General features: G+C 39.1%; 46 protein-coding genes and 1 tRNA gene. 20 read left to right on the top strand and 27 right to left on the bottom strand.

Annotated elements, in window-relative coordinates; genetic code table 11:
• The first annotated feature begins 126 nt into the window (after window positions 1-126).
• Entirely contained in the window at window positions 127-480 is a 354-nt protein-coding gene (locus SKC36_RS00540) for a four helix bundle protein (RefSeq protein ID WP_459454873.1), read from the top strand.
• Window positions 481-638: 158 nt separating this feature from the next.
• Here SKC36_RS00540 and pdxH read toward each other — a convergent pair whose 3' ends face one another.
• Complete coding sequence (pdxH, locus tag SKC36_RS00535; protein WP_459463956.1) at window positions 639-1271, bottom strand: pyridoxamine 5'-phosphate oxidase; 633 nt, start codon at window positions 1269-1271, stop codon at window positions 639-641.
• A 65-nt stretch (window positions 1272-1336) separates the two neighbouring features.
• On the opposite strand from pdxH, the gene polA reads away from it, so the two are divergent.
• Both polA and SKC36_RS00525 read left to right on the top strand, forming a co-directional pair.
• Window positions 1337-4189: a DNA polymerase I gene (gene polA / locus SKC36_RS00530; protein ID WP_459463954.1), complete on the top strand. Its 2853-nt coding sequence runs from the start codon at window positions 1337-1339 to the stop codon at window positions 4187-4189.
• A 10-nt stretch (window positions 4190-4199) separates the two neighbouring features.
• Complete coding sequence (locus SKC36_RS00525) at window positions 4200-5192, top strand: glycosyltransferase family 2 protein (protein WP_459463952.1); 993 nt, start codon at window positions 4200-4202, stop codon at window positions 5190-5192.
• Window positions 5193-5325: 133 nt separating this feature from the next.
• On the opposite strand, the gene SKC36_RS00520 is transcribed toward SKC36_RS00525, so the two are convergent.
• Together SKC36_RS00520 and SKC36_RS00515 are read right to left on the bottom strand one after the other, a co-directional pair.
• Complete coding sequence (locus tag SKC36_RS00520; RefSeq protein WP_459463950.1) at window positions 5326-6192, bottom strand: carbon-nitrogen hydrolase; 867 nt, start codon at window positions 6190-6192, stop codon at window positions 5326-5328.
• A complete protein-coding gene (locus SKC36_RS00515) occupies window positions 6189-7154 on the bottom strand; it encodes a glycosyltransferase family 9 protein (protein WP_459463948.1) in 966 nt (321 codons plus the stop codon). The genes SKC36_RS00520 and SKC36_RS00515 overlap by 4 nt, the downstream gene beginning before the upstream one ends.
• 96 nt (window positions 7155-7250) lie before the next feature.
• Between SKC36_RS00515 and SKC36_RS00510 the strand changes: the two genes are divergently transcribed.
• The 3 genes from SKC36_RS00510 to SKC36_RS00500 all read left to right on the top strand — a co-directional run bounded on the left by SKC36_RS00510 (window position 7251) and on the right by SKC36_RS00500 (window position 10815).
• Window positions 7251-8732 (top strand): glycine--tRNA ligase, encoded by a 1482-nt coding sequence (locus SKC36_RS00510; protein WP_459463946.1) that lies wholly within the window; start codon window positions 7251-7253, stop codon window positions 8730-8732.
• Between the two features lie 20 nt (window positions 8733-8752).
• Entirely contained in the window at window positions 8753-10669 is a 1917-nt protein-coding gene (locus SKC36_RS00505) for a DUF349 domain-containing protein (RefSeq protein WP_459463944.1), read from the top strand.
• Window positions 10670-10742: 73 nt separating this feature from the next.
• Window positions 10743-10815, top strand: a tRNA-Thr gene (locus tag SKC36_RS00500).
• Between the two features lie 221 nt (window positions 10816-11036).
• Here SKC36_RS00500 and SKC36_RS00495 read toward each other — a convergent pair.
• On the bottom strand, window positions 11037-12122 hold the full coding sequence (locus SKC36_RS00495) for a helix-turn-helix transcriptional regulator (protein WP_459463942.1): 1086 nt from the start codon (window positions 12120-12122) through the stop codon (window positions 11037-11039).
• A 277-nt stretch (window positions 12123-12399) separates the two neighbouring features.
• Between SKC36_RS00495 and SKC36_RS00490 the strand changes: the two genes are divergently transcribed.
• Together SKC36_RS00490 and SKC36_RS00485 are read left to right on the top strand one after the other, a co-directional pair.
• Window positions 12400-12717, top strand: a complete 318-nt coding sequence (locus SKC36_RS00490) for a hypothetical protein (RefSeq protein WP_459463940.1) — start codon at window positions 12400-12402, stop codon at window positions 12715-12717.
• A 159-nt stretch (window positions 12718-12876) separates the two neighbouring features.
• On the top strand, window positions 12877-15261 hold the full coding sequence (locus SKC36_RS00485; protein ID WP_459463938.1) for a zinc-dependent metalloprotease: 2385 nt from the start codon (window positions 12877-12879) through the stop codon (window positions 15259-15261).
• Between the two features lie 331 nt (window positions 15262-15592).
• Here SKC36_RS00485 and SKC36_RS00480 read toward each other — a convergent pair whose 3' ends face one another.
• From SKC36_RS00480 to SKC36_RS00395, 18 genes are all read right to left on the bottom strand, one after another.
• Entirely contained in the window at window positions 15593-16264 is a 672-nt protein-coding gene (locus SKC36_RS00480) for a TetR/AcrR family transcriptional regulator (RefSeq protein WP_459463936.1), read from the bottom strand.
• A 191-nt stretch (window positions 16265-16455) separates the two neighbouring features.
• Window positions 16456-16980 carry a hypothetical protein gene (locus SKC36_RS00475; protein WP_459463934.1) on the bottom strand — a complete coding sequence of 175 codons (525 nt, stop codon included), beginning with the start codon at window positions 16978-16980 and terminating at the stop codon, window positions 16456-16458.
• Window positions 16981-16991: 11 nt separating this feature from the next.
• Complete coding sequence (locus SKC36_RS00470; RefSeq protein WP_459464726.1) at window positions 16992-18419, bottom strand: amidohydrolase; 1428 nt, start codon at window positions 18417-18419, stop codon at window positions 16992-16994.
• Window positions 18420-18440: 21 nt separating this feature from the next.
• Complete coding sequence (locus SKC36_RS00465) at window positions 18441-19328, bottom strand: hypothetical protein (protein WP_459454860.1); 888 nt, start codon at window positions 19326-19328, stop codon at window positions 18441-18443.
• 131 nt (window positions 19329-19459) lie between these two features.
• A complete protein-coding gene (locus SKC36_RS00460; protein ID WP_459454859.1) occupies window positions 19460-19825 on the bottom strand; it encodes a hypothetical protein in 366 nt (121 codons plus the stop codon).
• A 54-nt stretch (window positions 19826-19879) separates the two neighbouring features.
• The gene (locus SKC36_RS00455) at window positions 19880-21133 is read right to left on the bottom strand and encodes a glucuronyl esterase domain-containing protein (protein ID WP_459454858.1); all 1254 of its coding nucleotides are present in this window, start codon (window positions 21131-21133) and stop codon (window positions 19880-19882) included.
• Window positions 21134-21160: 27 nt separating this feature from the next.
• Window positions 21161-22069, bottom strand: a complete 909-nt coding sequence (locus tag SKC36_RS00450) for a substrate-binding domain-containing protein (RefSeq protein WP_459454857.1) — start codon at window positions 22067-22069, stop codon at window positions 21161-21163.
• A gap of 1 nt (window position 22070) precedes the next feature.
• Window positions 22071-23018: an ABC transporter permease gene (locus SKC36_RS00445; protein WP_459463932.1), complete on the bottom strand. Its 948-nt coding sequence runs from the start codon at window positions 23016-23018 to the stop codon at window positions 22071-22073.
• A 7-nt stretch (window positions 23019-23025) separates the two neighbouring features.
• Window positions 23026-24519 (bottom strand): sugar ABC transporter ATP-binding protein, encoded by a 1494-nt coding sequence (locus SKC36_RS00440; RefSeq protein ID WP_459463930.1) that lies wholly within the window; start codon window positions 24517-24519, stop codon window positions 23026-23028.
• A gap of 20 nt (window positions 24520-24539) precedes the next feature.
• Window positions 24540-25697: a Gfo/Idh/MocA family protein gene (locus SKC36_RS00435; protein ID WP_459463928.1), complete on the bottom strand. Its 1158-nt coding sequence runs from the start codon at window positions 25695-25697 to the stop codon at window positions 24540-24542.
• Window positions 25698-25718: 21 nt separating this feature from the next.
• Window positions 25719-26750 carry a sugar phosphate isomerase/epimerase family protein gene (locus tag SKC36_RS00430; protein ID WP_459463925.1) on the bottom strand — a complete coding sequence of 344 codons (1032 nt, stop codon included), beginning with the start codon at window positions 26748-26750 and terminating at the stop codon, window positions 25719-25721.
• A gap of 22 nt (window positions 26751-26772) precedes the next feature.
• A complete protein-coding gene (locus SKC36_RS00425) occupies window positions 26773-27981 on the bottom strand; it encodes a class I mannose-6-phosphate isomerase (protein WP_459463923.1) in 1209 nt (402 codons plus the stop codon).
• A gap of 16 nt (window positions 27982-27997) precedes the next feature.
• On the bottom strand, window positions 27998-29059 hold the full coding sequence (locus SKC36_RS00420; protein WP_459463921.1) for an aldose 1-epimerase family protein: 1062 nt from the start codon (window positions 29057-29059) through the stop codon (window positions 27998-28000).
• Between the two features lie 14 nt (window positions 29060-29073).
• The gene (locus tag SKC36_RS00415; RefSeq protein ID WP_459463919.1) at window positions 29074-31812 is read right to left on the bottom strand and encodes a c-type cytochrome; all 2739 of its coding nucleotides are present in this window, start codon (window positions 31810-31812) and stop codon (window positions 29074-29076) included.
• Window positions 31813-31827: 15 nt separating this feature from the next.
• Complete coding sequence (locus tag SKC36_RS00410) at window positions 31828-32571, bottom strand: 3-keto-disaccharide hydrolase (RefSeq protein WP_459464724.1); 744 nt, start codon at window positions 32569-32571, stop codon at window positions 31828-31830.
• A gap of 105 nt (window positions 32572-32676) precedes the next feature.
• On the bottom strand, window positions 32677-33882 hold the full coding sequence (locus SKC36_RS00405; protein ID WP_459463917.1) for an FG-GAP repeat domain-containing protein: 1206 nt from the start codon (window positions 33880-33882) through the stop codon (window positions 32677-32679).
• A gap of 63 nt (window positions 33883-33945) precedes the next feature.
• Window positions 33946-35457, bottom strand: a complete 1512-nt coding sequence (locus SKC36_RS00400) for a RagB/SusD family nutrient uptake outer membrane protein (protein WP_459463915.1) — start codon at window positions 35455-35457, stop codon at window positions 33946-33948.
• Between the two features lie 33 nt (window positions 35458-35490).
• Window positions 35491-38598: a SusC/RagA family TonB-linked outer membrane protein gene (locus SKC36_RS00395; protein WP_459454847.1), complete on the bottom strand. Its 3108-nt coding sequence runs from the start codon at window positions 38596-38598 to the stop codon at window positions 35491-35493.
• A 349-nt stretch (window positions 38599-38947) separates the two neighbouring features.
• Here SKC36_RS00395 and SKC36_RS00390 point away from each other — a divergent pair, with 349 nt between their 5' ends.
• Window positions 38948-40177: a M24 family metallopeptidase gene (locus SKC36_RS00390; protein ID WP_459454846.1), complete on the top strand. Its 1230-nt coding sequence runs from the start codon at window positions 38948-38950 to the stop codon at window positions 40175-40177.
• 131 nt (window positions 40178-40308) lie between these two features.
• Here the strand turns inward: SKC36_RS00390 and SKC36_RS00385 are convergent, their stop codons facing one another.
• Genes SKC36_RS00385 through SKC36_RS00370 form a run of 4 tightly spaced genes read right to left on the bottom strand, consistent with a single transcriptional unit; the run spans window position 40309 to window position 45487 of the window.
• The gene (locus tag SKC36_RS00385; RefSeq protein WP_459463913.1) at window positions 40309-41739 is read right to left on the bottom strand and encodes an ATP-binding cassette domain-containing protein; all 1431 of its coding nucleotides are present in this window, start codon (window positions 41737-41739) and stop codon (window positions 40309-40311) included.
• A gap of 1 nt (window position 41740) precedes the next feature.
• Complete coding sequence (gene acs, locus SKC36_RS00380) at window positions 41741-43648, bottom strand: acetate--CoA ligase (RefSeq protein WP_459454844.1); 1908 nt, start codon at window positions 43646-43648, stop codon at window positions 41741-41743.
• A gap of 26 nt (window positions 43649-43674) precedes the next feature.
• Window positions 43675-43893, bottom strand: coding sequence for a DUF6814 family protein (locus tag SKC36_RS00375; RefSeq protein ID WP_459454843.1), 219 nt, complete (start codon window positions 43891-43893; stop codon window positions 43675-43677).
• A gap of 1 nt (window position 43894) precedes the next feature.
• Entirely contained in the window at window positions 43895-45487 is a 1593-nt protein-coding gene (locus tag SKC36_RS00370) for an MFS transporter (protein WP_459463910.1), read from the bottom strand.
• 133 nt (window positions 45488-45620) lie between these two features.
• Here SKC36_RS00370 and SKC36_RS00365 point away from each other — a divergent pair, with 133 nt between their 5' ends.
• A complete protein-coding gene (locus tag SKC36_RS00365) occupies window positions 45621-47162 on the top strand; it encodes a serine hydrolase domain-containing protein (protein ID WP_459454841.1) in 1542 nt (513 codons plus the stop codon).
• Between the two features lie 126 nt (window positions 47163-47288).
• Window positions 47289-48317 carry a sugar phosphate isomerase/epimerase family protein gene (locus tag SKC36_RS00360; protein WP_459463908.1) on the top strand — a complete coding sequence of 343 codons (1029 nt, stop codon included), beginning with the start codon at window positions 47289-47291 and terminating at the stop codon, window positions 48315-48317.
• Window positions 48318-48393: 76 nt separating this feature from the next.
• Here SKC36_RS00360 and SKC36_RS00355 read toward each other — a convergent pair whose 3' ends face one another.
• On the bottom strand, window positions 48394-49227 hold the full coding sequence (locus SKC36_RS00355) for an NAD(P)H-hydrate dehydratase (RefSeq protein WP_459463906.1): 834 nt from the start codon (window positions 49225-49227) through the stop codon (window positions 48394-48396).
• A gap of 107 nt (window positions 49228-49334) precedes the next feature.
• Between SKC36_RS00355 and SKC36_RS00350 the strand changes: the two genes are divergently transcribed.
• The 9 genes from SKC36_RS00350 to SKC36_RS00310 all read left to right on the top strand — a co-directional run bounded on the left by SKC36_RS00350 (window position 49335) and on the right by SKC36_RS00310 (window position 57416).
• The gene (locus SKC36_RS00350; protein ID WP_459454838.1) at window positions 49335-50981 is read left to right on the top strand and encodes a carboxylesterase/lipase family protein; all 1647 of its coding nucleotides are present in this window, start codon (window positions 49335-49337) and stop codon (window positions 50979-50981) included.
• Between the two features lie 38 nt (window positions 50982-51019).
• On the top strand, window positions 51020-52066 hold the full coding sequence (locus SKC36_RS00345) for a Gfo/Idh/MocA family oxidoreductase (protein WP_459463904.1): 1047 nt from the start codon (window positions 51020-51022) through the stop codon (window positions 52064-52066).
• A gap of 6 nt (window positions 52067-52072) precedes the next feature.
• Window positions 52073-52714: a Crp/Fnr family transcriptional regulator gene (locus SKC36_RS00340; protein WP_459463902.1), complete on the top strand. Its 642-nt coding sequence runs from the start codon at window positions 52073-52075 to the stop codon at window positions 52712-52714.
• A 100-nt stretch (window positions 52715-52814) separates the two neighbouring features.
• Entirely contained in the window at window positions 52815-54200 is a 1386-nt protein-coding gene (locus tag SKC36_RS00335; RefSeq protein WP_459463900.1) for an OprD family outer membrane porin, read from the top strand.
• 202 nt (window positions 54201-54402) lie between these two features.
• Window positions 54403-55224, top strand: coding sequence for a sulfite exporter TauE/SafE family protein (locus tag SKC36_RS00330; RefSeq protein ID WP_459454834.1), 822 nt, complete (start codon window positions 54403-54405; stop codon window positions 55222-55224).
• A gap of 52 nt (window positions 55225-55276) precedes the next feature.
• Entirely contained in the window at window positions 55277-56695 is a 1419-nt protein-coding gene (locus tag SKC36_RS00325) for an MBL fold metallo-hydrolase (protein ID WP_459463898.1), read from the top strand.
• A 2-nt stretch (window positions 56696-56697) separates the two neighbouring features.
• A complete protein-coding gene (locus tag SKC36_RS00320) occupies window positions 56698-56979 on the top strand; it encodes a rhodanese-like domain-containing protein (protein WP_459463896.1) in 282 nt (93 codons plus the stop codon).
• A gap of 4 nt (window positions 56980-56983) precedes the next feature.
• Window positions 56984-57232, top strand: a complete 249-nt coding sequence (locus SKC36_RS00315; protein WP_459454831.1) for a hypothetical protein — start codon at window positions 56984-56986, stop codon at window positions 57230-57232.
• Window positions 57210-57416, top strand: a complete 207-nt coding sequence (locus tag SKC36_RS00310) for a DUF6132 family protein (protein WP_459454830.1) — start codon at window positions 57210-57212, stop codon at window positions 57414-57416. The genes SKC36_RS00315 and SKC36_RS00310 overlap by 23 nt, the downstream gene beginning before the upstream one ends.
• Window positions 57417-57671: the final 255 nt, after the last annotated feature.

Genomic DNA, 57671 nt, shown 5'->3' with positions numbered 1-57671 from the left:
AGGGATTAGGGGTTAGTTATTAGTGTTTAGTTATTAGGTATAGAGTAATCAAGGACTTGATAATCTATTGGACAAACTAAAATAATTAACAATTTTAAGTGAATTTTGATTTCATAAATAAATGCCATGGAATCAAATAATATTAAAAATAAAACTTTTCAATTTGCGTTGAAATCCGTTAGGCTATATCAATGTCTAATTCAAAAGAGAAAAGAATTTATACTCTCGAAACAATTTATTAGAAGTTCCACTAGCGTAGGTGCCATGATAAGAGAGGCCGAATATGCAGAATCCAAACCCGATTTTATTCATAAAATGGCCATAGCCCAAAAAGAAATCAATGAATCTTTATATTGGTTGGAATTACTGTACCAATCAAATTACTTAAAAATTGAAGAATTTAGAATATATACATCGGATGGAATTGAAATCATAAAAATTCTAACAAGTATAATTAAAAAGGCCAAAGGTATTAAGTAAAATTACACAATCCCTAAACCCCAATCCCTAATCCCTAAACCCTAATCCCTAATCCCCAATCCCTAATCCCTAAACCCCAATCCCTAATCCCTCAACCCTAAACCCTAATCCCTAATCCCTCAACCCTAAACCCTAATCCCTAAACCGCAAAGACTGTATTACGGCGCAATCCGATACCTCTCCCAATTTCCATCCTGCAGTTCATAAACCACACGGTCATGAAGGCGTGAAGGGCGACCTTGCCAAAATTCCATATAATCAGGAATTAATTCATATCCTCCCCAATGCGCTGGTTTAGGAATATCTTGCCCTTCGTATTGTTTTTCTAATGCTGAGTAACGCTCCTCTAAAAATTCACGATTCGGAATTTTGGCACTTTGCTCAGAAACCCAAGCTCCAATTTGCGAAGCTCTTGGACGAGACTGAAAATATTCGGTCGATAACATTTCATCTACTTTTTCTACATGCCCTTCTATGCGTATTTGTCTCTCTAACTCGGGCCAGAAAAAAGTGATGGAGGCTTTGTCGTGATGCGCCATATCTTGCCCTTTTCTTGAAAAATAATTCGTAAAAAAGGAAAAACCTCGGTCAACATATTTTAATAAAACAATGCGACCAGATGGACGCATATCCTTTCCCAAAGTGCTTAAAAACATGGCATTTGGCTCTGGTAATTCTGCATTTTGAGCTTCTTTAAACCAGATTTTAAACTGCTCCAATGGGTTTGGGTGGACTTTACTTTCTAACAATTCTCCTTTTTGATAATTTTCTCTTAGGTCTGCTAAATTCATAATTCGAGTATTTATTCCTTATCTTTGTTTAGGCTCCAAAAGCCTATCTAATAATCATTAAATATATGAAAAAATTATTCCTTTTTGATGCAATGGCCTTGATTTATCGTGCCCATTTTGCATTTGCTAAAACTCCCAGAATCTCATCAAAAGGAATCAATACCAGTGCCGTATTTGGCTTTACAAACACCATTTTAGAAGTTATCCAAAAGGAAAAGCCTGATTATTTGGGTGTTGCCTTTGACACTTCGGCTCCTACTTTTCGCCATGTGGAATATACTCCCTATAAAGCACAGCGTCAGGTTCAGCCAGAGGATATTACCATCGCCATTCCTTATGTAAAACGTTTGGTAGAAGCCATGGACATCCCGCTCCTAATTATGGATGGCTATGAGGCAGATGACATCATTGGAACCATCGCCAAAAAAGCGGTGAAAGCCAATCCGGATATCGTGGTTTATATGATGACACCTGACAAGGATTACGGGCAATTGGTCGAGGAAAGAATTAAAATGTATAAGCCTGCCTTCATGGGTAAAGGCGTTGAAATATTAGGTCCAGAGGAAGTTTGTGCCCGTTGGAATATACAGCATGTAGATCAAGTAATCGATATGCTAGGATTAATGGGTGATGCAGTAGATAATATTCCAGGCATTCCAGGTGTAGGAGAAAAGACAGCTCAAAAGCTCATTGAGCAATTTGGTTCTCTGGAAAACCTATTAGAAAATACGGATCAGCTGAAAGGAAAACTACAAGAAAACCTCGTTAATTTCAAAGAGCAAGGTATTTTATCCAAGCATTTGGCTAGAATCTTATGTGAGGTTCCGCTTGAATATGAGGAGGAGAAATTACTTTATACACCGCCCAATAAAGCCTTGTTGGAGCCATTATTAGAGGAGTTGGAATTCCGAACTTTGAGAAAAAGAATCTTAGGTGAAGAAGCTAGCCCTGAACCTACTGCACCTAAGGTAAAGGCTAGTCCGAAAGTAGCGGCCAATCAAATGGATATGTTTGGTAGTCCTAGCCCTGCATCGCCTAGCCCAGCTATTTCAGCTGAAAGTGATTCAAACGATGAGGACGACTCATTATCCTATCAGTCCTTCAATACCCTAGAAAATACCCCGCACCAATACCATTTAGTTCAAGGTGAAGCGGCAATCAAAGGCTTGATTTCCTATTTGGCGAGACAATCATCCTTTTGTTTTGATACAGAAACGACCAACATCAATGCCATCGATGCGGAATTAGTGGGAATGTCTTTTGCCTATCGCAAGGGAGAAGCCTTTTACATCCCTTTTCCTGAGGATAAAGCAGCCTGTCAGCAGCAAATTGACTTGTTTAAAGAGTTATTTGCCAATGAACAAATTCAAAAAATTGCCCAAAATATCAAATACGATATGAGTGTGTTGGCCAATTATGGTATAGAAATCAAAGGTGAAACCTATGATACCATGTTGGCCCACTATTTGATTGAACCAGAAAAACGCCATAATATGGATGCCATGTCCATGAGCTATTTGCATTATGAACCTATGTCCATTGAAAAGTTAATTGGCAAAAAAGGGGCAAAACAGGGCAATATGCGTGATGTGGATGTGGAATTAGTCAAAGAATATGCGGCTGAAGATGCCGATATCACTTGGCAAATTAAGCCCCATTTAGATAAGTTACTGGCTAGCAACGATAAAACCATTCAGCTATTTAAAGAGGTTGAGATGCCTTTGGCAAGGGTTTTGTCTACTATTGAAAGAGAGGGTGTGTTATTGGACATTCCCTTTTTACAAGACATGTCGAATACCCTGGAAAAAGATTCCCAGGAAGTTCAAAAACAGATATTTGAATTAGCAGGTGAATCGTTCAATATCGCTTCACCTAAACAGTTAGGCGAAGTATTATTTGAAAAACTTCGATTAGACCCCAAGGCTAAAAAGACCAAAACTGGTCAATATATGACTGGGGAAGAGATTCTTTCCAAATTAGAGGGAGAACACAAAATAGCTTCTTTGATATTGGATTTCAGGGAGTTACAAAAACTGAAGTCCACTTATGTGGATGCCTTACCTCAATTGATATCACCTAAAACAGGTCGAATTCACACCTCCTTCATGCAGGCCGTAACTGCTACTGGTCGATTATCCTCCAAGGACCCCAACTTGCAAAACATCCCGATCCGCACAGTAAGGGGAAGAGAAATTAGGAAGGCTTTTATTCCTAGAAATGAAGAATATCAAATACTTTCTGCCGATTATTCTCAGATTGAACTGCGGATCATGGCGGCCTTTTCCCAGGATGAATCCATGTGTGAGGCCTTCAATAAAGGATTGGATGTACATAAAGCAACTGCTGCGAAAGTATTTCAAGTTCCATTGGAAGAAGTAAGTTCGGATATGAGAAGGAAAGCCAAAACGGTCAATTTTGGAATCATATATGGCGTGTCTGCCTTTGGCTTAGCTGCACAAATTGGTATTTCAAGAACCGAAGCCAAAGAGATTATCGACCAATACTTCATTGAGTTTCCCAAGGTAAAGTCGTATATGGACCAAAGTATAGCGAAAGCTAGGGATTTGGGCTATGTAGAAACAGTATTAGGAAGAAGACGGTATTTAAAGGATATTCTTTCGCCCAATATGAATGAACGTGGATTTGCTGAGCGAAATGCAATCAATGCTCCTATTCAAGGTTCTGCTGCAGATATGATAAAAGTAGCGATGATACAAATTCAAGACTTTTTGTGGAAAGAAAATCTAAAATCGAAAATGATTTTGACGGTACATGACGAACTTGTATTTGATGCTCATGTGGATGAAATTGGCTACCTTCGTGAGAGAATTGACAAAATCATGTGTTCTGCCCTTGATTTGGGCGTAGTCATTGAAACGGGTATTGGAGTTGGAGCAAATTGGTTGGAGGCCCATTAAAGTATAAATTGTGAAAATATCCATCGCATTATGTACCCGTAATGGGGAAAAGTTTTTAAGAACACAACTAAGTAGCTTCGTAGATCAAACCTTGCAAGCCGATGAAATCATCGTTTGCGATGAAGGTTCTACTGATCAAACGCTGGCTATTTTAGAACAATTTTCCGACAAATTACCCCTTAAAATTCATAAAAACCCTACAAGATTAGGTACCTACCGTAACTTCGAAAAGGCCATGTCGCTTTGTCAGGGTGACATTATTTTTCCCGCTGACCAAGATGATTATTGGGTTCCTCAAAAGCTGGAGCGCGTGTATACCTATTTTAATTTACATCCAGACGTAGACGCCATATTTACTGATGCCCTATTGGTAGATGAATTTGGTCAAACCTCAGGAAAGCAACTCTGGCAATCTTTTCGCTTTCGGCCCAAGCAGCAACAAGAATGGAAAAATGGTAAATCCCTTGAAATTCTGTTAGATGGAAATCGGGTAACAGGATGTACCATGGGAATTAGAAAGTCCTATTTTGAAAGAGTATGCCCCTTCCCTAGTTCACTTCCAGACTCCTTCTTACATGATGCTTGGTTGGGAATAATGGCAGCAGCAGAAAATAAAATTGATTTTATTCCAGCTACCTATGTTCACTACCGTTTGCATTCAGAGCAGCAAGTAGGCGTCAAAGGTTCAGAGGGAAAACCTCCTACCATGGTTGATCGAATGAGTCGCTCTCATGAGGATAAATTAGCTCCCTACCAGAAAAGCTGGGCATTCCTTTGTCAAGTTAGGGAAGCCATGCTGGCAAGCAATCCACAACTTTCTTTAGAGCCATTAGATACCAAAATCGAATATTTAGAAAGAAGAGGACATCTACCCAAAGCTCGTTGGAAGCGACTAAAACCTACACTTCATAATCTTCTAGGTGGTCATTACCATCGCTTCCAGGATATGGACTCAGAAGCCCTAGCACCGTATTTGATGTTTTTGGGGGATCTTTTGGAATGAAGAATTAAGAATGTAGAATGTAGAATTTTTATTACTCCTCTCCACAATCTCCATTCTACATTCTCCATTCTCCAATCTACATTCTTAATTCTACATTCTTAATTCTACATTCTCCATTCTTAATTCTCCATTCTCACTCCCCAAACCTTTTAACAATTTCACTATAGGAGTCTATTCGCCTATCGCGGAAGAAAGGCCAGGTTTTACGATAATACTCGCTGGATTCTACGTCCACTGATAACACAGCAATCTCTTCTTGGTCATGCGGTGCTTGATACATTACCCTCCCAAATGCGTTGGAGACGAAACTCCCACCCCAAAATTGTTGTCCATTTTCTATACCCACCCGGTTCACCGAAACTACTGGAATGCCATTAGCAATCGCATGGCTGCGTTGAATCGTTTGCCAGGCCTGGTATTGTTCCCGATTGATTTCCCCATTTTTCTCTTCCAAATCCCAACCAATGGCCGTTGGATAAACCAAAACCTCAGCTCCATTCAATGCCGTCAAACGAGCTGCCTCGGGGTACCATTGGTCCCAGCAAATCAAAACCCCAATCTTAGCAAATTTTGTTTGGTACACCTGATAACCTAAATCTCCTGGGGTGAAATAATATTTTTCATAATACCCCGGATCATCCGGAATATGCATTTTCCTATACTTACCTAAATAGGCACCATCTGCATCAATTACGGCTGTGGTATTATGATATAAACCGGCCGCTCTTTTCTCGAACAAAGAGGCGATAATCACCACATTCAACTCTTTAGCTAATTCCCCTAATGCATCTGTGCTAGGCCCTGGAATGGCTTCCGCCAATTCAAAAAACCGAGGATTTTCTTCATAGCAGAAATAGATCGATTTAAATAATTCTTGCAAGCAAATCACCTGCGCCCCTTTTGCAGCGGCATCACGAATGGATTGTATAGTTTTATTCCAGTTTTCAGTTAAATTTTCTGAAACAGACAATTGAACTAAGGCAAAAGATACGTTTTTCATAATTTTTGAGAAGCGCTAATAATGGGGTCTAAAGAAATCTTATTTAAACAGTCAAAATGTCCCAATGGACAATAATTTGCTCCTTGGGTGGAACAGGGCCGACAAGTAATTTCGGTATTTTCAATGGACGTAAACTCAGTTTGATATGGATAAAAACCAAAATCTGCGTGAGTCGCACCCCACAAGACAAACAATTGCTTTTTCAAAGCAGCGGCAATATGCATCATGCTAGAATCATGAGCTATGACAAATTCGGCTTGTTGCATTAACGAGGCAGATGCCGCCACAGTTGTTTTATTACATAAATTTATCACCTTATCTGGAAACAAAGTGGATAATCGATATCCAAAATTTTCATCCCATTTGTCCCCAATTAATACCAGCTTTCCTTCTATCCTATCACACAATTCAATCATTTTGGGATAAGACAAAACCTTAGTAACATATTGAGCTCCAATGGCATACACAACATATTTACCTTCTATTCCAAAATCAGTAGGTTTAACCGCCTTCCCCTCAGGTATAAAATAATCCAGTCCTTGTCCATCCGAATGAATATCCAAATCTTGTAAGGAATCAAAATAACGGTCGACCAAATGCTTTTTAGGGAGAAGGTTGATTTTCTTTTTCACCAGAAGCTTGCGCTCCCGAGTAAACTTGTCAATCTGATAAGGTTTTTTACCCAATAAAAGGCATAAAAGATGGGAACGTACATTTTTGTGCAAGTCAATGACCGCATCAAAACCCACTTTTCGTAAGGAAGAGGCTAATTGCCAAAGGCTACCTCGGTAGGTATGCACTTGATGAACGTAAGGATTTCCATCCCACAAATTGGCATAGGCTTGTTTGGTCACCACATGAATTTCTGCTTGCGGATATCGTTGTTTCAAGGCCCGAATGATGGGACTTGTAAGGATAATATCACCTAAAGATGAAAAACGAATGCAGAGAATTTTGTCCATTGGTCGCAAATAGCGCCGTAAAATTAAGAAAATTCAATAGCCAAGCCTCATACTTTCATTCTTTTCGGTAAATTGCGCCCTAATTTGATTGCTTTAATGGAAAATAAAAAACAAGACACCGCCTCAGCTTTAAAGGATATTATATCGCATGCCAAAGAATATGGCTTCGTTTTTCCTTCCTCAGAAATTTATGATGGTTTACAGGCAGTATATGATTACGGCCAAAATGGTGTTGAACTAAAAAATAATTTAAAAATGGTGTGGTGGAAAGCCATGACCATGCTAAATGATAATGTTGTAGGTATCGATGCATCTATATTCATGCATCCCCTTACTTGGAAAGCTTCCGGTCACGTGGATTCATTCAATGACCCGATGATCGACAATAAAGATTCCAAGAAAAGGTACAGGGCAGATACTTTATTAGAGGACCGTGCAGCTCAATATGAGGCAGAAGGAAAAGAGGAAGTTGGCAAAGCCCTCCTACAAAAAATGGCCAAAGCCTTAGATGCAGGAGATTTAGAAGCAGTGAGGCAACTCATCATCGATGAAAACATCACCTGCCCTATATCCAATACAGCTAACTGGACTGAGGTGCGTCAATTTAATTTGATGTTTTCTACGCAAGTGGGAGCCGTATCCGAAGATGCTAGCCTAATTTATTTACGTCCAGAAACAGCACAGGGAATATTTGTTAATTTTCTGAATGTACAAAAAACGGGCCGCATGAAGGTTCCGTTTGGTATTGCTCAAATAGGAAAGGCATTCCGTAACGAGATTGTAGCGAGAAACTTTATTTTCCGCATGCGTGAATTTGAACAAATGGAAATGCAATTCTTTGTTCGCCCTGGTACAGAAATGGAATGGTATGCTGCCTGGAAAGAAGTACGTATGAAATTCCATCAGGCCATAGGTTTACCTGCGTCGAAGTTGAAATTCCATGACCATGAGAAATTGGCGCATTATGCCAATGCCGCAGTGGATATTGAATATGAATTCCCATTTGGCTTCAAAGAAATGGAAGGTATTCACTCTAGAACAGATTTTGATTTGAAAGCACATCAAGATTTATCTAGAAAAAAACAACAATATTTTGATCCAGAAATCAACGAAAACTACATTCCTTATGTGATTGAAACATCGGTTGGAGCTGACCGTTTGTTCTTGGCTGTCTTATGTAATGCCTACACAGAAGAAATAGTTGGTGAAGGAGATCAACAAAAACAAAGAATTTACCTTAATTTACACCCAGCAATTGCCCCTATCAAGGTGGCGGTATTGCCCTTAGTGAAAAAAGATGGTCTCGCTGAAAAAGCTCAGGAAATCAACCGTTCACTGAAATTTGCCTTTAATACTACCTACGATGAGGGTGGCGCCATTGGAAAGCGTTATACTCGTCAGGATTTAATAGGAACCCCTTATTGTGTGGTGATTGATTACCAAACGATGGAAGACGATACGGTAACCGTACGTGATCGCAACACAATGAGTCAGGAGCGCATTTCTATAGCAGACCTAAAAGAAAAATTAGGCTATGCTGTATCGATGGAGCGTATTTTTGAAAAATTACTTGTTTAAACACGCAAACAACGATGAGTATGATGACCGAAGAGACCCCAAAAGCTGAAGAGATTTCTGCAGAAGCAGTCAACCCTACCCCTGTTGCCCCCTTGGAGGAAACAGAAAAAGCAGTTGAAAGCAGTACTGAGATTGAATTAAGTAGTCCTACCGAAGCCATTTTCCACACAGATGATAAATCAGTGGAATATCCCATATTGGAAGACGGACATTCAAAAGAGCATTTGCATCGCTTTTTTGGGAAACTAAAAGACTTGGTACAGCATCATGCGGGGCCAGCCGTGTATAAAAAAGTAGATGAATTAATCAAAGAAGCTAAGGAATCTTGGGATAGCATCAAACAAGCCGAGCGTCAATCAGCATTAGATAGTTTCAAAGCAGCCAATGAAGGTTCTGAGGAAGGATTTACCTACAAAGGAGACAACCTAACTCAAGAAATCGATTCGGCTATTCACAGCATTAAAAAAGCCAAGCAAGACTTTTTCCAACAATTAGAAAAAGTACGTGAAAAAGCCTTAGAAGGCAAAACTCGTTTGATCAATGAATTGCGCACCTTGGTAGATGCGGATGACAATTCGGATCCAGCCCACGTCAATGCTAGTTTTAAAGCTTTCAAAAAAATACAAGATGAATGGAAAACCTTAGGCAGTGTCCAAGGGCCCATGAATCAAACCTTATGGCAGAGTTACCATGCCCTAGTGGATCGTTTTTATAGTAACAGAAGTATATTCTTTGAGTTGTTGGAATTAGATCGTAAGAAAAACTTACAAGCTAAGGAAACCATTGCTGTGAAGCTGGAAAGTCTAGCTGAACTGGTCAAACAAAACGCACCTTTACAAAAGCTTATGAAGGATGCGGAGGAATTGTTTGAGGAATACAAGCATATTGGCCCGACACATCGAGAAGAAAATGAAGCCTTATGGCAGCGAGTTAAAAAATCATTGGATGTTTTATTTGAACAGAAAAGACAAGTCAATGAAGCTCAAAAAGCCGTTTATGAAGAAAATTTAAAGATTAAGAAAGAATTAGCCGATTTGATGCACCACCATGCTACTTTCCAGTCGGGCAGTATTGCTGAATGGAATCAAGCCAGTAAAGCGGTCTTAGCCTTACAGGATCAATGGGCTAAATTGAAAGGGGGATTACCTCGTGAGGGTGGCAAGGAAGTGAGCCATCAGTTTTGGTCGGACCTGAAATTATTCTTCAAGCATAAAAGTGAGTTTTTTGCTAAGATTGATGCCGAACGAAAAGCTAATTTAGCTGCCAAATTATTGTTAATTGAGCAGGTAGAAGGCATTGTAGCGGTTGAGACAGAAACCCAAGAGATTACCCAGCAGGTGATTGATTTGCAGAAGAAGTGGAAAGAAATAGGCCATGTACCAGAGAAACAAAAGGATCAGGTATATACCAAATTCAAGGCCGCTTGTGATGCTTATTTCAATTTAAAGCGCAGCAAAGGTAAAGGTGCTCAAGATGAGGAATTTGAAGCAAACTTGTTGGCTAAGCAAGCTATTTTAGCTGATTTAGAAGCCATATTAAATGATCCAAGTTTATTGGCCAATTTAAAGGCTAAGAAAGAAGCATGGGATGCGATAGGCTTTGTTCCGCGTAAAAATGTCAAAGAGGTACAAGAAAAATTCCGCAATACTTGGAATGCGGTGATTGATTTGGCTAGAACCCAACCAAAGGAGCAATTAGCTGCTTGGGGATTTGAGCTTAAATCATTGCCAGCTGAAACGAGTGGTGGTTCGGATGAGCGGAAAAGTCATTCGGGAGATAGCCGAAAGAAGATCCAGGCATTGGAAAATGATATTGCTGTGTTAACCAATAACTTAGAGTTTTTCGCTAAATCAAAAGGGGCGGATAAATTGCGTGCCGAGGTAGAAAAGAAGATTGCGCAGGCTCAAAAGGAATTGGAAAAACTGAAAAAAGATTAAAAAAAATATAAGTTTTTTTGGGCAACACTTGCCAATTTAAGCCTAGATGCTTACTTTTGCATACCCAATTCAAGCCTCCTTAGCTCAGCTGGTAGAGCAACTGACTTGTAATCAGTAGGTCATTGGTTCGATCCCGATAGGAGGCTCATTAAAGCTCAACAGAAATGTTGGGCTTTTTTGTTTGTAATCAGTAGGTCATTGGAATTGCATTCCGCGTCGTCCCGATAGGAGGCTCATTAAAGCTCAACAGAATTATTGGGCTTTTTTGTTATCATCGTAGGTAAAAGAAGTAAATTAGTTTCATCTTCATATTGTTCGTTTTGAAAATAGGATTATTTCAAAGACCTCTATTTTGCAGATTACACCACTAATACCCCAACAGCGCCCTTTGCAAATTTTCCTTCATTCGCTTACGAAGCTTATCGGGAGCAATCACAGTTATTTCTTGGGAATAGCTTAAAATAAAACTCTCCAACTCCAAGTTGATTTCGATATTCCATGAAATAATCAATATGCTAGGATCTTCTTTCATGGGTTCTATGATCTGGCTGGCATGAAGCGGGTATTGACTTAAATAATCGATAATCCAGCTAGATTTCAATAACCGGACTTGTACTAATTCAGGCTTTAAGTCTGGATAAATCAGATTATTCCGTAAAATCCCTAGCATATTCTTGAAATAATCAGGAGGATAAAAATCGGGGGCATATCGTAGGGTAAACTTTTGCGATAAACTTTTTAACTCATCCATACGGTCCAAAGCAAATAAGCGCAAGGTATTGATACTCGTTTTCACGATTTTCTCTGTTGAATTAACCTCTTGCATCAACACATACCACCCGGTATACCAACCATTATTATACTCTTTGATCATTAAAGGTATTCCTTGATAAGGTTTAGGTCGGGAACTTTGCGACAAAGATTGATAGGAAAATGCCAAGGCCTCTTTGGCAGCAATGGCCTCTAATATCACTTTAATTTTATCTGAACCCGACCTCTCTCCGTCTTTAATCAACTGAATACTCGGCCAAGAATTGATTTCATGATAATTCGTCAAATTATTTTCTAAGGTGATAGCCCTCAACTTGTTGACTATCCCCTGTCCTGCTCCGTCAGTAAACAAATGTTGATTTAAATCAATCACGGAGGCCAATTGATTCAATTCCTTTTCAGAAAAGGAAGGAAAAGCCGAAATGTCTTGTCGAACATAATAAAAACACGCCTGCGAACGAGAAAATCGAATCAATTCCCCTAGCTCTTCTTCCAAACTGGGATAACGCTCTTTCAATAATTCTTTTAAGCTGCTTATATCTCGACTAAAACTTCGTTCAGAATAATTGCTCACATCATATTGATCAAGCAAATACTGATTCACCTGAAGGTAATTCACCTGAAAAGCCTTTCTTAAAAATAAATTGTTGATTTCTTTTAGTCGGTCTGATGGAGGAAGCATGGGGATATTTAGGGATTAGGGTTTAGGGATTAGGGATTGGTTAGGGGTTAGGGGTTAGGGATTAGGGATTAGTGATTAGGGGTTAGTGATTGGGGGTTAGTGATTGGGGGTTAGTGATTGGGGGTTAGTGATTGGGGGTTAGTGATTGGGGGGAAATGGAATAAGTCATGAATTTTATTCAACTATTTATAGGTAAATATATCAATTTGATTGTAAACCGCCAAGATTTGGCGACTTATGGTCTGAAATTTGGGTATCAAAACAAAAAGAAAATACCATGAATAACAGACTACTTAAATCATTGATGATCAGCTTAGTACTAATTTGGATTGTATTTTATGCTACGGAAGGCGTAGCCAAGGCCCCTTGGGCAAGCAGCACCCTTAAAAAATACCGAATGGGTTTATTCACGATGATCCTTTTTATGGTAGGATTGTCGATTTATTTGATCTTAGCACCCTACCAACTTTTTGGCCCTAGTCCTAGCGATGGATACCATTCACTGTTGGTTACCGCACATATTAGCTATTTAATACTGGGTTGTGGACTAAACCTCTTCTCTGAATTGGAGGAAAAAAAGGTAACTGCTCATTGATATATTCAATGGATTTTGTAAAAATGAGGATCATGCCATGAATGTCAAGTGATTTTTCCTATGAATTTTAGATATTGCATCAAATTCCATGGAAACTTCATATCAAACCTGCACATTCTGGAGATACCTAAAAGAATGGCTTTCTAAAAATTCATCCAAATGAATAAACTTCGTCCGCTTATTATTCTCTTACTCATTAGTTTTTCCATTCAAGCTCAAATCATGGACAAATTAAAGTCCATGAAAGCTTATTCGGGTTTTTTTAATTTTTATTACGATGAAAATTCAGACAAAATCTATTTGTCGGTAGATAAACTCAATCAAGAGTTTTTATACGTCTATTCTTTAAGCCAAGGGGTAGGAAACAATGACTTAGGTTTGGATAGAGGTCAATTAGGGAATGAACAAGTGGTATTTTTTGAGAAACAGGGAAATAAAATATTTCTCATTCAACCCAATTATCAATACAGGGCAAACACCAACAATGCCTTAGAAAAAATGTCGGTCCAACAAGCCTTTGCCAAATCTGTCCTATTTGGGTTTAAAATAGAAGGGCAAGAAAACGGAAATTACCTCATCGATGCTACAGATTTTTTATTGCAAGATGCCCATGGGGTATTAAAAACCTTGACAAGAGCCAAACAAGGAAGCTATCAATTAGACAAATCGAGAAGCTCCTTATTACTAGAGAGAACTAAATCTTTTCCTAAAAATTCGGAATTTGAAGCTAGACTTACCTTTTCCGGAAACGGAACGGGAGCTGAAATTCGTTCGGTTGCACCCAATCCAGATTATGTGACTGTGGTGGAGCATCATTCATTCATCGAATTGCCCGACAATCAATATCAACCACGAATGTATGATCCGAGGTCAGGTTCTAATGCCATTAGTTTTATGGATTATGCTAGTCCGGTGACAGAATCTATTGAAAAAAAATGGATAACTCGTCACCGATTAGTCAAGAAAAACCCTGAATTAGCTGTCAGCGAGGCCGTTAAGCCTATTATATATTATTTGGACAATGGTACACCTGAACCAATCCGTTCAGCGCTTTTAGAAGGTGGTCGCTGGTGGAATCAAGCCTTTGAGGCCATTGGCTTTAAAGATGCTTTTCAAGTAAAAATGCTTCCTGATGATGCTGATCCTATGGACGTTAGGTACCACGTGATACAATGGGTACATCGTTCAACCCGAGGTTGGAGTTATGGGGCTAGTATTTCAGATCCAAGAACTGGCGAAATCATCAAAGGACATGTAAGTTTGGGTAGTTTACGCATTCGACAGGATTTTATGATTGCACAATCCCTCATGAATTCGCCTTATGCTAAAAGCAATCAAAATAACAAGGCCATGTTAGACATGGCTTTAGCGAGGATTCGTCAGTTATCCGCCCATGAAATAGGGCATACTCTAGGCTTTGCGCATAATTATGCTGCTAGTGCCCGAGCAAATTCGAGTGTCATGGATTATCCGCATCCCCAAGTGGCCTTTATAGGTAGAGAAATCGATTTAAGTAAGGCCTATGATCGTAATATAGGAGAATGGGATAAAGTATCAGTGGATTATGCTTACGGCCAGCATACAGATGCGGAATTACCCAAAATATTAGATAAAGCCTACGAAAAAGGCTTAAGGTTTATAACTGATTTTGATGCCCGAAATCCAGGAGGTGCCCATATTTATGCCCATTTATGGGATAATGGCACCACAGTAGTAGATGAATTGCAACGTATTTTAGGCATTAGAAATCAAGCGATTAAACAATTTTCTATTGACAACATGCGGGAGGGTGAAAGCTATTCCAAATTAGAAGATATGTTTGTCCCATTGTATTTCATGCATCGCTATCAAACCGAAGCAGTTAGTAAAATGATTGGGGGCTATGAATATAATTATGCCATCAAAGGAGGAAAAGAGTTAGTATTAAAACCGGCCAGTAAAGCCTTACAGCTAGAGGCGCTTCAGCAATTAATGAGGACATTACAAGCCAATGAAATAGCCATACCCAAAGAAAAACTAAGCTTATTTCCACCAAGGGCATTCGGATTTCCTAGGACCAGGGAATCATTTAAAAGTAAGACTGGCCTAACGTTTGATGCCCTAGGGGCCGTTGAAACAGCCGCCGAATTTACTTTGGATTTTTTATTTCATCCAGATAGGATTTCGAGAATCCAACAAAATCATGCGATAGATGTCCAAAATTTAGGATTAAACGAACTTTTGCAAATCATCAGTCAGCATACTATCGAGAAATCATGGTCTGAACCCTATTTAATGGCAGCCCAAGAAACCATTAACTTTAAAATTTGTGAAGCGCTATTAAATACCTGGCAAGCACCTAGCCTCTCAGCATTAGCGAAAATGGAGCTTCAGGCGGGTCTTAAAAAATGGCAGCAATATTTCAGTAAAAAAGCTACATCAAATCCATTTGCTATGTACATGCAGCAATATATTCAAGATGCTTTAATTCATCCTGCGGATTGGAAAGCACACGCTAGCCCTGTGATCCCAGATGGGGCTCCTATTGGTATGGATTGCTATTAATCTTTTTCAAAATAGGATTGTGGCAAGGCTGATAATAGCCTAAAGAATTATTTTATTGTAAAATACATGACTTTATAAAGTATAAATATAAATTTTTCACTAAAAATAAAATAATATTTTTTTATTTAAATCCTATTGTATAATTTTGATTCATTAATCGTTGAGAACAAATCATTTAGATTAATATACAAAATACGTAACCGCAAAATAAAAAAAATTAATTATAGAACACAGGGATACGAAAAGCTCCTATTCATTGAATGGGAGCTTTTTTATGCTATCAAAAAAATTCAGGAGTGGATGCAGTTTCCTAACTTAGATAAACCTGTTTTTAAGATTTCCTTTCCGACAAAAATGATTTTAAATCAAGAGCTTCAAATTCAGCTAAGCCTTTCTCTGTTAAATAAGGCTTATAAATCTCAATAGTACCTGCCAAATACGTAGGTTTGACTTCATGATAACTTTTTTGGTAGTCAAATAATAAATAAGTATTGAGCCAATGAACACCCAATACAGCATGTTGGTGATAAAAAATCTCAAAGTTTTTTTCTTCAAAGAAAGAATCATGCAGATAGCCCTCTTGAACTAATTTTTCAAAAAGCCTAATCATACTTTTTTTACGAAGCTTAAATGATTGCTTCAGCTCAAGCATAAAATTCTCATCCTTAAAGGAACCTGTCCAAATACAGATAATGGAGTTACGGTATTTAAATTGGATGTCCATGATATCTGACAATATACCTACATACTCTTTCCAATTAAAAAAATTAGAAAACTGAATGGTTTCAAAATACTGTTGCAATTCATGAATATACAGATCAGCAATGGCTATGAATAATGCCTCTTTCGTAGAAAAGTGATTGGTGATTTTACTCTTACTGATTTCAGTATATCGGGCTATTTCATCAATCGTAATGGATGAACCGTAGGTATTTAATACTTCTGATGCGACTAAAATTATATTTTCACGACTCCTCTCCCCTTTTCTCTGGTATATTTTCATGATTAAATTATAATTTTTTTCAAAAATAAAAAATATTTTTTTTATTTCAAGTACAATGTATAAATTTGATACATTATTAAAAAATTAAAATAAATTAAAACAAAATACCAACCACGAAAGTTAGTAAAACAATTATAGAACACAGGAATGCAATTAGCTCTTATTTTTTGAATGGGAGCTTTTTTGTTTTATTACGGTTTACGGCTAAAAATAATGGTGCTGAACCAAATATCCCAAGTTCTACCTACCCGATCCTCCTTATCAGCTTCCTTTTTGATTCCTATCTGCCAATCAAGATTCTTCTCAGAAGTGGGCATGCGAAAAGTATACCAAGTCATTCCATCGGAATCTTTCCTAATACTTGGATTCGAGGCCAAAATAGCTTGTTCTAAACGATTCAAAAGATTGATATTGGTAGGAGAAAGTAAAAAATAAACTTGATTTTTTTCTTTTCTAATGAGTCGCATTTGATTCACCCGACTCGTCGGTGATAAATATTCAAATTCGTATCCTCTTTGAAAAATTTGATAGCCATATTGTTTCATCAGGCTTTGAAATTCATCTTGATGGGCCTCCAATAAAATCATCCCATTGGACAAATCAGGAATGATATAGCTAGAATATTCATCTGTCTCCAACTTCAAAGCAGGCGTAGTTTGTGCATTAGAAGTCAACCCAATCAAAAATACCCAAATAAAAAACCCCCAATATTTCATCACTGAATTGATTAATCGCGGTAATTCAGTGCAGGTGCTCTATTTCCAAGAAGCGATTTATAGACAAAGTTGGGGCCTCGTCTTTGATCGAACTCAGCCTTAGCTTCTTTTATCCATTCAGGGTGTTTGAATAAATCTACTGCGGTGGATGCCAAGGTTTTAGCCGCCATCATCATTCCTTTCCGACCGATGGATGTACCACCTGCCGCTACTGCTTGCCAGCTATGTGGACTAGTCCCGGGTACCCAGGTAGCTGTACCCAAACCAATGGTAGGCACAGTCCAACTTACATCGGCCACATCGGTAGAACCAGTCGCTAAATTATCTCCCTCGTGCAAACCTTTAATTTGATTTGTGCTGCTTAAATCAGCAACTTTCATACCCTCTGATTGTTGGATTTGTTTGGCAAAGGCTATTTCGGAAGGGGTCATAGTATATCCGCCTACCCATTGAAGATTGGCATGCATCAAGGTAGCCAATCGATCATTTGGTAGCATTTCATATACTCCACCAATTAGCTCCGCTTCATATTTGGTACCCGTACCCAAGGCTGCCCCTTTCGCAGCATTTTCTAATCGGTCCCAAACATCCATCACAATATCTCGATTTGGAGATCGAACATAATAATAGACTTCGGCAAAATCAGGAACAATATTGGGTGCTTTTCCTCCTTGGGTGATCACATAATGCATACGCGTGGAAGAAGGAATATGTTCACGCATCATATTGGCCATATAATTCATGGCTTCCACAGCATCTAGCGCCGATCTTCCCATTTCAGGAGCTGCTGCTGCATGAGAGGATAAACCATAAAATCGAAATTTCCCCGCTTTGTTGGCTAAGGAATTACTCATAGAAATCACATTTTGGTTGTTGGGATGCCAATGTAACATCACGTCGGCTTGAGAAAATAAACCAGCGCGCACCATATACACCTTACCTGAACCACCCTCCTCAGCTGGGCAACCATAAAACTTGATGGTGCCTTTTTGACCGGTCTCCTGCATCCACTCTTTCACGGCTATAGCGGCCGCCACAGAACCTGTACCAAATAAATGATGTCCACAAGCATGACCAGAAGTACCGCCTAAACTGCGTTTAGTTGGTATGGAATCTTGTGACATTCCAGGCAAGGCATCGTATTCTCCCATGATACCTATAACGGGTTTACCTTGTCCAAAAGTTGCCACGAAAGCTGTAGGAATATCAGCTACACCAGGCTCAATGCTAAAACCTGCCTTACCTAATGCTTCTTGCAGCAAAGCCGAACTCTGTTTTTCCTTATAGCCTACCTCAGCATATTTCCAGATTTGATTGGCCATTTGGCCATATTGAACTTCCTTTTGTTGGATGCGTTGTATAACTTTTTTCTTATCTGCCTCTTGAGCCAAAAGAGAAAAATGAAAACAACACAGCAATAAGACAAATACATTTTTCATAGTTTTCATAGATCCATTAAGTTAATCTTTCCATTTGGCCAATTCATACTTAGCCATTTCCTCCTCTCGATCATACATATTTTTATCAAATAAAGACGCATGTCCACAATCGGTATCATTGGTCCAAGCATGTTTAGCAAAGGGCAAATACGATTCATTGACCATTTTATAGCCTTTTAAGGTCATACCTTGAAACCAAGGAATACCATTATCCAAGCTATTCTTTAAACCTATTGGAGGCACGGAACCTTTAGGACTAGTTAATGGACGTGCCATCTTCAAATTGATTAAAGCAGCATGTTCATTTAATCTACATTCTGGAAGAGGCCAGCTCATTTTTCCGTCTTCGACCAAACCATGATTGACCGCCCTTCCGTCTGGTTTAGACTGGTATAATTCTTTCAATTCAGACATGGTTGGACGATAGTCCCAATACCGATCTCCGTCACAATTTTCTCCAAAGGCTGGACAATTCCAGCATTGACCAACCTGACCGATTCCTACGGCATCTCCAATTTTACTTAAATAGTGCCCAATTAAATCACCATTAAAAAGCATATCGTTATGCATTATAAATAACCAATTCGATTTACTATTTTCCCAAGGAAATTGGCTTCGAATGGAATATCGATAATCTTTAAAATAAAGCAGCAACTGATTGAGTAAGCCTTTTCGCCTTCCTTCCCACCAACCAAAGAAAAATTTGGGTTTGAAATAAATGATGGGTAGACCTTCCAATAGTGAGCGCAATAAGTCTTCATCAAAACCTTCGGGCTGACTTTTTTCTAAGGTGAGATAAATGTGTTGAATATGCTGTCCTGAATTTTTCATCAAAGACCAAATACTAACAGCCGTTTGATAAGGTTTTCCATAAACATTAATGGCTACATCTACTTGTTGAACAGTCATAGGCGTTTTAAATTACTATAAAATTAATGGTAAAAAAGGGAAATGGTGACAGAAAGACGAAGGAATATTCGGGCACAATTCCAATACCAGCCAAAAGGAGAGATGTCAATTAACCAATAGTCATTTCACCTTTACAGGGGCTCATACTTGGCCTGAATGACATAGTAATTTCCATTTTTCCCTTGAATGATGGAATTCCCTAAATCATCTATGTCATTGATTTGTAGGGTATCTTGAAGAAATTTAGAGCCTTTAGGAAAGCGAATTGCTAAGACTAAACAACCTTCTATCTCAACCGGAATTCGAGCAAAAAAAGTAGAATCCTTGCTTATTGAATTCCTTTGAATGACGGTAGCAGGGTATGCCCCATCCTCAAAAATACAGGCATAAGGTAAATGGGAATTCTTTTTTTCTGGCAAAGCCTTCTTCACCTTTGCTTGTTGAGAAAAAGCCAAAGCAGGCACTAAAAGCAAAAAGAAAATGAATCTATATTTCAAAACAACAAAACACTTATCACTAAACACTAATCCCTAAACCCTAATCACTAAACACTAATCCCTAACTCCTATTTCCTCCATCCCAAACTTGATATATTGCTCCCAATCATATGCATTGATATCATGTTTACCATCTCGAATATGATAACGAATTAGCTTGCCGACAGGTTGATTTAGGCCAGGCATATCAATATTTCCCAAACCTTTTTTCCCATATAAAGCATAAACTTTTTCCATTTCTTTGGCGCCTAAAAACTCCCCTTTCGGGTCAGACCATTGATCGCCAAAGGCAGAGGCTACATATACAGGACGAGGAGCCATCAAACTCAACAAAATATGCTGGTCAAAGGGCAATTCATTTTCGCGATCAGCATAGCTAGCAAATTTAGGGATAAACCAATGTGGGAAACTGTTCGTGATTCGCCAAATGGTTTCACCATAAATTCGTCTACTGATTGCTGCACCACCCTCACCAGATTCATTGGATATAATAGCAGCGAATCGACGGTCATTGGCACCTGCCCATAAAGCAGCCTTACCTAGTCGCGAATGTCCATGTAACAAAACTTTTTTCGCATTTATTTGTGGGATACTTTGAGCTAAGTCCAACATCCTGCTTAATCCCCATGCCCAGGCACCAATGGCTGTCCAGTCCTCTGTTTTCAAGCCTAGTTCAGCAGCCAAATGGGTTCTAAGTCCGTTTTTATACCCTTGAGCAAAATCTTCTTCAAAATCCCCACAGGCAGCAGTAATTGTCCCGAATCCGGCATCTACTACTTTTTCAATTTGCCATCTACTGGCCCATTCACCTCGAGATGAGGCTTGAGAAATATTATTAATGAATTTAGGATCATTATTACAAACCACATATTTGTCAAAAACCGGAATACCTTCGTCGGAACCAATCGTTTGATTTCCGCAGAAATTCAATCCCATAAATACAGGAACAGGCTTATTTGACTTAGGCAAAATCACCACCACGGTAGCTTGAACTTTTCCTGCAAAATCCATTTTCCAAATCGACTGAATGGCTTTTCCACCTAAAATTTCCTTTTGAGATATCAGCTTATTGGTCTGCTTAACTGACTTTTTAGGCATTTGGCCATACATGTAATCAGCAAATAAGGTCAACCATTGGGCTCTATTATTCTCCCAATCTTCTTTACTGCTTATTTTTTTAGAACCAATCAATAATGGGTCAGGCAAGGTAATAGGACCTACTTTGCTTTCATCATAATTTGCTACAAATGGTTTTTGCTGTGCCATAATCGTGGTGCTTATCAAACAAAAAAAGAGGAACTTTTTCATGGAGAAGGTTGATTAAAAAGCTGAAATCTATTTAGTTTTAACTTGAAACGGAATCAAGACCTGAGTGTCTTTAATCGGCTTTTTACTAATTAAATCCAAGGCCATGGCAATCGCTTGGGCCCCTTGTTGCTCTGCATTTTGCAAGATTGTAGCATCTAATGTTCCTGCATCAACAGCCTTGATTGCATCACCGATTCCATCCACACTCACCACCACAACTTGTGATTTCTTTTTCGCATCCAATAATGCCTGCAAAGCACCTAGGCCCATTTCATCATTGTGGGCAAATACGCCTTGAATTTGATCTCCATAGGATTGAATCCAATTTTCCATCAAGGACATGGACTTAGCCCGATCCCACTCTCCTGTTTGAGTGGCTAGCAACTTGATGTTGGGATATGCTTTTAACGCTTCGACCGCCCCACGTTCACGATCTATTTGGGCTGCTTGTCCCATATAGCCTTGAATAATCACGATATTGCCTTTACCATTTAATTTTTTGGCTAAAAAATCGATCGCCATTTTAGCGGACTCTGCATCATCAGAACCTACCCATGCATCAGGTTTTTCTTTGGTAGAAGAATTAACATTGACGATGGGAATACCCGCCTTTTTAGCTCGCAAAATAGCTGGAGAGCTTGCCTCAAATTCAGCAGGATTTAATATAATGGCATCTACTTGTTGACTGATGAAATTCTCCACTTGTTCCACTTGTTTCAAAGCCGAGCGTTCTGCATCCACCACAATCAATTCCACATCGGCATCTTTGGCATGTTTTTCCAAGGAGGCACTCACTTTTTGGATAAACTCATTTTGAAGACTTAACATAGAAACACCTATGACGATTTTCTTTTTACCGTCACTTTCTTTATTTCCACAGGCCCAGGCTAAGCAGATAACTAAACAAGTAAATAAAATGCGTAAACTAATTTTCATGCTAACGTTTCATTTTTTGATAAACACTATCTAATACAACTGCTAATATAATGATTCCACCCATGACTACTTGCTGCCAATAGGCTGAAACATTTAATAAATCCAATCCATTATTAATTACCCCAATGAACAATACCCCCAAAAGAGTTCCTGTCATACTTCCTTTACCTCCACGCGTACTAGTACCCCCTATAATTACGGCCGCAATAGCATCTAATTCAAATCCTAATCCCGCATTAGGTTGCCCGGTATTGATACGTGCAGATAACAATATACCACCCAAAGCCGCAAACAAGCCACTAATAGTATATACCCACCATTTTACTTTAGCTACAGGAATACCTGCTACCCAAGCTGCAGTTTCATTTCCACCAATGGCAGTCACGTAGCGACCAAAAACCGTTTGTGTCAAAACGAAATGACAAATAAGGTAGGTGCCTATTAAAAATAAGATGGGAATTGGAATGCCGAATAAGTCTCCGTTTCCCAGAAAGTTAAAAGATTCCGATAAGTCTGAAACCGGCCTTCCCGATGAAATGATTAAAGCTGCTCCGCGAGCAATGGTCATGGTACCTAAGGTGACGATGAAAGGCGGAACTTTAGATAAGATGACCGTAAATCCATTCAAAGCACCCATCAGTGCCCCTACTGCCAAGGCCATAAATAAGGACAGATAAACATTGCCACCTTCTGATTTGGCAAATAATGCGGCCACGACACCCGCCACAGCCAACATGGACCCTAAGGACAAGTCTATTCCACCTGAAATAATCACAAAAGTCACACCAAAGGCCAAAATGGCATTGACGGACACTTGATTCAAAATGACTAATAAATTGGTATCGGTTAAAAAACGTGGTGTCAAAGTGGATATTAAAACACACATTAAAATCAGGGCTAAAAAGATTCCTCCCGATTGACTACCAAAAAGTATTTTTTTCAAATTCATACGCATATTATTTCATAGCATAAGACATAATCTCTGCTGGGCTAGTCTCTTCTTTATGTAAGGTAGCGGTTTGCTTTCCTTTGGATATAACCAAAATCCGATCACTCATGTGCATCAATTCAGGCAAATCGGAAGAAATCAATATGATGGATTTACCTTGTTTACTTAATTCAGCCATTAAGGTATAAATTTCGAATTTGGCTTGCACATCGATTCCTCGGGTAGGTTCATCCAATATTAAAACCTCGGGGACATGTTGCAAAACACGTCCAAAAACCACTTTTTGTTGATTTCCACCACTTAAATTCATCACCGCTTGTTCTGGACCCTTGGATTTGATTTTAAGTCGTGCTATATGCCCCTGGGCTATTTCTTTTTCTTTCGCTTGATTCAACACTCCCCAACGCTGAAAATCCAACAAAGAAGATAAGCTTATATTTTGTTGAATCGAAAACTCAGGAATAAATCCCATTTCCTTTCTATCCTCACTGACATAGCCAATTCCGTGCTTCATGGCGTCTTGAGGATTTTTGGACTTGATGGCTTGACCTTTCCAAATGATTTCTCCACTTTGAGGAATGAGTAGTCCAGCTAAAGCTTTACCGATGTCCGTCCTACCGGCACCCACCAATCCCCCAAAACCTAAGATTTCCCCTTGGTGTAAATCAAAATGAATATCTTGAAATAAATTTGGAATACCCAAGCCTTTAACCTGCAAACACAAATCTCCTCTTAGCACCTCACGCTGAGGGAAAAATTGATTCATTTCCCGGCCTACCATTTGTTGGACTACCTCTTGCTCAGTACTATCATCCCTTAATTTTGATGATATTAAATAACCATCGCGTAAAACAGATATTCGATCGGAGAAGCCAAATATCTCCTCCATTTTGTGGGAAGTAAATAAAATACTAACTCCCTCATTTTTTAATTTATTAATTAGACGCCGAAACAAGCTTATTTCCTTTTCAGATAAGGAAGAAGTGGGTTCATCCATTAAGATCAATTTGGCTTGCTGAGAGATAGCCCTCAAGATCTCCACGAGTTGTTGTTCGGCAATCGATAAATTCTTAACTAGGGCACTTGGATCCATGGGGATATCGCAATCCGCCAACAATTCCAAAGCTTTTAATCGGGCATTTTTCTTCCTTTCCCAAGGCCAGAATCCCAATTCATTTTCTCTTCCCAAAAAGATATTTTCTTCAACACTTAATTCTGGTATCAACATTAATTCTTGATGAATCATGGATATTCCGCTATCCATGATTTGTTTCAAACTTTGCTGCTGACGTTTTTGACCAAAAAAAATCACCTCCCCTTTATCGGGAGAGATGATTCCTAAAATAGTCTTCATTAAAGTAGATTTACCGGCTCCATTTTCACCCACTAAGGCGTGGATTTCTCCTGGATATAAGGATAAATCAACGGAATGTAAGATGGGAGTTCCCGAATAAGCAATAGATACATGACTGAGCTCTAGTACTGGTTTCTCTCCTTCCACCCTACATTCCATTTAATAAATTAACAAGGCCACTCTACATGAGTATCCTTCCACTGTTTTTGCTTCGCTGAATCAATCACGGCTTCACATACTTTCTGAGTTTGTAAGGCCTCACGGAAAGTAGGTGAACAAGGTTCGCCTGTCTCCAATGATTTCAAGAAATCTGCTGCCTGATGCACAAAGCTATGCTCATAACCGATGGATAATCCTGGCACCCACCATTTATCCATGTAAGGCTGATCACCATCTGTTACCAAGATAGACTTCCAACCACGCACGATAGAATCATCCGCATGATCATACATTTCTAAACGGTTCAGGTCATGTAAATCCCAACGAAGAGAAGCATGCTCACCATTGATTTCAAATGTATATAAAGCCTTATGTCCACGAGCATAACGCGTAGACTCAAACAAGCCTAAAGAACCATTTTCAAAGTGGCAGTGAAACAAGCAAGCATCATCAATACCAACTTTTTGCACTTGTCCAGAATCTGTGTGAACACGTTCTTTAATGAACGTTTCAGTCATGGCAGAAACATCTGTGATTCCACCATTGATCCATAAAGCAGTATCAATACAGTGTGCAAGCAAGTCGCCCGTAACACCAGAACCAGCTGCCTCAACGTCTAAACGCCAAGTACCGGCACCCCCTTGAGGTAAATCTGGACTAATGGTCCAATCCTGCAAGAAGTTGGCACGGTAATGAAAAATACGACCTAATTTACCTGAATCAACGATTTGTTTCGCCAAAGTTACAGCAGGAAGACGGCGGTAATTATACCAAACCGTATTCTTGACACCTGAAGCTTCAATTTCCTTAACCATTTCTTCACCCTCAGCCAATGTTCTCGACAAAGGTTTTTCACAAAGAATCATTTTTCCAGCTTTCGCAGCCGCAATCGCGATTTCAGCGTGAGTATCGTTAGGCGTACAAATATCTACTGCATCGATATCATCACGAGCAATTAATTTACGCCAATCTGTTTCGTAGGAAGCATATCCCCATTGCTCAGCAAATGCCTTCACTTTTTCCTCATTTCTAGAACAAACAGCTTGCATAACAGGCTCATAAGCTAGATTAGGGAAAAAGTTAGTGATGCGGTTAAAACCATTGGAGTGGGTTCTTCCCATGAAGCCCGTTCCGATCAATCCTATTCTTAATTTTTTCTTTTCCATTGTCAAATATATTTCAAAATCTTAAGACCAACCATGTGCATTGCGTACCTTAATCATGGTAGCTAAAATGTCGTTCCAGGTTTTTTGTTGTAACATTACTTCATTGCTGAACATACAACCATCCCAACAAATATGCTTGAATGCTTTAGTCAATTCACCTTTTTCATCACGTAACCAAAATCCAGCATCTTCAGCCACCACTAATTTTCCATTAGGATCTGTAGCTTGGCAGTGTCTACCAGTTTTATCGTGACTACCTGTTCCATGAACGGTTCCGTCATTTTGAGCCACATGGAAGTCGATGGTCCAAGGACGAAGCGCCGCTGTTAATTGGCGTAAAGCATCTTTCAACACTTCACGATCAGACCAGTCGTAACCTTCTGGTAAGATACGATCCTCCGGAGAATTATAACCCATGGTATACAACAACGTATGTGACATATCCGCTTGGAAACCGATGTTTTTACGATCTACGGCTTCCAAAGTAGCTACCATGTGACGCCAAGAGTGCATACCACCCCAGCAAATTTCACCTTCAGCAGCTAAACGCTCGCCGTAATCAGCTGCCACATCACAAGCCCTTTGAAAGGTTTCTACAATTTTCTTGGAATTACCTACTGGATCTTTGGCCCAATCAGACACACCACTGGCAGAATCAATACGAACAATACCGTTAGGACGAATACCCATTTCGCGTAAAGTTTGACCGATTTCACATGATTTTTTGACCATGTCAACAAAAGTGTCTTGATCTGCCTTAGAGCCAATAGCAGGTCCACCCCAAATAGGAGCAACCAAACTACCAATTTCTAAACCATGAGCTGCTACTTTATCGGCAAGGCGTTTTGCGCCTTCCTTACCCGAATTAATATCAAAATGCGGATCAAATAAACCCACATCCACCCCATCAAATTTTACGCCATCCACTTCTGCAGCCGCAGTCATTTCAAGCATTTGATCTAAAGAAATAACTGGCTCGGAATCTGGACCCTTACCCACGATGCCAGGCCAAGTGGCATTATGCAATTTTGGATAATTATTTATTTGTGTCATTTGTTCAAATGGTTTATATCAATTATAATTTTAAATCAGGATTGTTTGGACCAAAGTGCTTCAACATCACAATAGGATCAGTAGAAGAATGGTTTGTGATGACAACGCCTTCTTGAGCCGCTTTCTCAGTCACAAAGAACTCATCATTGGTTAATTGGCCGTAACGAATCATGGCTGGAGTTTCAATATTCCAAACACCCATTTTACCATGACCTTGCATCATGATTAAGCCATAAGCAGCGGCATCTTTGATGGTAACAGTTTGACCAGGGAATATAGTTAATTCTTTGGCAGAGAATGCCTCTGAACGGTAGCAAACCCATTTCTCAGAATACCCTTCTTTAGCCATTTCAGCCTCATCCTTTACAGGAATTGGAGCCATAAAACGAGTTTCCAATAAATTAGGATTGGTATTTAAGTCCCAGTCAATAACTTCCATCAATTGGTCATAATTACCGATTTCTTCTTTTGGAGTACCATTCCACAATAATTCCTCTGGAATGATTGCCTCATTAACCAAAGATTGGTACATGGCAAACACGTCAGAAGCTTTCTGAGGCTCATAAGTACAAAGGCTACCTGGAGCATGTAACATGCCTGGAGGCACATCCCAACCTGTTCCCGGAATTAATGGGAAAGCTTGAGAGAACATGGTGATTTTATTATCACCCTTGGTAAAGTTCTGTAAACATTCTTTGATTTGCTCTTTGGTGGTTCCCGGTGCAATACCAAAGAACGTATAAGGAAAATCACCTCCATGGTTATTCAATTGTGGAGGAAAATAATATGCTTCTGGCTTACCTAATTGTCCAATCTTAGCCGCATGCTCGTCATTGTGGTGAATGTGGTGAGGTAAAGGACCCATGTTATCAAAAAACTTGGAATACATAGGCCAAGACTTATATTCATTCCAAAGACGATCACCGATAATTTGGCCGCCTAATTCTTCAATGACATCCTTTAATAGGATTTGTTCTTCCTTGCCACCTTCAGAATAAACTACAGCACTTAGACCTTCGTTTTCTCCGGTTAATGGACCATTTTTAGCAGGGGTAGTAGATGATAACCAACGCTCATCAATTCCTCCTCGTACTCCACCGAGTACATAATAATCATCTGGATGCAATTTAATACGACGACCTGGAACACAAAATGATCTGGGTACCCAAGTTGGCGCTAAACGCAATATGCCCTTTCCTTGCTCCAGGGCTTTTTCTGCTTTGTTTTTCATAAGAATAGGCAATCTTTTATTGTATAAAATTAGTTAATTTCTCTGCTTGTTTTTGTTGATCTAAGACTTCTAAAGTCACAGAAAAACGCTTACTGGCTCTAGGGGCTAAAAAAACTAAAGAGCCTTCTTCCCTAGCTGCTTTTTGGCCTATGGGAGGGTTCGTTCCAGGTTCTATCCCGGTGACATATTCATCCTTTCCCCAATGCTGCCAATTGGTTAAACTAGGCAATGTCCTTTTGTCGTACGACATCTTGACTCCTAGTCCTAGCTTTTCATTGTAAAGTCCGCAAGCTACTTGATGCTGGGCATCTGTGGCTGCATCGATAAAGGCAACTTCTTCTCCCCCACCCAAATGGATATCCAAGGGTGCTGGACAAGTTTTATAATCATTTCCTTCCTTGAAAATCAAAGCATCTTGAGTTCCCTCAAAACGATATTTCCAAGTTCCTTCCGCTACAATCTTTGTTCCTTGATCTACTAGTGGCCAACCAAAATTAAAGTGATATAATAACATCAATGGGGCGTCCATATTGCCTTCATTAATGATTTCATCTTCAATCTTTAAAAATGCTTCACCAAGTCGACCGGAAATAGTTCTTTTCAAAGTCAAACATGGACCAAAAATGACATGTTGACGAATAATACCTGAAATACTCATGTCTAACTGACCTGAGTGAATATCAGGCTGTACGATGGACGTAATTTCAGCGATTTGATTACTGATTTTTCCATGGATACCCCGACTGCCATACTCATCTTGCTCGGGTCCTCCCACATGGTCTAAACCGCAGGTCGTAAGTAGTCCTCCTCCAAAAGTACGTAACCAGTGCAGCCCCTGGTCTGACAGGGGCTGTGGACTGGTAATACCTGCATGGGAAATCCATGCTAAACTTTTCTCTTGGTAAAAGGCCTCGGCAATATCCATGCCGCGATCTAGAACTATTTTGTAGCGAAATCCCGCTCCCGTATCCATCCAAGCAATTCGAACGCCTCTACCAGCTCCATTATCTAAAGTGGAGGTTTCAATGCCTCCGAGTTGCTTGTGATTGGATATTTTATCTTTCCAAGGATACGTCATCTTTTTCTCTTCAATTATTTCGCAGCTGGTTTGGCAAACATAGCATTGCTCTCACTACCACCTGACATTAAATATGCCATCAAATCTTTCAATTCTTCTGCATTTAAACTATTGATTAAACCTGCTAACATAGGAGAAACACCTGAGTATTTCACAGAAGTTACATTTTTCTTCAATACTTTTTCAACCTGATCTGGAGCATATGGATTTTGTGACACGTAGAAAGCAACCTTATCTTGGTTAGTAATACGACCCACTACGGAAGTTCCATTTCTCAACATCAATTGAGAAGCAGCATACTGATCAGAAACTGTTTTATTAGGTTCAATGATTGCTTCCAAAATATCCTTCTTAGAAAAACGAGTTCCTAAATTAGTTAAGTCTGGACCAACATTTCCACCACCATCAGAACCTACGGCATGACAGTTTCTACAAGTTGTAGCTGCAAACATCGACTTTCCATTTTGGAAATCACGGTTAGTTAATGGTGCATCCAAAATAGCTACAGCATCCTCTACTTTCCAGTTTTTACCTGGACCTTTCGGAGCATTTACTTTCACTAAATCATTACCATTAGCTGTTAATAAATCAGCTCCAGATAATTTGTCATATTTAGCACGTTGCGATTCAGCTACATTTTTCAAAGCCAATTTACGAGCACGATCAATGAAACCTACATAACTACGTCCACCTTGATACTCAAATCCCTTACGGAACCAAGCAAAATAACGATCATGTAATTCTGGAGTCCAATTGTTTTTAGCCGCACTTAACATAGTAGCTAAATAAGTCTGCTGAGCTGGTGGAATTTTTTCCAACATTCGAGCAATATCCGTTCCATACTGAGGGTTACGCATGATTAAGTCAGCCGAAGATGTAGCTGTTTCCGCACGGTAAGCTGCTACGGAAGCAGTATCCTTTGTCTCCATTAATTTCAAAGTACGAGGAATGATACCTGGCGCTTCCAAAGTAATCAAAATACGGCTTAATGAACGAGTTAAGTTCATTTGTTTAGCTGGATACATGGCATCAAACTTAGCTACAATAGCGGCTGATTGAGAAGCATCTGGTAAACCGTTTCTTAAAATATTTAACTCAAAAGCACGGATATAATCGATCTGCAATGCCTCATTGAAACCTTTATTGTCAATCTTTAACAATGCAGCATTAATCGCATTTTTATTTTCTGGCTTATCCATACGGATCAAACCAATCAATGCATTGATGGCAGTTACAGGATCTTTTTCATTCAAGGCTTTTTCCTTCCAAGAGTCAGCTGGATTATGCTCAAGAGCTATACGAGCTGCATAACGAACAAAACGATCTGGATTATTTAAATACGGCCAAACAGTAGTCACTGCTGCTGGATTTGGACCATTGTGGAATACCTCTAATTTGCGACGCAATTCGTTTAAAGGAGTAATTTGAGAAACTACTGGCTTCATACTTGCCTCTTCAGGACCATTATAAGAAACACGGTACAAATCAGACTCCAAACGACGACCACCAATTAAGAAATACAAGGCTCCATCTGGGCCCACTTGACCGTCAGTTAATGGAAGTGGAATACCTGATAAAAACTCTTCACGATCTGCCGTGTAAGAAGAACCTTGTGGTTTTAACTTAATTAAGTGAGCAATACCAAAAGTCCAGTCGAATGCCAACAATGATTTCTTGTATTTTGCAGGAAATTTAGCATCACGCAATGACAATAAACTTGTAGGAGAACCTTGACCGATATTCAATACTGGAGGTAAATTATCCGGTAAAGAAGGAGACCATTTGCTATTACCCGTTCTCCATCCGTGTTCAGAACCCGAAGTTACGTGGTTAATACGCGTTGGACGGTACCAAGGTAAACCGAAATCCCACTCCATATCTGCATCATAAGCAAATAAGTCGCCAACTTCGTTGAATGCGATGTCAAATGCATTTCTGTATCCCGCACTAACCAATTCCCATTTTTTACCATCTGGATCAATATTAACAACATATCCACCTGGTGCATAACGGTCATTAGCATGTCCTCTTGGATCCTTGATCAAAGGGAATAAATTATCTTCATGCCAGTTTTTAGGCAAACGATACGCATCCATTGGAGGTACGTCTGTGTGGTTACCATTGATTAAATAAATGGATTTTTTATCAGGAGATAAAATGATTGAGTGTGGTCCATGTTCACCTTCACCTTTGAATTCTTTCATCAAAGTGATTTTATCAAAATGATCATCTCCATCTAAATCTTGGATACGATACAATCCACTACCACGTGGAGCATAACTAGGCGCGAAATTAGGATTTCTACCTGCTTGAGCTGCTGGAGGATTCACCGGAGCGACACGCGCATTAACCATTACGTAAAGGCTATTGAACGCATACAATAATCCATGTGCATTACCGATTCCTAATGTATCTGCTCCTTTACCAAATTTCAATTTTTCAATTTTAGGAGTATTGTCTTTTGAACCAATAGCAGGAATCGTTAAACGAAACAATCCACCATATTGGTCAGAAGCAATCATTCTACCCTTATCATCAAAACACATAGCCACCCATGAACCCATTTTGGCATCCGATGGGCTAAATAAATGTTCTACTTTAAATCCGGGTTGTAAACGAATTTTATCCGTTTTAGGATTAGCCCCTTCTGCTAGAGCGGGCTGTACTTTGTGGAGCGAATTGTAGCCAAAACTGCCTAAAGCAATCACGGCTGCAAACACCATTCCAAGTTTAACTAGAGGTCTCATTTTCATGTATTTAATAGATTTTTATTTAAGAGTTTTCAATCGAATATTTTTGTATTCCACTTTCATCGGTGGACCTACGTGTACTTGCATACCTAACCAACCAGAAGCTTTACCATTTATTTGATCTAAGTCGGTAACATCACTCATCAAAACACCATTGATGTAGTGTAATAAGTGATTCCCTTTGGCTACGATATGTAATTCATTCCAATCTTCTGATTTAATGTTAACCTTTAATGAATCCGAATTACCTAATGAACCTTTTACTTGACGAGCAGTCCAGTTATTTCTCTGGGCAAATGTGCGTAAATTATTCTTTAATTCTGGGTCTTTTTGCTCATTAATCACTGAAATCTCACCACGATAAGCCAGGGTAGTACGAGCACGCTCTTCATAATTTTGACCGGTATATCGGTTACTACCATCGATGTCAGCTTGATACCCTTTTAATGCAAATGGTAAATCAGGTAATAATTCCTCAGAACGATAATTCACACCAGTATTTCCTGCTTTAGTAATTTTAACATCAGCTTTGAATTCAAAATCAGCTGGCTGTCCACCTCTCCAAATTAAGAAATGGTTTCTTTTCAAAACGGTAGCAGGGGTTATTTCTCCTACAATAGATCCATTCTCCACACGCCAATAAGCAGGATCACCCTCCCATCCTTTTAAGCTCTTTCCATCAAAGATTTTTTTGAATCCTTTTTCCTTAGGCTTGTCCTGCTGGCCTGCCAAGGGACTGCGAAACGCAAAAAAGGGAATCATCAGCCCCACAAGGCCTAGGTACAATAATTGTTTTTTCATAGGTAATATAGATTATAGGTAAAAATTAGTGAAAATTTCTGCATTTATATAATGTTTTATATGCTTTTAGGCCTTTTTCTTTGAATAATGATAAAAAACAAAGACGCCTTTTTTATTCGAAATAACAATATCCTTTAAACCATCTTGATTCATATCTTCTATGACTATATGAATACCTGCCCCAGAATCTTCATCAATGTCATGACTAATCCAGCTAGGATTTTTTCCTGGTTTAAATTCATACCAACGCAACAAGGCTTTCTCAAATTCACCTGGATCTTTGCCATTATGCGCCATAAATCGTTTACCCACCACAAAGTCGGGTTGCTTATCTCCATTCAAATCCGCCATAGCCATGGCATGGGTTTGAGATAAATCTTTTTGAATTACTTGGGTTTCCACTCCAGTGGCGGTTCTACGATGCCACCAAATACCATAATCATGTGCTGAAGAATTGAGTAAATCCACCAATCCATCACCATCTATATCGAGCACCATGATATGTGCACTATCAAAACTTAAAGACAAAGGATGGTAGGTCCATTCATTGGTCATTACATCCTTGGGACATTCCCACCAGCCTTCTTTGAAAACAATGTCTTTTCTGCCATCACCATTCATATCACCATGACCTAAACCATGGGTATATTTATGAGTTCCAAGACTAGGATTAGAGGAAATCACGTGTGCTTTCCAAATTGTATCTTTTTTAGTGTTAGGTGCTTGCAACCAAACCATTTGCTTGGACTTAGAATCGTTGCCAATAATATCTTTCAATCCATCCCCATTGACATCTTCAAAAAGCGGAGATTCATTTCCAATGGAGGCATATAAAAAATGTTTTTTCCATAGTTCAGCTTTGTTTTTGGGATTTTCAAACCAAAAAACTGCTTCACCTGGCAATCCCACTTTAATCAAATCAACCCAGCCGTCGTGGTTAACATCTTGGGCAAAATTTAAAAATGAATTACTGTATCCTTCGTCCACTTTAAACACGTGGTCTTTTGGGAAAACTTTTAATGATTTATCATAACGAATATCATCATCGCTGATGGTATGCTTCGTCCACTTGGGTGCTTCAAACCAATAAGCACCTGCCATGACATCCTTTTTTCCATCATGATTTACATCACCTACACAAACTCCTTCTGATAGAAAAGTTGTACTTAATATCACTTTTTTAAAATCCGGAATATGAGAAGCTCCAATGATTGGGCCTGAAAAACAAAGGCTTAAAAAAAGAACTTGGCTGTAAAATGAAAACGTTTTCATAGAAAAAAGAGAAAAAAATAGCTGTCCTGATACCCTAGGACAGCTATTTCAACTTGTTATTAATTACTTAATATTAGGATTCAATGCTGCTTCATCAGCTGGCAGAGGATAATATTTCTCAATAACGGTGAAAGAGTTACTACGTAATGTATATCCTCTTTCATAATAGTGTGCAAATGGGTCCGCTTTGATCGCATTTCCTTTTGCTGTTATTCTTTCTTTAAACGTATCTGTACGAACTAAATCATGCCAACGCTTATTTTCAAAAGCTAACTCCCAACGACGCTCATTCATTAATGCAGTACGGAATTCAGCTTGAGAAGTAGCCGTTGTATTAGCCAATCCTGCACGCTTACGTACTTGATTCATGTATGGTGCTGCTTCAGCCGTTTTTCCTTGCTCATTTAAAGCCTCAGCCAAGAATAACAATACCTCTGAATAACGGAAAATAGGCCAGTTCATACCATGGTTACCATTCAATGCGTGAGGTCTTACAAACTTCTTAATGTAAGGATAGGTTTTTGCTTGCCACAAAGTTGTTGAACAAGTAATATATCCAATAGAAGCATCTTTACGTAAGTCTCCAGCTTCATATGAATTAATTAACTCCGGCATAGGTGCATTATTTCCCTCTCCTGTCTGAGGTTGAGGATTTGAAGTACCAGCTAGAGTAAATAATTCAGCGGAAGTCATAGGTCTTGGCAAGAAATTATACATGAATGATCCTTGAAAACCATTTGCACCTTCTTGATATTGAACCTCAAACACACTTTCTGCATTATTCTTATTCGAAGTACTCGTCGTGAATGCATTGTTATAATCAGGCATCAATGAATAGCTACCTTCAGCTATTATTTCTTTGCATAATTTTTCTGCACCAGCCCAGTTCTTTTGAATTAAGTACAAATTAGCTAAAAGAGCTTTGGCAGCACCAGATGTAGCACGACCCGGCTCTTGCGTCGATTTTGGTTTTAAACCAGCAATAGCACCTGTCAAATCTCCAATGATGATTTTAGATATGTCATCTGCAGTTCCAAGCTTAGCAGCAGCTTGTTCCCTATTAGATACGGGGGTCAATTGCAAAGGTCCCTTGTTGAAATATCGATAAATTTCAAAGTAGGCAAAAGCACGCATAAATTGCGCTTGTCCTTTCAAATTTGCCTTTGCAGCCGCATCAAAATCCGCTTTGTCAATCAAAGCTAATATTTGATTGGCACGAGCAATAATCAAATAATCTTGACGATATTGATTTAACACGTGCGTATTGGTAGTCAAATTATTCGATACTGGAATCGAAAAATCAGCCAAATCCTCTTGCTGCTCAGTTGCACCAAATGCCGTATTTCTGTAATAATACGTATTATCAGAGTGCATTTCAGACAGTAAATACGAACGGTCATTGTAAATAGTTCGTAATGGGACATAACAAGCATTCACTGCTTGAGTAAAATCGGCTTCGGTCTTAAAAAACGTAACCGAACTTAAACTTGTCTCTGGAGTTATTTCCAAAAATTCAGCTGTGCAACCTGATAATCCAATGGCTAACAAACAGCTTAATATGATTTTATTTTTCATTTTTTTCTAAATAAAAGTTTAATATTTAGCTAATTAAAAGTTGAAGTTTGCACCAACTGTAAAAGTTCTTGGTACTGGATAGTTAGATAAATCCACACCTGGACTTAAGTTACCACCGTCACCCTGACCGTTTCCTTGCGCACTTGTTTCTGGATTTGGTCCACCCCAATAATTAGTAAACACATAAGCTTGTTGACATGATGCATATACACGAAGTGACTTATAAACCTTAGTAGGTTTAGCAAATGTGTAACCCAAAGTGATGTTACGAATAGTGAAATAAGAAGCATCAGCAACGAAACGACTGTTCATCCAGTCACGCTCGATACCTGTTACGTTACCACCACCAACAGTAGTTCCATACATACCCATACCTGGATTAGCTTCAGAACGGAAACGATATTTAGCACCATCCACCATGTTAAACACACCGTCTAAGTTAGCGGTTGAATAAATGTGACGAACTAACAATTGGTTACCATAAGAACCCGAACCAATGATGTTGAAATCCCAATTTCCGTAAGTTACGTTATTAGTAATACCATAAACAAAATCAGGGAATGGATTACCCATGATGGTTCTATCATCAGCGTTTCCACCGTAATCAATAACACCATTACCATTGAAATCCTTCAGTTTGATACTACCCACTGTTGAACGTCCTGGAACCTTAGGATTATTTGCTAAATCTTCTGCATTTTTATATACTCCATCGGCAATAACTCCATAAAATTGACCAAATGGCTGACCCACTTTCGTAATATGGAAAGATCCGTAAACACGGTCAATACCCGGAGCTAAAGCTACTACTACGTTTCTGTTAAAGGAAATATTTGCATTGGTCGTCCATTTAACTTTCCCTACCGTATTTTTTGTATTGAATGAAAATTCATGACCCCAGAATTTAATCTCACCAATGTTATCATTGAAGTTACCAAAACCTGATTCTTGAGCAATTTGAACAGCATACAACAAGTTAGTAGTATTCTTAGTATAATAATCATAAGCAAAATTAATGCGATCATTAAACAAGTTTAAATCAAACCCTAAATCTAATTGTTGAGTAGTTTCCCAACCTAAGTTTGGATTGGCTAATGAACTTACTGCAGCACCTGTTGCAACTGTATTTCCAAATACACCATTGACTGTATTATTAATCAATGCATAAGAAGTATAGTTACCTAAGTTATTATTTCCAATAATACCCCAGCTACCTCTTAACTTTAAGAATGATACAACTGGTAAATCAGACATAAAAGCTTCATCAGAAACAACCCAACCAGCACCTACTGATGGGAAAGTTCCCCAACGGTTGTTAGCACCAAAACGAGATGAACCATCACTACGAATAGCGGCATTAAATAAATACTTGCCTTTGTAATTGTAATTCAAACGTGCCAAATAAGAAGTTAATGACCACTCTTGAACTCCAGAGTTGGTACCTCCTCTTGCAATATTAATCGCACCTTGAATAGTTGGAAGACGATCATCCGCATAGGTATCCGCCTGGATACGAGTTGACTCTTGACGGAAATATTGGTTGGTATAACCACCTAATAACTCCACTTTATGATCTTCATTGATAGTCTTGGAGTATGTTATTGTATTTTCATTCAACCAAGATAAATTTTCAAAGTTCTCACGAATGGATGAAGCCGTGGTTGGAATTGGCACATTAATCGCAGAAGTTGCAGTCGATGGATTAAAGTAGAAAAACTTCGTTCTTAAAATCTCACCATTCATTGAAGATTTAAATTTCAAACCTTTGATCGGTTCAAACTCAATAAATGCGTTTGATAACAAATTGGTGGTTGTTGTTTCATTAATTAATTCATCAGCCGAACGTACCCAGTTGGCATATGCAAAAATATTACCTGTACTAGCTGGGAAACGATTGAATTTAGTTAAGGTCTTACCGTCAGCCTCATAAATAGGCATGATTGGCCAAGTATGTAATGCATTGAATAAGATACCTGTACCACGGTCACCATCAGTTCTAGGTGTATTATCATAAACCATCTGTGGAGCTAGGTTGAAACCAATGGTTACCTTATCAGAAATATCATATGTTGAATTTAATCGCAAGGAATAACGTTGATAATCTGTGTTGCGAACCACACCTTTTTGTTGTAATACTCCAGCCACTAAAGAGGTTCTAGATTTTTCTTTATTGGAAGTAATGGATAAATTATAACTTGAAATAGGGGCATCTTTGTTCAATAAAGCATCATACCAGTCATTATTTTTATCCCTGTATTGAGCAGGATTTTGAAATTCAACTGGCACTGGCTGCTTTGCATCTTCATAAGACTCCTTTTTGAAGGTAGCAAACTCCTCTGCATTCATCATATCAAGACGTCCTTTCATAGGCACATTTTGAGTTCCTGCAAAAGCATTAAAACTTACTGTCATTCCAGCACCTTTGCCTTTCTTCGTAGTAATCAAAACCACACCATTCGCAGCACGAGAACCATAAAGCGAAGTAGAAGAAGCGTCTTTCAATATCGAAATATCTTCAATCTCATCTGGGTTCATTGCACCAATATTACCTGTAATAGGGAAACCATCTACTACATATAATGGATCAGAACCAGCAGATACGGATAATTGACCACGAATACGTACGTTCATACCCGTTCCTGGCTTACCTGTTGTTTGGTTAATTTGAACACCAGCTAATTGACCCTGTAATTTCTGTGCAATTTGAGTTACAGGTAAATCTTTTAATTCTTTGTACGAAATTGTTTGAACGGCACCTGTGATTTCTTTTTTCACCTGGCTACCGTAACCTACTACTACGATTTCGTTCAAAGTCTTATTGTCCGCAGCTAAAGAAATATTCAAGGTCTTTTGGCCTGAATAAACTACATCTTTGGATATAAAACCAACCGAACTAAAACGTAAAGTTTCATTGTTTTTAACATCGATGGCAAAGTTACCTGAACCATCTGTGGAAGCTCCACGAGTAGTACCAACTATAGTAACGGCAGCACCGATCAAAGGCTCCCCGTCGGAACCACTTACTTTACCTCGTAGATTCTGGGCCTGTGCCATTGCTACCGAGGACAAAAAGAAAATCAGCGCTAGAAGCAAGCCTCCAGTCCGATTTCCCATTCGTAGATCGTAAAATTTGTTTTTCATAGAGAAAAAATTAAAGGTTAAAAATGTGTGATTTAGATTAATTCAGAAGCTGAGTTTTAAAGCAACATGATTAATAACTATCGAAATTTAGAATATAGCAATACCCTAACCGTCCTTATCTATCCTTATGAAAAAAATAAAAAATTTCTAGATTTCATCAGAAAAGTACAATTTCATGTATTTAGTGGTAATTAAAAATGCGCCAAATAGTACTTTAACTGCATTTTCTTTAAAATTTCCGACTCTTTAAATTTTAAGCTTTGTTACCCTGACACAGAATGAAAATCTTAGCATCTTTGTCCTTTATTTTAAAAAAAAGTCATAAAGAACATAATTAGACAAGTAATACATGATGCATCGACGACAATTTCTTCAATCCACGACCCTAGGCTTACTTGTTCCAAGTATATCGAATGCCTCCACAGCTATACCAGAGTCTTCACCCATTATTCCCATTAGTTTAGAAGAAAGAAAACAAAGAATTGAGAAGGCGCAGAGCTTATTGTTAAAGAATAAAATGAGGGCGCTCATTTTAGATGCGGGAACCACTATGGAATATTTCACGGGGGTAAAATGGTATCCTAGTGAAAGATCACTTTTAGCTATCATTCCTGACCAAGGGGAACTGAGTTTTATTTGCCCCACTTTTGAAGAGGATAGATTTAGTGAAATAAATCTCATGAGTAAACGTGTTCAAACCTGGGAGGAACACGAAAATCCATTTACCATGACCATTCAGCTTCTAAAAGACCAAGGGATTCGTTCTGGAAAAATAGCAGTGGAAGAAAGAACCCGCTTTTTTATATTCGATGGTTTAAGAAAAGCAGGGCCAGCTTTCCAATGGGTAAGCGGCGACCCGATTAGCATTCCTTGTCGGATTATTAAATCAAAGGCCGAAATAGCCCTGATGCAAAAAGCGAATGATATTACGGTAGAGGCTATCAAAGTTGGAATTGCCAGTTTAAAGGAAGGCATGACCCCTGCTGATGTTTCAGCTAAGATAGCGCAATACCACCGAAGCCAAGGTGCGCAGCATGATTTCGCTTTGGTCAACATGGGTGTAGCTACTTCTTTTCCACATGGGAGTAATAAAGCTCAAATATTAAAAGAAGGAGATGTGGTTTTATTGGATGTAGGCTGTGTGGTAGGTGGATATAGTTCTGACATCACGCGAACCATCGTATTTGGTAAAGCCAATGACAAACAAAGAAGAATTTGGGATTTAGAGAAAAAATCTCAAGCTGCAGGATTTGCCGCAGCTAAATTAGGTAGACAATGCGAGGAAGTGGATCGTGCTTCGCGAAAAGTATTGGAAGATGCGGGCTTCGGACCTGGATATCGCCTTCCTGGTCTACCGCATCGAACAGGACATGGAATCGGAATGAATGGACATGAATGGGGAAATATGGTAAAGGGGAATAAAGATCCTTTACAAGTAGGAATGTGCTTTAGTATAGAACCGACCATTGCTATTCCGGGAGAATTTGGCATTCGCTTAGAAGATTGCGTTTACATGACTGCCGATGGCCCACGCTGGTTTTCTCAACCTAGCCCATCCATTGAACAAGCATTTCAATAATTAGACAAATTTCTAATAATACTAAATCCGCCCCCCTCCACTCACAAACAACTCCATAGAGATTTGTCAACTTTCCAAAAGTTGACAAATCTAAGGGGAAAAAGCCAAATAAATCCCCAACAACCTGATAATCAACAGGTCATACTCTTTCTTTGTGTGACACAACTAGGTACATCGATTTCATAGTGCGAAACGTAAAGTAAAGTAAAATCATCTGTTTCCGACATAAAGTCTAACAAAGATTTAACATGTTGTATTTGATCTTCATCTAGGCCCTGGCAGGGCTCATCTAAAATTAATAAAGGTGGATTTTTCACCAAAGCCCGAGTTAATAACACCATTCGCTGTTCGCCCGTGGAAATTTGTTGAAAATTCCTCTCAGAAAGATGCGATAAACCCATAATTTCCATCCAGGTCTGAACTCGTCCACTTTGATCTACACTCATTCTTTTGCCTAAACCCATGATATCAAACAATCCCGACGAAATGACTTCTCTAACGGTACCAGGAGCTCTAAAATATAAATGTAATTCGGGACTGACATAGCCCATGCGTTTTTTAATATCCCAAATACTTTCTCCACTACCTCGCTTTCGATCAAACAAAACCAAATTTTGCGCATAGGCTTGGGGATTATCCGCAGAAATCAGACTGAGAATAGTAGATTTACCTGCGCCATTAGGACCATAAATCAACCATTTTTCGCCCTGCTTTACCTCCCAATTGAACCCAGACAAAACCACTTTTCCCCCATATTTAACCTGCACATCTTTCATCTGAATGGCCCATTCAAAATGAGGAAAGCGCTCCTTAGTGGCTATCAAATCCTTTAATTTCTCTTTCCAACCGGGATCTCTTTCCGTAATAAAGTGTGACTTCTTTTGTTCATAGGTCGTTTTATCTCCTTGCCAAACCGCTTTTCCAGCCTCCAATACCATCACATGAGTAATACTTTCCGGTAAAACTACCGCAGAACTAATAAGTATGAATTGAATCCCTAAAGCATGTAATTTGGCCAAGCATTGACTTAAAATAGCTCTACCCTCTACATCTAATCCTAAAAATGGATTATCAAGAATCAACCAATCCGGTTGCTTTAATAAGGCTTTAACTAGCTGTAATCGCTTATTTTCACCATTAGACAATTGAATCAATGGTTTATTTTCCAGGGCCTTTAAATGAAATACTTCTAGCCAAGATTGAATGGCTACTGAATCCTCCTCAGCTAATTCCTCCAATATCGTGTAGGCATCTTCAGAATCTTGTGAATTAAAACGTTGCTGCAAATAAAAATCACTTACATTACTTCGATTCTTAAATCGATGCTGCTGTTCTATCCAATAAACCTTAGAAGTGGTTTCCTCTTCTTGGAAAAAGCTAACTTGCCCTTTCCTAAACAAACGACCCGTCAAGGCTTTAGCTAAGCTAGTTTTTCCTGAGCCCATGGAACCTACAACGGCCCAATTTTGCCCCTCAAGTACTTGAAAGCTAATATCATCCAACACCTGAGTACTCCCATAAGAAGCACTCAAGTGTTGGATATCGGCCAAAATTTTTGCCATATTACAATCGCTCTTCCTTGATTTTATCCACCACCGATGGATCTAACAAAGTGGAGGTATCCCCCAAATTATTGATATCACCCTCGGCTATTTTTCGTAAAATTCGGCGCATAATTTTACCAGAACGAGTCTTAGGTAAACCTGTTACAAATTGAATTTTATCTGGTCTGGCGATAGCTCCAATAATCTGACTAACCGTGGCAGCTATGTCTTTTCGTGCCATCACAGGGTCTTTAGGCGTGGAAGCCATGATCACGTATGCATAGATACCTTGTCCTTTTATATCATGTGGATAACCAACAACGGCCGATTCAATCACATCCGTGAACATATTGATGGCATTCTCTACCTCTGCTGTACCAATTCGGTGCCCTGAAATGTTCATCACATCATCTACCCTACCCGTAATGCGATAATAACCATCCTCATCCCGCATACAGCCATCACCGGTAAAATATAAGTTTTCATAGGTTGCGAAATAATTAGTTCGACAACGCTCGTGATCGCCATAGGTCGTTCTTAAAATACCTGGCCATGGAAACTTGATACATAAATTACCAGAAACACCATTTCCAGTGATCTCCTCTCCTTTTTCATCCACCAACATGGGTTGAACCCCAGGTAATGGAAGAGTAGCAAAACAAGGTTTGGTTTTCGTGATTCCTGCTAAAGGTGATATTAAAATACCACCTGTTTCGGTTTGCCACCATGTGTCAACAATCGGACATTTCCCTTTACCAATATGTTCATTATACCAATTCCAGGCCTCCTCATTAATAGGTTCTCCTACGGAACCCAATACCCTTAAACTGCTTAAATCCTTGTCTTTGACATAATCTAAGCCAAATTGCATCAAGGAACGAATCGCTGTAGGCGCAGTATATAATATATTAACCTGATGTTTGTCTACAATATCCCAAAAACGCCCCGCATCCGGGAAGGTAGGAATTCCCTCAAATATCAAACTAGTGGCTCCTTGAATTAAAGGCCCATAAACTATGTAAGAGTGACCCGTAATCCAGCCAATATCTGCTGTACAGAAATACATTTCACCAGCTTGGTATTGAAATATGTTTTGAAAAGTATAAGCCGTAAAGACCATATAACCTCCACAGGTATGAACCACACCTTTAGGCTTACCTGTTGAACCTGAAGTATATAAAATAAATAAAGGATCCTCGGCATTCATTTCTTCTGCCGGACATTCAGTCAGACCAAGGCTTCTCATACGATCCATTTCTGCGCTCCAGAAAAGATCTCGGCCTTTGATCATGCTAACTGCCGACTTAGACCGCTCAAGCACAATCACTTTTTTGACACATGGACAAGTAATGATAGCCTCATCCATGATATGCTTTAAAAATATTTCTTTATTTCCACGATGTGAACCATCTGCTGTCACAACCATGGAACATTGAGCATCTTGAATTCTGTCGGCAATGGACTGAGCAGAAAAACCACCAAAAACTACCGAATGTATAGCGCCAATACGAGCACAAGCCAATACCGCAATGGCTAATTCAGGTACCATAGGCATGTAAAGACAAATCCTATCCCCTTTCTTTGCTCCATTCTGCTTCAACACATTAGCAAATGTGCAAACCTCCGTATATAATTCTTGATAGGTATAGGTACGATTTTCCTCATGAGGGTCATTGGATTCCCAAACAATGGCCGCTTGATTGGCTTTGTCTGCTAAATGACGATCAAGGCAATTTTCCGTGATATTCAAGGTGGCTCCTTGGTACCAGGCTATCTTAGGGTCTTTGAAGTTCCAATCCAGAACTTTATCCCATTTTTTCTTCCAAACAAAATTTTCAGCCAAATCTCCCCAAAAGCCTTCTGGGTTCTCTACGCTGTATTGGTACGCTTTCTCGTAATCTTCAAAGTTTTCTATCGTAAATTTCATGCGGATTTTGTTTTTAATCTAATACTCTATAAGTCATATTCTTTCTGTAAGGCATACAGGCCAAATACACACATTCCTCCTGTAATGATGGGCGACAAAATAAACGTGTAAATAATCGCAGGCACCAAACTTTCCATATCTCCTTTGGCAAACAAAGGGATGGCTTGTTCAACAATCAAAAAATAGGCTGCTGCCAAACCCAAAATAATCCAAATAGCTCCAGCAATGCGTCTAATGTTATTCATCCTAATCGTTGATCTCCCGATCTTTACCGTTAATGTATAATAATCCAATCACAAAACAGACCCCACCTATGATGATGGGATACCATAAACCCTCTAAATAAGGTTTATCATAAGGAATTGCCTGTCCAGCAGCCATGGCTACTTCATTGGCTGAGTTAGCTTTTGCGGCCAGGTAAGTCGCTACTGCAGGAAGTAAACCTCCAAAAATACCATTACCAATATGGTAAGGTAAAGACATGGATGTATAACGAATTGCCGTAGGAAACATTTCAACTAAAAAGGCCGCAATGGGTCCATACACCATCGTCACATAAATAACTTGTATAAATACCAATAAAATCAACATCCAAAATGCATGTTGCCCCACATGTACCGTTTTTTTCAACACTGCTTTTTCCCTTTGTACAGATGGAATATGTGAAACTTTCTCTGTTTTTTCCTCCAATAATTGAGTACCATCCGTGTAAGAATAAATCGTTCTTGTTACTTTGGATAAATTCACCGAAGCATCAATCATGTGGTAATCCGCCCTTACTTGACGAGAATTAGGTTTTTCTGTTTTTAAATTAACATCTGCTAGTTCATACATAGCCTGATATATCGGGCGATAGGTACAAATAGCCAGCAGCATACCGGCTAACATGATTCCTTTACGACCAATTTTATCCGATAACCACCCAAAAAAGATAAAGAATCCAGTACCCGCTGCCAAAGAAATGGCAATGATATAATTACTTTGTTCAAATTCAATATTAGCCACCTTTTGAAGAAATGAAAGGGCATAAAATTGTCCGGTATACCAAACAACACCCTGCCCCATGGTAGCTCCAAACAGCGCCAAGAGCACAAACTTAAAATTCAATTTCTTCCCAAAGGATTCCTTCAATGGATTCGCCACAATCTTTCCTTCTTCTTTTGCCTGAGCAAACAAAGGAGACTCATCCATATTTTTACGGATGAAATAAGATATTCCTACCATGACGATGGAAATCAAAAAAGGAATTCGCCAGCCCCAATCGTTAAAGGCTTCCAGACTCATCGACTTCTTTGTAGCTAAAATAACCAACAAAGAAATAAATAAACCCAATGAAGCCGTAGTTTGAATCCAAGCTGTTCGTAGGCCCCTCTTATTAGGTTCAGCATGTTCTGCGACATAAGTTGCTGCTCCTCCATATTCACCCCCTAAGGCCAATCCCTGCAACAAGCGTAAGGTTAAAACCAAAATGGGTGCTAGAAAACCAATACTCGAATAGGATGGAATTAAACCTATGGCAAACGTGGAAAAACCCATGATTAATAAAGTAACCAAAAAGGTATACTTCCTTCCCAACAAATCCCCTAAACGACCAAAGAAAAGAGCTCCAAAAGGACGCACCACGAAACCTGCAGCAAAAGTAGCTAAGGTAGATAAAAAGGCGGCTGTAGGGTTTTCTGAAGGGAAAAACTTGGTAGCAATAATGACCGATAAGCTTCCGAAAATATAAAAATCATACCACTCAATCAAAGTGCCTACCGAAGATGCCGCAATAACTTTGCGCAATTTCTTTTCATCAAAGCCTTCGCTTACTTCATTTTGTAACATAGTTGTTTTCATAGGTTGATAAGCATGCCTAATCTCCGCTAACCTTCTCCTCCAGACACGAAAGTCTAAATTACTGATAATTTCATTATTTTTAGAAATCTTTAGACAATAGAATTGCAAAAAACTAGCATATCAACAGTAGACTATGAAAAAAATATCAATTCTCTTTTCCCTAGCATGGATATTATGCCTCAGCTCCTCCCTACTAGCCCAAAACTTAGTAAGAAGCACACCTGAAGCCGAGGGTGTTTCCTCAGCTGCCATTGAGCAATTTGTGGATTCATTTGATGCCAAAAAACATGAACTCCATTCTGTCATGGTACTGCGTCATGGAAAAGTCATTGCAGAAGCTTGGTGGAAACCCTATGCAGCTAATTTAAAACACAGCATGTATTCTGTATCGAAAAGCTGGACATCCACTGCCATCGGATTTGCCGTGGCAGAGAAAAAAATCCAAGTTAGCGATAAAGTCATGAGCTATTTTCCTGAATATCAAGAACTAGCCAATAAACCATTCATACAGGATTTGACCATACAAAACCTATTGACCATGTCGGTTGGTCACGAAGTTGAGCCTCTACGTGGGGTTGTAGCTACCCAAACTGATTGGGTGAAAGGTTTTCTTTCAGCCAATATTAGCTATAAGCCCGGCACAAAATTCTTGTACAATACCCTAGCAACCTACATGCTATCGGCCATCATCCAAAAAGTTACCGGACAAAAAGTGGTAGATTACCTTGGACCGCGTCTCTTTAAACCCTTGGGAATTCAAGGGGTAGACTGGGAAGTTGACCCTAAAGGAATCAACACAGGAGGCTGGGGAATCCGGGTAAAAACAGAGGATATGGCCAAATTAGGTCAATTATACCTCCAACATGGACAATGGAACGGCAAACAAATCTTACCAGCTGCTTGGGTAGATGAGGCTACGTCTAAACACATCGAACAAGATCCCAGTGCCAGTGCAGAGAAAAAAGCCAATTCCGATTGGTTGCAAGGCTATGGCTATCAGTTTTGGCGTTGTAGAAATGGCGCATTTAGAGCCGATGGAGCCTATGGGCAATACATTGTCATGATGCCAGAGCAAGATGCTGTTGTGGTCATCACCTCAGAATCACATGATTTACAAGATGACCTGAACATGGTTTGGAAACATCTTTTACCTGCCTTTGAGAAAAATAAGTTAGCCGCCAATCCTTCAGCCCATAAGCATTTACAAGCTAAACTTAAGCAATTACAATTAGCTGCGCCTGCCCAAGACAAATCCATCCAAGTCCCTTCATGGAAAAATCCAAGCATTCAACTTGGGAAAAATGCGCTAAACCTAGAGCAAATAGGCTTTGAGTGGATAGGAGAAAAATTGAATCTTCAATTAATCGATAACAAACAACAAAAGCACCTAATTCCAGTAGGACATGCAACCTGGGCGATGAGTAGTACTGAAATGCCTGGCCCCTATTTATTAAGAGCCGCCAAGGCTAATCTGGAAGGACAATCTCCTTTTAAGGTAGCTTCCTCGTATCGATGGACAGGTCAAAATTCTTTGGAAATCACCTTACGCTTTTTTGAAAGCCCGCATCATTGGGTATGGAATTGTCAATATGAAAATGGACAATTTACCATGGAGGTGAAAAACTCCTTTGATCGGCTAAATACCATCAAAGTAGGTGGTAATGTAAAACTTTAACCCACATAATCCGCTACTCGTCGCAAATTTGGGTATGCCGTATAAGAATATTGAAAACTTTTTCTAACATTGTACAAAAGCAATTTATTGCCCATTTAGCATACATTTTATTTAAATCATATATCTATGTCAACTCATTTACCAAAAAACTCATCTCGTCGTCAATTTTTACTTTCGGGATCCTTGGCTACCATGGGCCTATTTTTGGCGGGAAAAGCCAATGCTTCTTCTCTTTTATTAGCTGCGAAACCAGATTCAAAATTTGCTGGGGTACAGATCGGAGCTATCACTTATTCATACCGTAGTTTACCAGGAAGCATAGAGCAAATATTGCAATATTGCATCGACAGTAATATTTCTGCTATTGAATTGATGGGTGATGCTGCTGAAGATTTTGCAGGAAAGCCTAAAAACCCAAATCCTAGACCGATGATGGGCCCACCAGCTCCTGGCCAACCTCGTCCACAAATGACGGATGAGCAAAGAGCTAAAATGGCTGCTTACCAAAAAGAAGTAGCAGAATGGAGAGCTTCTGTATCCATGGATAAGTTCAAAGAAGTAAAACAAATGTTTGACAAAGCAGGTATTAGCATTTATGCCTTCAAACCTAACGCACTAGGACCAAATAATACCGATGCGGAGGTTGAATATGCACTAAAAGCAGCTAAAGCCTTAGGCGCTAAGTCGGTGACAATTGAATTACCAACTGACCCAGCTCAATCACAACGCTTAGGTGATTTGGGTGCTAAGCACAAAATGTACATTGGATACCACCTACACACCACGGCTACTGATACAGCTTGGGACGTAGCTTTAGCACAGTCGCCATACAATTCCATGAACTTGGATTGCGGTCACTACATCGCAGCGGGTGGCAATAACACGACAGCAAGCTTATTGAAATTGATTGAATCAAAATCGGATCGTATTACGTCGATGCACATCAAAGACAGAAAGAACAAAGAAAATGGTGGTCAAAATCAAGTTTGGGGCCAAGGAAATACTCCTTTAAAAGAGATTCTTACTTTGATGAAGGAAAAGAAATACAAATTCCCTGCTACGATCGAATTAGAATATGATATCCCTGCAGGTTCTGACCCAGTTTCAGAAGTTAAAAAATGTGTCGCTTATGCGAAAAACATTTTAGTTGGATAATATATCCCAAATCTACTTATACATTACAAAAAGCCCTGAAATTCAGGGTTTTTTGTTTTATACCATCGACAAATTTTTACATATTAATTTGCTTGAGCATTTCCACCAAATCTCCAGCGACTAAACTTGATTTCGAATACGAGCTGGCAAAGAGATCTCCTGCTAACCCATGGTAATAAACACCCAAGCTTGCAGCGAGCCAGCAAGGATAAGACTGAGCCGCTAAGGATGCGATAATTCCTGATAATACATCCCCACTGCCAGCTGTGGCCATGCCATCATTCCCCGTACTGTTCATAAATTTATTTCCATCTGAAGTGAAAATATGGGAGTTTTTACCCTTTACGACTAATTGAACGGGATAATGCTTGACAAACTTTTCAGCTTCCTCCAAAGCGCTATCCGCATCTACTGTTTTTCCTAAAATCCGACTTAGCTCTCCCAAATGAGGCGTTAAGATATGGTTTTCCCGAAGTAAGGCATACCATGACGGATGCTGAGCTAGTATGGTCAATCCATCTGCATCAATCACCAAAGGAACCTGAACATGCTCCAATAAATAATGTAGTAGCTCAGCAGACTCATCACTTACACCAATGCCCGGCCCAAAAACAATGGCAGAGCCACTGGCCTCTATGGACAGTTTTTTAAAGACCCGTGTACCCTCGTTGACTTCATACATGATTTCTGGACTTGCCGACAATAGCGGAATAATTCCCTCAGTAGGAATAATGGCCGTTACCAATCCACAACCAGCACGCAAGGCAGCCCGAGAACATAAAATAGAAGCGCCTAATTTGCCTTCGCTGCCGGCAAAAACCCATACATGACCAAAGGTTTTTTTATGTCCATCTGTGGCTCTATTTTTTCGGTGACTTTCCACCCAATCTTCTTGAATAATCTTGAGCATATTTATTCTATTTTATCTTCAAATAATAAAATTTATAGCCAAATTTGTAATTCTAGTAATCGAGAACTACTATTGTAACAAACTGATACAATAAAGAAATTAATCACATGAAAAGAATCTTACAACTAGCTGCAGGCTGCCTTTTCAGCCTATCCCTGTTGACTATGAATGCACAAGGCCCCAAGAACTCTTATAGTATCGATGTACAAGTTAAAACCAAAAACGGAATCGTCGAAGGCGAACTTGATACTCGATCAAAAATTGTAAGTTTCAAAGGTATTCCTTTTGCTCAAGCTCCCGTAGGAGATTTACGCTGGAAGGCTCCTCAAGAACCCAAATCTTGGAACGGTGTTTTGCAAGCTAAGCAATTTGGTCCAAAAGCGGTACAAACACCCATTTTTGGTGACATGGGTTTCCGAAGTAATGGCATGAGTGAAGATTGTTTATACCTAAATGTATGGACTCCAAAACCTGAATCAGGAGCAAAATTACCCGTATTAGTTTATTTCTATGGAGGAGGTTTTATGGCAGGAGATGGTTCTGAACCACGTTATGACGGAGAATCCATGGCAAAAAAAGGAATAGTTTCGGTAACAATTAATTACCGTTTAAACCTATTCGGTTTCTTTTCTCATCCTGAATTGACCCAAGAATCTCCCAATAAAGCATCAGGAAACTATGGCCACATGGATATGGTAGCTGCTTTAAAATGGGTGAAAGCTAATATCGCTCAATTCGGTGGAGACCCTAACCACGTGACCATTGCAGGAGAGTCAGCAGGTTCCATTGCCGTTTCTGCTCAGATGGCTTCTCCCCTTTCAAAGGGCTTATTCCAAGGAGCCATCGGTGAAAGTGGAGGATGGTTAAGTAATACCTTAGCCCCTATGAGTTTAAAAGATTCCGAAAAATTTGGTGCCGATTGGGCAAAAAAAATTGGCGCTAATTCGCTAAAAGAATTGAGAGCCATGTCAACTTATGAATTATATCAAAAAATGGTTGATTCTAAGACCTTAAGCTTCCCAGGTAATATTGATGGGTATTTTATGCCAAAAACGGTTCGTGAAATATTTGAGGCCGGCGAACAAGCTCAAGTTCCTTTGTTACTTGGCTGGAATTCAGAAGAAATGAATTACCGAGCTATTACCAAAGGAAAAGCTGCTAGCCCAGAGGTTTTCACTGAAGTAGTTAAAGAACTTTACAAAGAAAAGGCAGATCAAGTTTTACAATTATACCCGGCCAAAACAGCTGAGGAAGCAGAACAGTCAGCTACTGACTTATCAGGTGATCGCTTCCTTGGATATTCAACTTGGAAATGGTTTGATTTACATCGTAAGCATAGTCAACAACCCGTATATCGCTATTATTTTGCCCGTCCTAGACCCGATATGGTTCAAAAAGATGTAGAAGCTGCCTTAGCAGGTGGAGTGGTAAAAAGAGACCCTAACGCACCGAAAGCTCCCAAACCAAAAGGAGCGGTTCACTCTGCGGAAATTGAATATGCCTTAGGGAATTTATCCACTAATTTAACCTACGCTTGGACACCTGAGGATTATAAAGTATCTCAGGTCATGCAAGAGTATTTTGCCAATTTCATCAAAACATGGAATCCGAATGGAGCAAATTTAGCTAACTGGCCAGCTGCAAAAAACGAAGCTAAGCCAGAATTGATGTTGTTGGATGTTGAGTCTAAAGTCATTCGTGGTGAAAAAGATGCCCGATATGAATTTTTAGATCAAGATTCAGGTAAAAAATAAATTGCTTATTTTTACCTAGTCTAACGTAAACCTATCTCATGCAATCGAACATATTTCACACGGCCATACTTTCTTACGGAATGTCTGGCCGTGTTTTTCATGCCCCATTCCTAGCTACTCATCCAGGATTTAAATTAGTCGGATGCTGGGAAAGATCTCAAAAAAACATTCAAGTAAGGTATCCCGAAGTAGCCAGCTATGATTCATTGGAAGAAATTTTGGCCAATGATCAAATTGAATTGGTGGTGGTCAACACTCCCATCGCTACTCACTTTGATTATACTTTGGCATGTTTGGAAGCAGGGAAACATGTATTAGTTGAAAAGTGCTTTACTCGCACAGCTGAGGAAGCCATTCAGTTAAAAGCTGCCAAAGAGAAAGCCGGTAAGCATTTATTTGTCTTTCAAAATCGTCGATGGGACTCCGACTTTTTGACCGTAAAAAAAGTAAAAGAATCAGGTGTTTTGGGCGAATTAGTGGAAGCAGAATTTCACTATGACCGCTTTGATGGTAACCTTTCCTATAAAGCCCATAAAGAAACCCCAGGAGTAGGAGTTGGTGTAGTTACCGACCTAGGACCACACATCATAGACCAAGCAATTTCCTTATTTGGCATGCCTGAACGCGTTTTTGCGGATTTACGTAAAACAAGAAAAAACACTCAAGTAGATGATTACTTTGAGATTCTACTGTATTATCCGGATTTAAGAGTGCGCTTAAAGGCGGGTTATTTCGTAAAACTGCCTGTCCCATCCTTCCAACTGCATGGAAAACAAGGCAGTTTCTTAAAAACCCGTTCGGATAGACAAGAGGCTGATTTGCAATTAGCAATTTTACCCAATACTCCTAATTGGGGACAGGATTCGGAAAAGGATTTTGGCCAAATTTGGGTGGATGGAGAAGATAGTCCACGCACCATAACTTCGGAAGCAGGTAACTACATGGCTTTCTTTGAAAATGTGTTTCAAACCCTAGCGGGGAACGAAAAGCCGGCCGTTTCTGTTGAAGATGGAATTCGTAGTATGCGCATTATAGACGCTGCCTATGAGAGTAATCGTCAACAAGCTATCATCTCGCTTTCCTAATAAACCATGGCAACTGCTTCTACCACCCAGCAATTATTTCAACAATTTGAACCTGAATTACTCAAGAAAGTACAACAGGTAGGATTGGTGCGTAAGTTTAAAGCCGAAGATTATTTGATGCAAACGGGCCAACAAATCCGTTCGGCTGTACTGGTATTAAATGGTGTCGTTAAAGTCTTCCGCGAGGATGATGAGGGCAATGAAGTATTTATGTACAATTTACACCCAGGGGAGGCATGTGCCATTTCTATGACTTGTGCGGCTAGACAACTTTCTAGTCAGATTATGGCCAAAGCCTTAGTAGACACGGAGGTTTTGGCTATACCCATTGAATTAATGGACGAATGGGCCCTAAAATACCGTTCCTGGTACCAATTTGTCTTAGAAACGTATCGCTCCCGTTTTGAAGAGCTCTTAGATACGCTCGATCACATTGCCTTCCGCAACTTAGATGAAAGGCTTCTTTGGTATTTAAAACAGCATCAAAAGAGCTTAAAAAGTAATTTCATCAAAACATCTTTTACTGATATCGCCTTGGAGCTCAACTCTTCACGAGAAGTAATCTCTCGTCTCATGAAAAAATTAGCCGAAAAGGGCCTAGTTAAATTGCATAAAAATGAGGTGGAGATATTGAAATTAGAAATATAATTTTAATAATAATATAACTTTTAATTCAAATTTTAAAAGTGATTATTATCACGCCCCTACTGAGTTAATACATCGAAATTTGTTGGCATAAACTAAATATATGCCATACAAATACCTCATTACCATCATCGTATTTTTCAGTTTTTCATGGAAAACGAATGCCTCATATTATTCTGAAGCTACAGATACCACAAGTATTTGGAAAGTACTGAGCTCTGGTAGTATACACACCAATGTTCGCTATTTTTATATGAATACAGACAATTCTGGGGACAATTATGACGCCTTTGCACATGGATTAAATATGGGTATTTCGTACGAAACCAAAGCATGGAAAAATTTTAGTTTTGGAATTAGTAGCCAATGGATGTACAATTTGGGTTCAAGTTCTTTAAGCCCAGATCCTAAATTTCCAATTTCAAATCGCTACGAAATTGGGCTATTTGATGTACTTAATCCGCTGTCTACCAACATACTATCTCGTTTGGAAAAGTTATACTTGAATTATACCTACCAGAAATCGAATATAAAAATTGGCCGACAAATCATCAATAGCCCTTTTGTAAATGCGCAAGATGGGCGTTTAAGGCCAACGATGCTTTCTGGAATTTGGTTAGATTGGAATGAAATATCGAAAACAAAAATTGAATTGGGCTATCTGGGCGCCATTTCTCCCAGAGGTACGACACAATGGTTTAGCATCGGAGAGAGCATGGGTATTTACCCACAAGGGGTTAATCCTGATGGAAATAAATCAAATTATTATGGCAACATAGAATCAAAGGGAATTGTCATGCTAGGAATCACTTTAAAACAACTAAAAACCATCAACTTTCAATTTTGGAATATGTATGTTGACAGGGTAATGAATACTCACATGCTACAAGCAGATGGGAAATGGCCCTCTAATTTAAAAGGCCAGTGGGTAGGTGGAATACAATATTTAGAACAACATGCCCTTGAACAAGGAGGAAATCCAGATCCATCTAAAACATATATGACAGCTGGATCTATGTCAAAATCGTGGGGGGCAAGATTTGGTTGGGAAAATAAACAATGGAAAACATCCATCAATTTTAATCAAATCACCAACGAAGGACGATATTTAATGCCAAGAGAATGGGGCAAAGATCCATTTTATACCTTTTTACCAAGGGAAAGAAACGAAGGTTTTGGAAATGTCCATGCCTTTGTAGCCAAAATGGCCTATCAATGGAAGAAAATTCCTCTAAGAACACAATTAGCACAAGGATATTTTTATTTACCTCCTACACAAGATTTTGTCTTAAATAAATATGCTTTACCTTCTTACGCTCAAACAAATTTGGAATTAAATTTTGAACCCCAAGGTAAGTGGAAAGGAATGACCCTTTCATTAATTTATGTTCTCAAAAATCAAATAGACGAAAGTAAATTGGCTGACAAATTCGAAATTAACAAAGTGAACATGAGTCACATCAATGTTATTTTAAATTATACCTTGTAAATTGTGGACCAATAAGCATAAGGCAACAGCCATGTATAATCCATTGATAATGAATCATATAATGCTGATTTCACCTTCTTCTATCATACCTTAATCAAGCTCCCAATTCAATGGTAAATAATTTTCATTGCTGTGATAAAAATCACGAATAAGGCCAAAATATAGCCTGACATTTGTATCAACAAAAAAGAAAAAATAAGTCATGGAAATAATCGGATACTTTGCCTCATTACTCATTGGAATCTCGTTGGGACTCATTGGAGGAGGTGGATCCATTTTAACAGTACCAGTTTTGGTCTACTTGTTCGGTATTAATCCTGTATTAGCAACGGCCTATTCCCTATTCATTGTAGGAGCAAGTAGCTTAGTAGGAGCTTTTCCTAAATACCAACAAGGTTTAGTGAATCTAAAAACGGCTATTATTTTTGGTATTCCTTCTATTGTTTCGGTTTATGCCACGCGCAAATTCATCGTACCATTAATTCCAACAGATATATTTCAAATAGGGGATTTATTGATTACCAAATCCATTTTAATGATGGTGCTCTTTGCCATTTTAATGGTTGCCGCTTCCATATCCATGATACGTGGCAAATGTGAAAATTGTGGAAAAGAAGGAACAGAGGAACTAGAACTAAAAGAACAAACGTTTAATTATCCAGTGATTATTTTGGAAGGTAGCGTAGTTGGCTTATTAACCGGATTAGTAGGTGCTGGTGGTGGATTCTTGATTATTCCTGCTTTAGTTGTTCTCTCCAAACTACCCATGAAACAGGCCGTAGGAACTTCATTACTTATCATTGCTATGAAATCACTGATTGGTTTCACCGGTGATTTAGGACATCAAGAAATCAATTGGAACCTGCTGTTAACCATCACAGCATTAGCCATAGCAGGCATATTTGTTGGAGATAAATTCAGTAAGAAAGTAGACAGTGATAAACTAAAAAGAGGCTTTGGATGGTTCGTGTTAATTATGGGTGTATATATTCTCATTCAACAATTAGCCTTCCCCTTAAAATAAGTCATTAATTAATTAATTGGAAACATTAGCAAAACAACATACTATTAAAGAAATGAAAGTAGAACAAATTTATACCGGATGTTTAGCACAAGGTGCCTATTACATTGAAAATAACGGCGAAGCAGCCATCATTGATCCTTTACGTGAGGTTGAACCTTATATCCAAAAGGCAGAGCGCAATGGTGCTAAAATCAAATACGTTTTTGAAACTCACTTCCATGCGGATTTTGTTTCTGGCCACATTGACTTATCTGCTAAAACAGGTGCTCCCATTGTTTATGGTCCCAATGCTGCCTGTGCCTTTGATTGTATTTCGGCTACGGACGGACAAGAATTCCCTCTAGGAAATGCTACTATCCGAGTGATACATACACCAGGACATACCATGGAAAGTACTTGCTTTTTATTGATTGATGCGCATGGCAAAGAAACTAGTTTGTTCTCGGGTGATACTTTATTCATTGGTGATGTAGGTCGGCCAGATCTAGCACAAAAAGTAAAGGCAGATTTAACAGAAGATATTTTAGCGGGTCATTTATTCGATTCTTTACGAAATAAAATCATGCCATTAGCCGATGATATCATCGTTTACCCAGCGCATGGCGCGGGTTCAGCATGTGGAAAAAACATGAGTAAGGAAACCACGGATACTTTGGGTAACCAAAAGAAGACAAACTATGCTTTGAATCCTGAATTGACCAAAGAACAATTCAAAAAAGAAGTTTTAACTGGTTTAGTAGCTCCTCCATCCTATTTCCCATTGAACGTATTGATGAATATCCAAGGATATGACAGTATTGATAAGGTATTGGAAAGAGGGCAACATGCTTTATCTCCTGAGGCTTTCGAAGCAGCAGCCAATGAGACTGGCGCTTTAATTTTAGATACACGTGACCCACAGACATTTACTAAAGGATTTGTACCAAATGCCATCAACATCGGAATCGATGGATCCTTTGCTCCTTGGGTAGGTGCTATGATTCCAGACATCAAGCAAGAAATCTTGTTGATTACGGATGAAGGACGTGAAGAAGAGGTTATTACCCGTTTAGCCCGTGTGGGATATGATTTTACCATTGGCTATTTGAAGGGTGGATTTGAGGCTTGGAAAGCAGCAGGAAAAGAAGTGGATAGTATTGAATCCATCACAGCAGAAGAAGTGGCAAAACGTTTTGCAGCTGGTGAAGGTGAGATTTTAGACGTCCGCAAGAACTCAGAATATTTGAGCGAGCATGTCAAAGAAGCGGAAAATGCACCTTTGGACTTCATCAATGAAAGTATGTTGAAGATCGACAAAAACAAAACTTACTTTGTGCACTGCGCAGGGGGATATCGTTCTATGATTTTCAATTCTACCCTAAGAGCTCGTGGATACCACAATTTAGTGGATGTTAATGGAGGCTTTAAAGCCATCAAAGAATCAGAGAAGTTTCATATCACGGACTATGTTTGTCCATCAACCTTATTGTAATCATGAATATTCAAGAATTGATACAAAACCCCAAGACCAATATCATTGACGTACGTGAAATTGGAGAGTTCATGCAAGGGCATTATGAAGGAGCTATCAATATCCCTTTAGGAACGATTCCAAATCAATTGGAAAAATTCAAAAGTATGGATGGTCCTATCATTGTGTATTGTCGAAGCGGAAATCGCTCAGGTTTAGCCCTAACCATGCTCAAGCAAATGGGCTACCAAGACGTATACAATGGAGGTGCCCTACAAGATATGTTGGTTTATTCTAATAACTAAGCCCATGTGGAGCGCACTCAAACAACCGTGGGATTTAATGCGTATAGCTCGCCTGACTATGGGGGGCTATGCGCTATATGAATCCATCCAAACCAGAGAAATCTTTTTAGGATTATTAGCTGGCGTCCTTTTGATACAAGCTGTATTTAATTGGGGCTGTGGTGCTCAAGGATGTAATGTTCCGACATATTCAAAAAAATCAAACGCTAAAAACACCGAAGAAACGGAATATGAAGAAGTTCATTCAAAATAATCGATTAGCCCTTTTAGGTTCCCTATTGGGTGGAATTGCAGGGTATTTCTATTGGCAACAAATTGGATGTAGTACGGGGACTTGCCCTTTAACATCCAAGCCTTTGAACAGTACCTTGTATTTTGCCTTCTTAGGTTATATTTTTAGTGGATTTTTTACCAACAAAAAAACAGCAGAGGAATAGTGGTTAGTGTTTAGGGATTAGGGATTAGTGTTTAGGGATTAGTGGTTAGGGATTAGGGATTAGGGATTAGTGTTTAGGGATTAGTGGTTAGGGATTAGGGATTAGGGATTAGTGGTTAGATGATAAAAATCAAAACACAAAGAAATGTAATTAAACACTGGACATTAAAAAGAACAAATCAGCTAGTGCATTCAGTTCTTTTAAAAAATAGACAGTTTAAACTGATTACTTAGTATTTAATAGTAATAACTAAAC

It is taken from the genome of Aquirufa sp. OSTEICH-129A (genome assembly GCF_054558355.1).
This window is presented reverse-complemented; position numbering and strand designations above follow the sequence as displayed.

Excerpts from the sequence above, each read along its gene's own strand:
- SKC36_RS00540 (WP_459454873.1), top strand. The coding sequence starts at position 127 with ATGGAATCAAATAATATTAAAAATAAAACTTTTCAATTTGCGTTGAAA.
- pdxH (WP_459463956.1), bottom strand. The coding sequence starts at position 1,271 with ATGAATTTAGCAGACCTAAGAGAAAATTATCAAAAAGGAGAATTGTTA.
- polA (WP_459463954.1), top strand. The coding sequence starts at position 1,337 with ATGAAAAAATTATTCCTTTTTGATGCAATGGCCTTGATTTATCGTGCC.
- SKC36_RS00520 (WP_459463950.1), bottom strand. The coding sequence starts at position 6,192 with ATGAAAAACGTATCTTTTGCCTTAGTTCAATTGTCTGTTTCAGAAAAT.
- SKC36_RS00515 (WP_459463948.1), bottom strand. The coding sequence starts at position 7,154 with ATGGACAAAATTCTCTGCATTCGTTTTTCATCTTTAGGTGATATTATC.
- SKC36_RS00510 (WP_459463946.1), top strand. The coding sequence starts at position 7,251 with ATGGAAAATAAAAAACAAGACACCGCCTCAGCTTTAAAGGATATTATA.
- SKC36_RS00505 (WP_459463944.1), top strand. The coding sequence starts at position 8,753 with ATGATGACCGAAGAGACCCCAAAAGCTGAAGAGATTTCTGCAGAAGCA.
- SKC36_RS00495 (WP_459463942.1), bottom strand. The coding sequence starts at position 12,122 with ATGCTTCCTCCATCAGACCGACTAAAAGAAATCAACAATTTATTTTTA.
- SKC36_RS00490 (WP_459463940.1), top strand. The coding sequence starts at position 12,400 with ATGAATAACAGACTACTTAAATCATTGATGATCAGCTTAGTACTAATT.
- SKC36_RS00485 (WP_459463938.1), top strand. The coding sequence starts at position 12,877 with ATGAATAAACTTCGTCCGCTTATTATTCTCTTACTCATTAGTTTTTCC.
- SKC36_RS00480 (WP_459463936.1), bottom strand. The coding sequence starts at position 16,264 with ATGAAAATATACCAGAGAAAAGGGGAGAGGAGTCGTGAAAATATAATT.
- SKC36_RS00475 (WP_459463934.1), bottom strand. The coding sequence starts at position 16,980 with ATGAAATATTGGGGGTTTTTTATTTGGGTATTTTTGATTGGGTTGACT.
- SKC36_RS00470 (WP_459464726.1), bottom strand. The coding sequence starts at position 18,419 with ATGAAAAATGTATTTGTCTTATTGCTGTGTTGTTTTCATTTTTCTCTT.
- SKC36_RS00465 (WP_459454860.1), bottom strand. The coding sequence starts at position 19,328 with ATGACTGTTCAACAAGTAGATGTAGCCATTAATGTTTATGGAAAACCT.
- SKC36_RS00455 (WP_459454858.1), bottom strand. The coding sequence starts at position 21,133 with ATGAAAAAGTTCCTCTTTTTTTGTTTGATAAGCACCACGATTATGGCA.
- SKC36_RS00450 (WP_459454857.1), bottom strand. The coding sequence starts at position 22,069 with ATGAAAATTAGTTTACGCATTTTATTTACTTGTTTAGTTATCTGCTTA.
- SKC36_RS00445 (WP_459463932.1), bottom strand. The coding sequence starts at position 23,018 with ATGAATTTGAAAAAAATACTTTTTGGTAGTCAATCGGGAGGAATCTTT.
- SKC36_RS00435 (WP_459463928.1), bottom strand. The coding sequence starts at position 25,697 with ATGGAAAAGAAAAAATTAAGAATAGGATTGATCGGAACGGGCTTCATG.
- SKC36_RS00430 (WP_459463925.1), bottom strand. The coding sequence starts at position 26,750 with ATGACACAAATAAATAATTATCCAAAATTGCATAATGCCACTTGGCCT.
- SKC36_RS00425 (WP_459463923.1), bottom strand. The coding sequence starts at position 27,981 with ATGAAAAACAAAGCAGAAAAAGCCCTGGAGCAAGGAAAGGGCATATTG.
- SKC36_RS00420 (WP_459463921.1), bottom strand. The coding sequence starts at position 29,059 with ATGACGTATCCTTGGAAAGATAAAATATCCAATCACAAGCAACTCGGA.
- SKC36_RS00415 (WP_459463919.1), bottom strand. The coding sequence starts at position 31,812 with ATGAAAATGAGACCTCTAGTTAAACTTGGAATGGTGTTTGCAGCCGTG.
- SKC36_RS00410 (WP_459464724.1), bottom strand. The coding sequence starts at position 32,571 with ATGATTCCCTTTTTTGCGTTTCGCAGTCCCTTGGCAGGCCAGCAGGAC.
- SKC36_RS00405 (WP_459463917.1), bottom strand. The coding sequence starts at position 33,882 with ATGAAAACGTTTTCATTTTACAGCCAAGTTCTTTTTTTAAGCCTTTGT.
- SKC36_RS00400 (WP_459463915.1), bottom strand. The coding sequence starts at position 35,457 with ATGAAAAATAAAATCATATTAAGCTGTTTGTTAGCCATTGGATTATCA.
- SKC36_RS00395 (WP_459454847.1), bottom strand. The coding sequence starts at position 38,598 with ATGAAAAACAAATTTTACGATCTACGAATGGGAAATCGGACTGGAGGC.
- SKC36_RS00390 (WP_459454846.1), top strand. The coding sequence starts at position 38,948 with ATGATGCATCGACGACAATTTCTTCAATCCACGACCCTAGGCTTACTT.
- SKC36_RS00385 (WP_459463913.1), bottom strand. The coding sequence starts at position 41,739 with ATGGCAAAAATTTTGGCCGATATCCAACACTTGAGTGCTTCTTATGGG.
- acs (WP_459454844.1), bottom strand. The coding sequence starts at position 43,648 with ATGAAATTTACGATAGAAAACTTTGAAGATTACGAGAAAGCGTACCAA.
- SKC36_RS00375 (WP_459454843.1), bottom strand. The coding sequence starts at position 43,893 with ATGAATAACATTAGACGCATTGCTGGAGCTATTTGGATTATTTTGGGT.
- SKC36_RS00370 (WP_459463910.1), bottom strand. The coding sequence starts at position 45,487 with ATGAAAACAACTATGTTACAAAATGAAGTAAGCGAAGGCTTTGATGAA.
- SKC36_RS00365 (WP_459454841.1), top strand. The coding sequence starts at position 45,621 with ATGAAAAAAATATCAATTCTCTTTTCCCTAGCATGGATATTATGCCTC.
- SKC36_RS00360 (WP_459463908.1), top strand. The coding sequence starts at position 47,289 with ATGTCAACTCATTTACCAAAAAACTCATCTCGTCGTCAATTTTTACTT.
- SKC36_RS00355 (WP_459463906.1), bottom strand. The coding sequence starts at position 49,227 with ATGCTCAAGATTATTCAAGAAGATTGGGTGGAAAGTCACCGAAAAAAT.
- SKC36_RS00350 (WP_459454838.1), top strand. The coding sequence starts at position 49,335 with ATGAAAAGAATCTTACAACTAGCTGCAGGCTGCCTTTTCAGCCTATCC.
- SKC36_RS00345 (WP_459463904.1), top strand. The coding sequence starts at position 51,020 with ATGCAATCGAACATATTTCACACGGCCATACTTTCTTACGGAATGTCT.
- SKC36_RS00340 (WP_459463902.1), top strand. The coding sequence starts at position 52,073 with ATGGCAACTGCTTCTACCACCCAGCAATTATTTCAACAATTTGAACCT.
- SKC36_RS00335 (WP_459463900.1), top strand. The coding sequence starts at position 52,815 with ATGCCATACAAATACCTCATTACCATCATCGTATTTTTCAGTTTTTCA.
- SKC36_RS00330 (WP_459454834.1), top strand. The coding sequence starts at position 54,403 with ATGGAAATAATCGGATACTTTGCCTCATTACTCATTGGAATCTCGTTG.
- SKC36_RS00325 (WP_459463898.1), top strand. The coding sequence starts at position 55,277 with ATGAAAGTAGAACAAATTTATACCGGATGTTTAGCACAAGGTGCCTAT.
- SKC36_RS00320 (WP_459463896.1), top strand. The coding sequence starts at position 56,698 with ATGAATATTCAAGAATTGATACAAAACCCCAAGACCAATATCATTGAC.
- SKC36_RS00315 (WP_459454831.1), top strand. The coding sequence starts at position 56,984 with ATGTGGAGCGCACTCAAACAACCGTGGGATTTAATGCGTATAGCTCGC.
- SKC36_RS00310 (WP_459454830.1), top strand. The coding sequence starts at position 57,210 with ATGAAGAAGTTCATTCAAAATAATCGATTAGCCCTTTTAGGTTCCCTA.